Here is a 54,798-nt window from a genome sequence, read left to right as displayed (position 1 = left end):
GACAGATCGCATTGGCGGTGATGCCGAAGGTCGCCGCCTCCAGCGCCACCGTCTTGGTCAGCCCGGCGATGCCGTGCTTGGCCGCGACATAGGCCGATTTGAACGGCGAGGCGACCAGCGCATGCGCCGAGGCCGTGTTGATGATCCGGCCCCATTTGCGCTGCTTCATGCCCGGCAGCGCGGCGCGAATGGCATGGAAGGCGGCCGAGAGGTTGATCGCGATGATCGCGTCCCATTTCTCGACCGGGAATTCCTCGACCGGCGAGACGAACTGGATGCCGGCATTGTTGACGAGGATGTCGACGCCGCCGAACTCGGCTTCCGCCTCGGCAATCATTGCGGCGATCGCGCCGCCATGGGCCATGTCGGCTGGCGAATAGCGCGCCTTCACCCCGAAATCGGCCTCGATGCCGGCCCGTTCCTGCTCGATCGCCTCCGGCGCGCCGAAGCCGTTGATGACGATATTGGCGCCCTCGGCCGCATAGGCGCGGGCGATGGCGAGGCCGATGCCGGAGGTCGAGCCGGTGACGACGGCGGTCTTGCCTTTGAGCATGCGTGATCTCCCAGCCGCGAGAACGCGACGCGCTGCTTGCGTCGCAAGGTCCGTGCCGCTGAGGTGGAAGAGCAAGCTGACGGGGCGATGAAGCTTGTCTGACGGGCCGGTGACACCGATATCCCACACTGCCCGCGTCACATGCCTGTCACTGCCCTCCCCCCAGACATGGGCGAAATCCAGCTCTTCCCGATGATCGAGCGAACGGAATCCGCGCCATGAACGCCCCTTTTGCGCCGTCCTCCACCGACCACTATCTCGGCTGGCGCCCGGAGCGCTGTGACCGCGTCGCGCTCGTGCTCCAGGGCGGCGGCGCGCTCGGCGCCTACCAGGCAGGCGTCTATCAGGCGCTGCACGAGGCCGATATCGCCCCCGACTGGGTCTCGGGCGTCTCGATCGGCGCGATCAACGCGGCACTGATCGCCGGGAACCCGCGCGAACGACGGCTCGAACGGCTGGAGACCTTCTGGAACCGCATCACCGACCGCAAGGTCTGGTGGTTCACGCCGGAGGGCGACATCTTCCGCCAGGCCCGCAACGCGGCCTCGTCCTTCATGACCACGGTGCTCGGCCAGCCCGGCTTCTTCGAGCCGCGGCGCACAAGCGCCTGGCTGGCACCAGCCGGCGCCACTGACGCGACCAGCTTCTACGACACCTCGCCCTTGCGCGAGACCCTGCTGGAGCTGGTCGACTTCGACCTGATCAACGAAAAGCGCACGCATTTCTCGGTCGGCGCCGTCAACGCGCTTTCCGGCAATTTCGTCTATTTCGACAACATGCAGGAAGAGATCACACCCGAGCATGTCATGGCCTCGGGTGCGCTGCCGCCGGCGTTCCCGACCGTGCAGATCGGCACAGACCACTACTGGGACGGCGGCATCGTCTCGAATACGCCGCTGTCGCATCTGCTCAACCAGGACGACACGCTGAACTCGCTGATCTTCCAGGTCGACCTGTTCTCGTCACGTGGCCCGATCCCGCGGACGATGCAGGACGTGATGGGCCGGCACAAGGACATCATGTACTCCTCGCGCACCCGCATGGTCACCGACCTGTTCCAGACGCTGCAGAGCTGGAAGAAAAAGACCCATGATGCTCTGACCCACATCCCCGAGGATGCCCTGAGCGAGGAGGATCGCAAGCTCCGCGACGAGCTCGCCTTGATCCCCGAGCACACCATCCTGCAGTTGATCTACCAGCAGAAAAGCTATGAGAGCCACGCTAAGGATCACGAGTTCTCGCGCACCTCGATGACGGATCACTGGCACTCCGGCTACGAGGACACCAAGCAGACGCTGACCCGCAAGGACTGGCTGACGATCCCGCCGGACGGTGCGGGAATCGTCACGCACGACGTCCATCGCGATTTCGAGCGCTGCTGAACCTCGGAGCCTCTGTCAACGCTCCTGCGGCGGCACGTTGCGCAGCAAGTTGCTGCGCTCGCGCCGCTGCTCGGCCGTCCATTGCGAATGGTGGCGCTTCGTACCGGCGGGGCGGTTCGCAAGGCCAAGGCCGAGCCCGCCCCAGTCGCCGACCGGCCGGATCGGCCTCTGCACGAAGCCGCCGCCGCAGCTCGGGCAGACGTTTTCGAGCGTCTTCTCGGCGCACTCCGCGCAGTAGGTGCATTCATAGCTGCAGATGCGCGCCTCCAGCGAGGCTGGCGGCAGATCGCAGTCGCAGAGTTCGCAGTTCGGCCGCAGCTCAAGCATGGCGTCTTTTCCTCTCATTGCAGGGACTGGATGCCATGAGGGGACGATGTCATAAATGACAAGATGACCTCGTTTCCTGCCATCTCTGCAACGGCGCCGATCCGCGTCGTCATCGTGCTCTTCCCGCGCACCAAGCTGCTCGACGTCACCGGCCCCCTGCAGGTCTTCAATGATGCCAAGCACGCAGATGGCAGCGCGGTCTACGCGATCACCCTCGCCTCCGAGCATGGCGGCCCGGTCGAGACCGATGCGGGCGTGCCGCTGCCGAGCATCCCCCTTGCCGAGGCTGCGGCCCGGCCAATCGATACCCTGCTGGTCTCAGGTGGCCGCTCGGCATTGGACGCGGCCGGCTCGGCTGTACTGCTCGCCTTCCTGCGCGAGCAGAGCGGCATGGTCCGGCGCCTCGGCTCGATCTGCCTCGGCGCCTTCATCCTCGCCGCCGCCGGCCTGCTCGAAGGCTGCGAGGCGACGACGCATTGGGAATACACGGAACGCCTCGGCGCAGCCCATCCGGCCACCACGGTCAGGCCGGACGCGATCTTCGTCAGCAACGGCCGGATCTGGACCTCGGCCGGCGTCTCGACCGGCATCGACATGGCGCTCGCCATGGTCGAGGAGGACCTGGGGCGCAAGGCAGCGCTCGATCTGGCGCGCGACCTTGTCCTCTACCTCAAGCGCCCCGGCGGCCAGGCGCAGTTCAGTGGCGAATTGCAGCGCCAGTCGCGCGATGCCGCCGGGCGCTTCGAGGCCCTGCACGCCCATATGCGCGAGCATGCGGCCGGCGACCTCTCAGTGCCCGAGCTCGCTCGCGTGATGGCGATGAGCCCGCGCCATTTCGCCAGGGTCTATACGCAGGAAACCGGGGTCAGCCCGGCCAAAGCGGTCGAGGCGGTCCGACTCGATCTCGCCCGCGACCTGCTGGAAGAAACGGATATCGGCATCCAGCAGATCGCGGTGCGCGCCGGCTTTGGCGACGATGAGCGCCTGCGCCGCGCCTTCCTGCGCCGCTATGGCGTCGCGCCGGGCGAGTACCGGACGCGGTTCGGGAACGTGCGGGTGGATTAGCCCCGCCCCAACTCCACGGGCACGGAATAGGAGCGCTTCACCCGCCCGAGCGCGAAGCTCGATTCGATAGAGGCGACATTGTCGAGCCGCGTCAGCTTGTCCTTGAGGAAGCGCTCATAGGCGGCAAGATCGCTGACGATGATGCGCAGGAGATAGTCGCGCTGCCCGGTCATCAGGTAGCAGTCGGCGACCTCGGGCCAGCGCGACACCGCCGCGGCGAAGCGGTCGAGCTCCTCCTCGCGCTGGCGCTCCAGCTTGATCGAGGCGAAGACCGAGACGGGCAGGCCGAGCTTCTCCTGGTTCACGATGGCGACATAGCCCTCGATGATCCCCGCCTCCTCCAGCAGGCGCACCCGCCGCGCGCAGGGGCTTGGCGAGAGCCCGACCTTGCCGGCCAGCTCCTGCACGCTGATCCGTCCGTCCGCCTGCAGGGCCTGGACGATGCGGCGGTCGATCTCGTCGAGCTTGAACTCTGGCATTTTCCCTCGCCTCGCCGGGAGAGCTTAGCGGAAACCGCCAATACCGTAAGCCGGCGAGGCGGTCTTTAGCTGCCTTCCCCAAGGCAATTGTGCATGATGTCCCGGCCCAAGGAGCACCGCGATGTCCGATCCCCGCCTGCCCATCCTCGCCGAGCTCGAGAAGAAGATTCTCTGGCTCGCATCGTGGACGATCCACAACGCCAACCACATCCGTGCCAATGAGGACGGGATGAAGGTCGGCGGCCACCAGGCCTCCTCGGCCTCGCTGGCGACGATCATGACGGCGCTCTACATGGCCGCGCTCAAGCCGCAGGACCGGGTGGCGGTGAAGCCGCACGCCTCGCCGATCTTCCACGCCATCAACTATCTGATGGGCCTGCAGACACAGGAGAAGCTCGAGAACTTCCGCGGCTACAAGGGCGCGCAGAGCTATCCCTCGCGCACCAAGGACATCGACGACGTCGATTTCTCGACCGGCTCGGTCGGCCTCGGCGTCGCGCAGACGCTGTTCTCCTCGCTGGTTCAGGACTATGTGAAGGCGCATGGCTGGGGCAAGGACACGCCCGAGGGCCGCATGGTCGCGTTGATCGGTGACGCCGAGCTCGACGAGGGCAACATCTTCGAGGCCCTGATGGAGGGCTGGAAGCATGGCCTGCGCAACACCTGGTGGGTGATCGACTATAATCGCCAGTCGCTCGACGCCGTCATCCGCGAGGGCCTCTATGACCGCTTCGAGCAGATGTTCAAGAACTTCGGCTGGGACGTCGTCACGCTGAAATACGGTTCGCTGCAGCAGGCGGCGTTCAGGGAGAAGGGCGGCGAGCGGCTGAAGGCCTGGATCGATTCCTGCCCGAACCAGCTCTATTCGGCCCTGACCTTCCAGGGCGGAGCTGCCTGGCGCAAGCGCCTGATGGACGATCTCGGCGACCAGGGACCGGTGACCAAGCTGATCGAGAAGCGCTCCGACGCCGAGCTCTCGAAGCTGATGTGCAATCTCGGTGGCCACGACCTGCCCTCGATCCTCGAGGCCTTCGAGGCTGTCGATCACGACCGGCCGGTCTGTTTCCTGGCTTACACGGTCAAGGGCTTCGGCCTGCCGCTGGCGGGCCACAAGGACAACCATTCGGGCCTGATGACCAAGGAGCAGATGGAAGGCTTCAAGGCCGCCAACAAGGTCCGGCCCGGCCATGAATGGGATCTGTTCGAAGGGCTGGCGCTGCCGGAGAAGGAGGTCCGCGCCTTCCTCGACAAGGTGCCGTTCTTCGCCAAGGGCCGTCGGCGCCATTCGGCCCCGGCCCTGCCCGTCCCGGCCAAACTCGAAGCCGGCATCCAGGCAACGATGTCGACGCAGATGGGCTTCGGCAAGGTGCTCGACGAACTCGCCAAGCTCGGCGGCCCGCTCGCCGACCGCATCGTCACCACGGCGCCGGATGTCACCGTCTCGACCAATCTCGGCCCCTGGGTCAACCGGCGCGGCCTGTTCGCGCGGGCTTCGATGGCCGACACCTTCAAGGACGAGCGCATCCCCTCGATGCAGAAATGGGAGTTCTCGCCGAAGGGCCAGCATATCGAGCTGGGGATCGCCGAGATGAACCTGTTCATCAACCTCTCGGCGCTCGGCCTGTCGCATTCGATCTTCGGCGAGCGCCTGATCCCGATCGGCACGCTCTACGACCCCTTCATCTCGCGCGGCTTGGACGCGCTGAACTATGCCTGCTACCAGGACGCCCGCTTCATGGTCGTGGCGACGCCCGCCGGCGTCACGCTCGCGCCAGAGGGCGGCGCGCACCAGTCGATCGCGACACCGCTGATCGGCATGAGCCAGGACGGGCTCTGCGCCTTCGAGCCGGCCTTCGTCGACGAGCTCGCCGTGATGATGCGCTGGTCGTTCGAATACCTGCAGAAGGATGGCGAGGGCGATCCGGACGAGCGCACCTGGCTGCGCGACGAAACCGGCGGCTCGGTCTACCTGCGCCTCTCGACCCGCCAGGTCGAGCAACCCAGGCGCGCCATGACTCCTGAGCTGGAGCGCGACATCATTGACGGCGCCTATTGGCTCAGGAAGCCCGGCCCGAACGCCTCCGTCGTGATCGCCTATACCGGCGCCGTCGCACCCGAAGCGATCGAGGCCGTCGGCCTGCTCGGTGAGGACCGGCGCGATGTCGGCTTGCTCGCGATCACCTCCGCCGACCGGCTCAACGCCGGCTGGCAGGCGGCCGAGCGGGCGCGCCAGCGCGGCAACCACGAGGCGACCAGCCATGTCGAGCGCCTGCTCGGCGAACTCTCGCGCGATTGCGGCATCGTCTCGGTTCTGGACGGCCATCCGGCGACGCTGGCCTGGCTCGGCAGCGTCCACGGCCACCGGCAGAAGGCGCTCGGTGTCGAGCATTTCGGCCAGACCGGCACGGTCGCCGACCTCTACCGCCATTTCGGCATCGACGCGAACGCGATCGTGCACGCGGCGAACGCTGCCGCGCCGGGGCGGCCGGTGAGGTATCTGAAGGCGCTGCCGTAAGGCGCGCCGGCTGCGCTTACGCCTCGCCGATGTAGCGGCTGCGCAGATAAGCCTCGAGATCGGCCTCGCTGCGCGGCGACAGCAGGAATCGCCGCCAGGCCGCGGTCTCATGCGAGACCGCAGTCATCTCCCAGATGCAGAACGTCCCGCGATGAGCGTGAGGAGCGTCAAACGGCGCGAACGCCGTCATGCCTTCGTCGATGAACTGCACGGTTTCCCAGAGCTCATTGGTGCCGCGCCAGGTGCAGAGCAGCAGGAAATGGAAATGCTCGCCGCAGCGATGCAGGATGGCGAAGCCGACCTCGCCGTTCCGGCCGGCCGCAAAGCCTTCTGCCGCCTTTCGTGCCAGCGCGACGATCTCGGCCACGACGCCGACTTCGGCGATCTCATACCATTTCAGCACCGCCTGCGGCGCGACGAGGTTGTCGCCGGTCGCGACCTGCTTCAGCCGGGCGCCCTGCCCTGCGGGCGCGTCCATCTCCACGATCCGCACCGCAACCCTCCCGCGCCAGCCAGGCTCTGAGCTGGCTTGCCCGGCACGATAGCGCGCCTGCTGCCAGCAGGCGTCGGCAGTGGTTCAAAGCTGCGGCTAGGGCCGCTTGACCTTCACCCCGGCGAGCAGCCAGGCCCCCGTCAGGAAGAAGCCGATCAGCACCGCCAGGCCCGCGCGCTGGCTCGCAAAAACGGTCGTCGCCAGCGCGACCAGCGTCGGCCCCAGGAAGGACGTCACTTTCCCCGCCAGCGCGAACAGACCGAAGAACTCACCGATTCGGGCGGGCGGCGCGATGCGGGCGAGCAGGCTGCGCGAAGACGCCTGCAACGGCCCGGCGACCAAGCCGATCAGCAGCCCCAGGTCGAGATAGACCTTTTCCGGCAGCGAGGCGAAGAGCCCGTCGCCCGGTGTCGCGGGCGCGGCCTCGAAGAAGAAGGCGACCTGCCCCGGCCCGAGCGAGAGGATGCCGATACAGGCGAAGAGCAGGCAGGCGATGGCGCCAAGGATCACCGGCTTTCCGCCGATCGCATCGTCGAGCTTGCCGCCGGCCCAGGCCCCGAGCGTGCCGGTGACGGTGAGCAGGATGCCGAAGACACCGAGCTCGATCGTCTGCCAGCCGAAGACGCCCGCGCCATAGATGCCACCGAAGGCAAAGAGCGCGACCAGCCCGTCCTGGTAGATCATGTTGGCGAGCAGGAAGCGGCCAAGCCCGGGTAGCGAGGGCAGTTCGGCGATCGTCGCCTTGAGATGCGAGAAGCCGCCTGCCGCCGCCTCCTTCAGCGGAATGCCGGTCCGCGGCGAGTCCGGCGTCAGCAGGAACATCGGGGTGACGAAGATCACGAACCAAAGTGCCGTAAGCGGCCCCGAGAAGCGGTCGCCCTCGCGAGCGGCGGCATCGAGCCCGAACAGCGGCGACAGGCCGGCCAACGTCTTGCCCGTATGCGGATCGGCCGCGAGGAAGCCGAGCGTCAGCGTGAGCGAGACCAATCCGCCGAGATAGCCGACGGCCCAGCCGGTACCGGAGAGCCGCCCGAGCCGCTCCGGCGGCACCAGCCGCGTCATCATCGCATTGTTGAAGATCGTCGCGAATTCCGCGCCGATCGTGCCGACGACGAAGCCGGCGAGCGCGATCGGCACCGCCCAGGGCGAACCCGGCTTGGCGTACCAGAGCATCGCCGAGCCCGCGACCAGCATGGCGCCGAACACCGCGATCCATGGCTTGCGAGGGCCGGTCCTGTCGGCGATGCCACCGAGCAGCGGCGAGAGCAGCGCTATGGCCAACCCGGCAAGGCCCGTCGCATAACCCCAGAGCGCCTGCCCCTCCGCCGCATCGCTCGCCAGCGCCGAAGCGAAGAAGGGCGCGAAGACGAAGGTGGTGACGAGGGTGAAGAAGGGCTGCGCCGACCAGTCGAAGAAGATCCAGGCGACGACCGAGCGCCGCGGCGGATAGGTCGCTGGCTGGTCGCCAGAGGCAGGCAGGGAGGCGGTGTTCACTGCAGCGTCGTGTCCGGGTCGGAGCCGCCGCGCGCTAGTTCGATCTCGGTGATCGCGACCAGCACCTCGGCTCGGGTCTTCAGGCTCGGCGCTTCCAGCAGCGCCTGTTTCTCACGCGGCCCGAACGGGCACATCATCGAGAGGGCGTTGACCAGCGCCTCGTTCGGCGCCTCGTTGACACCCTTCCAGTCGATCTTGAGCTCGTTTGCCTTGGCGAAGCTGCGCAGCGCCTTGATGAGGCCGGCGCGATCGACCTCGTCCTCGCCGGCGCGCGCCTCGAAATCGACGGCGAAATCGCCATAGGAGACCCGGCCCTGGCGATAAGGCGTGGTGACGGAGATCTCCTCCTCCAGCCGGAAGCGCGAGATGCCGGTCAGCGTGATGACGTAACGGTCGTCTCCGGTTTCGGCGAATTGCGTGATCCGGCCGATGCAGCCGACCTGGAGCAGCGGGGGCACCTGCGCCTGGCGTCCGTTCTCCGACTCGGGCTGGATCATGCCGATGACGCGATGCGTGCGCAGCGCATCGTCGATCATGGCAAGATAGCGCGGCTCGAAGATGTTGAGCGGCATCTGTCCGCGCGGCAGCAGGAGCGCGCCGGCGAGCGGAAACAGCGGGATCACCGCCGGGCAGTCCCCAGGCCCGGAATAGACCGCGTTCATGCCCATCGGCGTGCGCTCCTCTCTCCTCACGAAAACAGCAGGACCGACAGCTTGCGACGGCCGGCGACACTGTGCTCGTCCATCGGCCCCCAGGCCTCGAACAACTGCAGCAGCTGCTTGCGGGCGCCGTCATCGTTCCATGTGCGGTCGGCCTTGATGATCGCGATCAGATGGTCGACCGCCTCCTCGCGCTTGTCGCGGGCGTTCAGCGCCAGGGCCAGGTCGAACCGCGCCTGATGATCTTTCGGATTCGCCGCGAGCCTGGCCTCGAGCTCGGCCGTGTCGCCAAGCGAGGCGGCCTGCTCGGCAAGTTCGACCGCGGCCCTGACCGCCGCGACGGCCGGATCCTGGGCTTTGGCTTCGGGCACCATGGCGAGGAAACCCTTGGCACCCTCGATATCACCGGCGTCGAGATGCAGGCGTGCTATTCCGGCAATCGCAGTGATGTTCTCCGGCTCGGCTGCCAGAACCTCGGCATAGAGCTCGCTTGCGCCCGCCGCGTCGCCCGCCTCCAAAGCCTCCGCCGCAGCCGCCAGCACCTCCTCGATCGGCCCGGGCCCCATCGGTCCCACGAGCTTCTCGATGAAAGCCTTGACCTGGCTCTCCGGCTGCGCGCCCATGAAGCCGTCGACCGGCTGGCCACGCTGGAAAGCGATCACCGCCGGAATCGACTGGATGCCGAGCTGACCGGGGATCCCCGGGTGCTCGTCGATGTTCATCTTGACCAGCTTGACCTTGCCGCCGGCCTCGTTGACCACCTTCTCGATCACCGGGGTCAATTGCTTGCAGGGCCCGCACCAGGGCGCCCAGAAGTCGACCAGCACCGGCTGGTTCATCGATTCGGCGATGACGTCCTGGCGGAAGCCCTGCGTCGTCGTGTCCTTGATCAGCCCCTTGGCCGGGGCCGCATCGCCATTGACCAGCATGGCTCGTCCTTCACCTAGCAATCTGTCGACGTGAAAATCGAAAAAACGGATGCCCGCGCCGCGGGCCACCCCATAGATGGGTGGCTTCAGCCGTTCTGTCCATCGTCCGGCGGCGTCGGAAGGTCAATGATCATCGGCTCGTGCCGGACCGCGCGCAGGAAGGCGATCATATCGTCTCTGGAGATGCCGAGCGTCGCCGTGTTGACCAGAGGATGGAAGTTCAGGCGCTCGCCATCCATCAGGGCAGCGTCGAGCACCATGGAGACGTCGCCCGCATGGTCGTTGACCACGGCGAAGGCAGTGACAGAGCCCGGCGTGACGCCGAGCTTCTCCATCAAGAGCTCGGCAGAGCCGAAGGACAGCCGCCCGCTGGCGCCGAGCCGCTCATGCAGCCGCTTCAGGTCGATCCGTGTGCTCTCCAGCGCCGAGACCAGGAAGATCCGTCCCTTCTTGTCCTTCAGGAACAGGTTCTTGGTGTGATGGCCGGGAACCTTGCCGCGCAGTTCCTTCGATTCGGCGACAGTGAAGACTGCGACATGGTCGATGCGCTCGGTCTTGATACCAAGTTCATCGAGCTTGGCGATGAGAGCGTCGGGAGAAAGAGACGTGGGCATGCTCGGCCGGTCAGGACAGGGAAGCTGCGCGATGCCTAAGGCCGCCGGCCGGCGCAGGCAAGCGAAGCGAGGCATGAAACAGGCCAGCTGCCTCTTCGCACCGCTCCGCGCAGCATAGGGCGACCGGACATCGCTCGCGTCGACATGGCGCCCAAGTCGCCCAGGATGACAGGTGTTTCTCCATCATATCGCCCGCGGGATCGACAGAGCTGACGGCGCATTCGGCGCTTATCCCCGTTATGGCATTGTTTCTTCGGCGGTTTTGCGGGCCTGTCACGCGACCATCAGAAAATTGCAACAAGGCGCTTGCGCTTCTCGTCCCGTTGGGCAATAAACCGGCCGCGCCGCCAACACGGCGCGACTGTCTCGGATGCGGGTGTAGCTCAGGGGTAGAGCACAACCTTGCCAAGGTTGGGGTCGAGGGTTCGAATCCCTTCGCCCGCTCCAGACAATCTCAAGGTTTGAGAGGCACGTAAGCGTCGGGTTTCCCGGCGCTTTTTGCTTTTTGTGCTTGGACATTTTGAGAGCATTTCTCGAAGAGCCTCGAAAGCCCGTGGTTACCTCGCGGTTATGGCAGCGGCACCATGAAGGGGTGCTGAAGCGAGCAGATCAGCCCTTCGAGTTCGGGATCCTCTGACAGCGAAGCAGATGGACGGACCTCGGGAAACCACGCTTGGCGTAGGAGAGGAGCAATTTTTTGCATCCGATGCCGGCTCACATCGGCACCGTCGGACCTCGTCGCTCCACCGAACGAGCGCGCAGGTGGCGGCGTTTCCGCCTTCGCCTCAGCCACAGACCGAATGCGAATGGCAGCAAGGCGCTGACGGCGAGCGGCGCTGCATGCGGGAAAAGTTCGATGCTGTAGAACTTCCCGACACCCCACACGGCCACTCCGAAAAGGCAGACGCTGATCAGGCCATAAGTCAGCGCCGAGCCGACGGGTGCGGGAGCATAGGCGGAGGCCGCGATTTCGGCCGCTACGCTTTGGCGATCAACGCGGTTCAATGCGATACGACGGCAAAAGCCAGCGCCATGGCTGCAATCAGCCCGCCATAGGCCAGCCAGACCGGATATCGGCTCAAGAGCCAAACCCTGTACAAGTTCCAGTGCGACATGACGTTGGTCATTGCGGGCTCCGACATTCTGCTCTGGGGAATAGGCACGGCCCTCGCATTAACGATGCATCTGGAATTGGTTTCTGACAGCATGTCTGCCAAGCTCGCCTGAGGGCGCACGCCTCGCCCCGTTCGCCGAACCGCTCCCGTGGCTCGATCATCCGCCTGGCGTAAGAATCCAGCTATCGCCGAAACCCGACCTCAGACGCGTTCCATCACCCGTCCGGCAAACGTCAGATGGTCCGCGCCGATCGACGTGATCCTGATATGGCACCGTCCACCGTCGTCGGTCTCGAGCATCAGATCGCCTTGAAGGTCGGCGAGAGCCAACATGCCCGGGTTGCAGATGAGCTTGCCCGATCTCTCATTCGACATGTCGCAGACCATCTCGGCACGCTGTCCTGTCTTCGTGATCAAACGAGCCATGGGTCGATTCCTTCTGCGCGAGGGCGGGCACACCGCACACGCTCGGAATGACAGTCTGCCAACTCCATCATGTCCCTGTCTGCGAGCGCAGCGAGCCTTTGATATGGGAAATCGCCGCCTGAATCGGTAGAGGCAAAAAATAATAAACGGCCAAAACCTTAGACATCGAGATATTACCGCACGAGATCAACGTTTTAAGGGGAACTAATGTAAGAAAAATATTCGATAATAACTTTACTTCATGGAATTTCTGAGCGAGAATTATTTTTTGTACCTTGTATCGGGTGAAATTTATCCCATATCCGAGCGTGATCGGTCGGTATTGAAATTGCTGGCCGCGAGCGGTCGGGCTGTCGCCGGGCACGCCTTCCCCCGTCCGTCGGAAACCTCCGACAAGATCATGTTGCTTAGGAAGGAGGCCGCAGTGACCAATCGCACCACGCAGATCTCCGTCCACTTTTCGCGCCCATTTTTGCTGCCCGGCTTCGAGGCGCCGCAGCCGGCCGGGGAATACCGGGTCGACTACGACGAGGTATCGATCGAGAGCACGTCCAGACTTGCCTGGCGACGTGTGGGCGGCTTCGTCCATTTGCCGGCTATCGGAATGCCCGGATCCTTACACCAGATGGTTCCGATCGAGCCGGCTTATCTCGCCGCAGCCCTTGAAAAGGACCAGCAGCTGCCTTGATCGGCAGGCGCTGAAAGCTGCGGGCCGGAACTCAGCCGCTCTTGCAAAGACAAGGCCCGCAAAGGCCGGTGCCTTCGCCGATATCCATGCCTTGCCGGCCCCGCCGCAGCGTCTTTCGACAATCCCGTCGAACCGTCGAAGCCCGGCGATCTTGGAGTTCGCCATGGCCCTCGAATTGGCTCGCCTGCAGGCCGTACCTAAACCCTGGGGCTCGCACGACCTCCTGCCATGGAGCGGGACAGATCATCACGACGTCGCCATCGGCGAAATCTGGTTGCAGCGCCACGATTCGGCTCCTGAGCCCGCTTTGCTCCTCAAGCTGCTGTTCACACGCGAAGCGCTGTCGATCCAGGTGCATCCGGATGACGACGCAGCCCACGCGATGGGGCTTGCGCGCGGCAAGACCGAAGCCTGGTATGTGCTTGCTGCCGAGCCCGGTGCCATGGTGGCGCTCGGCTTGCAGTCGTCGCTCTCGCAGGCGCAACTGCGAGCCGCGATCGAGGACGGCTCGATCGCCGAGCGCATGTCCTGGCAAACCGCCGCGGCGGGCGATGTCATCTTCGTGCCGGCGGGGACGATCCATGCGATCGGCCCAGGCCTCGTGCTTGCCGAGATCCAGCAGCGCAGCGACACGACCTTCCGCCTGTTCGATCAAGGGCGCCAGCGCGAGCTCCATATCGAGCTCGGTGTTGCCGCCGCCCATGCCGGACCGGCCGCAAAGCAGGTGCCGGCGCGACGCCTGAGCGATGCCAGGACGCTGCTCCTGGCGACCCCGTTCTTCACCCTCGAGCGCTTCGAGCTTGCTGCGGAATCGCTTTGGGAGTTGCAAGCCCAGGCGGAGACCTGGCTGCTGATAATCGCCGGAGAGGGCCGGATCGGGCCATGGCAGGCGCAAATGGGCGAAGGCTGCTTCGTGCAGGCGCAAACCACGCATCTCGCCGCCGGGCAAGCGGGCCTGACCTGCCTCGTCGCCTATGATGCCGCCCTGCCCAGCCATGATCTTCTGCGGCCGATCGCAGCCCGAAACGCGACCACGCCGGCCCGCAGCCCGATCCACGGGCCTCTGCTGCCCGCCGCGAGGGCGAAAGCGCAGTTTCCAACCACAGAGGCACGCGCATGACCGCACTCCATCGGATCGCCTTCATCGGCAACTCGCTGCCACGCCGCTGCGGCATCGCCACCTTCACCACGGACCTGCAGCAGGCGGTCGCGGCGTCGGACCCCGATCTGGCGACATCGATCGTGGCGATGAACGATAGCGACGGTTACGACTATCCGGGCTGTGTCCGGTTCCAGATCCGCGATGACCGAACAGAGGACTATGCGCGCGCTGCCGACTTCCTGAACGAGGGCCGGTTCGACGTCGTCTCGCTGCAGCACGAATTCGGCATCTTCGGCGGCGAAGCGGGCGCGCATGTCGCCGGATTGCTGTCACGGCTGACGATGCCGGTCGTCACCACGCTTCATACCGTCTTGTCGAAGCCGAGCCCGGCGCAGCGCGGCGTCATGGAGCGGATCGTCGATGCCTCGTCCCGCGTCGTCGTCATGGCGGAGAAAGGGCGCGACATGCTGCGCACCATCTACCGGCTTCCCGCCGACAAGATCGAGGTGATCGCGCATGGCATCCCCGATTTCGCTTTCGTCGAGCCGGACGAGGCCAAGGCCAGGCTAGGCTTCGCCGGCCGCTCGGTGATCCTGACCTTCGGCCTGCTCTCGCCCAACAAGGGCATCGAGGTGATGATCGATGCAATGCCGTCGATCCTGAGACGCCGGTCCGATGCCGTCTATGTCGTCCTTGGAGCCACTCATCCCCATCTCGTCCGCGAGCAGGGCGAAGCCTATCGCATCGGCTTGCAGAAGCGCGTCCATGAGCTCGGCATCGAGGATCACGTCGTCTTCCTCGACCAGTTTGTCGATCGCGAGACGCTGCTCGACTTTATCTCGATGTGCGACGTCTACGTGACGCCTTATCTCAACGAGGCGCAGATGACCTCGGGCACGCTGGCCTATAGCTTCGGGCTTGGAAAAGCGGTCGTCTCGACGCCCTACTGGCACGCACAGGAGCTGCTCGCCGATGGCCGCGGCGTGCTGGTGCCGTTCAGCGACGTCGTCGCGACCGGCAACGAGATAGCAGGATTGCTGACCGACTCGACCAGGCGACAGGCCATGCGCCGGCGCGCCTATGCCAGCAGCCGATCCATGACCTGGGAGCAGACCGCAAAACGCTATCTCGCTACATTCGAGTCGGCGCGGCGCAGCCGTTTGCTGAACGTGATTGCCGGGACGGCGCAGGCAAGACCATCCCTTCAGCTTTCAGCGCCACCGGAGCTGCGGACGGATCACCTCCGCTGCATGTGCGACGACACTGGCCTCTTCCAGCACGCCGTCCATTCTGTGCCGGACCGCGCGCATGGCTACTGCATCGACGACAACGCCCGGGCGCTGCTGCTGTCCTGCCTTCTCGGCAGCGCCGGCGAGCAGCACCTGCCCGAGCCTCTGACGGCGCGGTTCGCTTCCTTCGTCCAGCATGCCTGGAATCCGCAGGCGCAGCGCTTCCGCAACTTCATGAGCTTCGATCGACGCTGGCTCGAGGAGGTCGGCTCGGAGGACAGCCATGGCCGGACGCTCTGGGCCCTTGGCGAATGCGCGCGCAGCGACGCCAGCCCGTCACGGCGGCGCTGGGCCGCCGCGCTCTTCGCCGAAGCGCTGCCCGCGGTCGAGAGCTTCAGCTCGCCTCGTGCCTGGGGATTCGCCCTGCTCGGCCTCGACGCCTACTGCGCCGTGGTCGCGGCGCCGTCCTCCACCATCCAGCTGCGCTCCCTGCTGGCGGACCGTCTGCTCGCCCTGCTGTCGACGGTCGAGACGCCGGACTGGGTCTGGTTCGAGGAAGGTCTCTCCTATGACAATGCCCGATTGCCACAGGCTTTGATCGCGACCGGGCTTTCGATGCAGGTTTCCGCCTATGTCGAAGCCGGCCTGCGCTCGCTGCGCTGGCTGGTTGGGGTGCAGAGCACACCTGCCGGCCTGTTCCGGCCGGTGGGTTCGGAGAGCTTCGGCGACTGGCTCAGCCCACCGAAGGCGTTCGACCAGCAGCCCCTGGAGGCCACGGCGACCATCTCGGCCAGCCTTGCCGCCTGGCGCGCCGATGGCGACACGCAATGGCGAGCGGAAGCAGTGCGCGCCTTCGCCTGGTTCATGGGCGAGAACGACCTGTCGACACCGCTGGTCGATCTCGAAACCGGCGCCTGCCGCGATGGTCTCCACCGCGATCGGCCGAATGAGAACCGCGGCGGCGAATCCGTGGTATCCTACCTTCTCAGCCTCGCCGAGATTCGCCAGCTCTCCCGCATGAGTGGGGACCGCCCGAAACTGGCGCCGCTTCGGGTCTTGCACGCCTGAGCCTTCGGCGATCCGCACAAACCGAACTGGGGCCGCCTTGCCGCAAGCCACCTTCCTGAACCGGCAGGCTCTGCACCTGCATCCCGATCCCGCTCGGGTGGTGGTGCGTCGCTTTGGGCCCTCGCCCGATCCGCGCGACATGAACCCGACCGACAAGCTGCGTGCGAACCACATCGTCGCGCGCGTGGTGGGCCTGGACCAGGAGGCGGCGGCAAGCCAGCTCGCCGAGGTGCTGGAGAACTTCAACGGCCGGCACCGGAATCTGCTGGAGCGTTTCGAGGCGCGTGCCGACGAGATGGAGGAGGTGTTCACCACGCACCGCGAGTTCAGCAGGGCGCAACGCCAGCTGCTCGGATCCTATTTCCTGCATGAGTATTCGTTTGAGGCGGCGGCGCTCTTCAACCCGAGCATCGTCTCGCACCCCGACCAGTCCGGAGCTCCACCGGGCGGGCGGCGCTTCGTCCTCAGCCTTCGCGCGGTCGGCGAGGGCCATATCTCGTCCCTGACCTTCCGCTCCGGCACGATCTCCGCTGACGGCAGCCTGAGCGTCGATCCGACCTCGCGCCTCGCGACGATCGCGACCTTCCGCAATCGCATGGTGCGCCTCGACGGCGACGACGTCGAAGTGGCGTTCTCCCCGGACGGCGACATCAGCGAGCGGGTGATCTTTCCGATCACGGCTTCGCAGTCGAACGGGATCGAGGATGCGCGCTTCGTCGAGTTCGACGAGGGTGGGCACAGCGTGTTCCGCGCGACCTACACGGCCTACAACGGCAGGGGGATACGCTCCGAGCTGATCGAGACCACCGACTTCCTGTCGTTCCGGATGTCGCCGCTGCAAGGCAGCGCCGCCGTGAACAAGGGCATGGCGCTGTTCCCGCGCAAGATCGCCGGCCGCTACGCCATGATCGCGAGGCAGGACAACGAGAACCTCTATCTCGTCTATTCGGACGACCTGATGAACTGGGACGGCGGCGTCGCGATCCTGAAGCCGCAATACCCCTGGGAGTTCATCCAGATCGGGACTTGCGGCTCGCCGATCGAGCTCGACGAAGGCTGGCTCTTGTTCACCCATGGCGTCGGGCCGGTGCGGCGCTATGCGATCGGCGCCGTCCTGCTCGACAAGCAGGATCCGTCGAAGGTGCTTGCGCGTTCGCGCGAGCCCCTGGTCCGGCCGGAGCCGTCCGAGCGCGAGGGCTATGTTCCCAACGTCGTCTACACCTGTGGTGCGATGCGCCATGGGGGGCAGATCGTCCTGCCCTATGCGGTCTCCGACACCTACTGCAATTTCGCGACGATCAGGATCGGGGCGCTGCTGCAGGCTCTGAGCCCGGTCGCCGCCGACGAGACGCATGATCTGCGGCAAAGCGCCCTCCCTGAGAAAGAGCACGAACATGACCCAAGATAAGCCCACGACCCACCGCTCGATCGCACCGGGAGACGTGGTCCGGCTGTCCTTCGGCTTCGCCGATCAGTCCGGTGCCGGAGACTACGAGATCGTGCGGATCATGCCGACGCGGGCGAGCGGCGAGCGCGAATACCGCGTTCGCGGCGCCGACGGCCATGAACGAGCGATCGGCCATGACCAGATTGTTTCGGACAGCCCCGGATCGGTGCGCAGCCGCGTCGGGTGACGCTTGCTCGAGGCTCGTCTCCTACCCCAAGCCTACCCACTCCGGAGAAGACACTTGGCAGAGAACTCGAAATCCCGCGTGACCGCAGATGCTGCGTTCCTGAGAACGCAAACCCAGTCGTTGTCGCGCAATCGCGTGCTGTCCGAAACGGAGACGATCACTCAGGCGCGCGACGCCAACACGGCGCGCTTGAGAGAATTGCGGCTGCAGAAGGAGGCGGCCGACCGAGCCGCTGCAGCGTCGGCGCCACCACTGCCCAAGCGTAAACAGCCGGTTTGACGGGCCCTATCACCGTTTCCGGGTTACTCCGCGATAAGACCTCTGCCCCGACTGGTTGAAACCCGCCCCTTGAGCCCTCGGATCGGGGGGCCGACGAACGGAGATCGCTTGGACATCGACGTGACGCGGAAGCCGGACGGAACTGCCTGGCTGCTGACCGACCTGCTCGGTCGAGCAATGGGATATGTCGAGGACAGGGCGGAGGGCGAATTCATGATCTACCCTGCGGGCCAGGCGATCGCGACGATGCAGGCCATGCGGCGAGGCCCCTTCGGGTCGCTCGATGCCGCGCTGGCCGAGATCGAGCGCTTTACCCGGGGAACCTGCCGGCGCGTTGTCGATGATGCGCGGCCCGATTCCGATGACTGAGCAAGACTGCCCAGCGGCGCGCAGGCGCTGGCTAGGCCGAAAATGCCTTGGATCGCTTCGCGAGCCTTTTGATCGGGGTGTCGTCCGGCAGCTCGATCAGCTTCGCCTTGCGCGACGCCTTGGCCTGGTCGGAGATCGGCAGTTCCGAAAGCGCCTCATCGATATGCCGGCCTGCCAACGAACGCGCAGCCCGCTGCTGCCGCTTCCTGACGACATTGCGCGGGGCATCCACCGGAAGCGACAGCTCCATGTCGTGGTCAGCGATCGGCGGGCTCCCTGTCTGGGGGACTGGATCGGGACGAATCGATGGATCCTTGCGGGGATTGGTCATGACGAACGAACCGTCGCCGCGGCACTTTTGTTCCGGTTTGCAGCGAACTTGCTCGGAAATGAGGCCGTCATGTCCCGGCCGCGCGCGGTGAGGCGATGATGCCCGCGCCATGGTGGCAGGGCGGCGTGATTTACCAGATCTACCCGCGCTCGTTCCAGGACAGCAAAGGCGATGGAATCGGTGACCTCCAGGGTATCACGCGGCGGCTGGGCTATCTTGCCGAGCTCGGCGTCAATGCGATCTGGATTTCGCCGATCTATCCCTCGCCGATGGCCGATTTCGGCTACGACGTCTCCGATTACTGCGACGTCGATCCTCGCTTCGGCACCCTCGCCGATTTCGACGACTTACTCGTGCAGGCCCATGCACGCGGGCTCAAGCTCCTGCTCGATTTCGTGCCGAACCATACCTCCGACCGACATCCCTGGTTTGCCGAGAGCCGCTCCTCGCGCAGCAATCCGAAACGGGACTGGTATCTCTGGCGCGACCCTGCCGCAGGAGGCGGGCCGCCCAACAACTGGATCAGCGATTTCGGCGGGCCTGCCTGGGAATGGGACGAGGCCAGCGGCCAGTACTACTACCATGCCTTCCTGAAGGAGCAGCCGGACCTCAACTGGCGCAATCCGGCGGTGCGGGCGGCGATGCACGAGGTGCTGCGCTTCTGGTTCGACCGCGGCGTCGACGGCTTTCGCATCGATGTGCTCTGGCACCTGATCAAGGCGGCCGACTTCCCCGACAATCCGCCGAACCCGGCCTATCGGCCTGCGCTGGACGAGAAGGACCAGTTGATCCAGCTGCATTCGACCGACCAGCCCGAGATCCATGGCATCGCGGCAGACATGCGCGCGCTCGCGGACGGGTATGGCACGGTGGAGCAAGGCGAACGTGTGCTGGTCGGCGAGATCTACCTGCCGGTCGACCGGCTCATGCGCTATTACGGCGAGGACCGGGCCGGCGTGCACCTGCCCTTCAATTTCCAGCTCATCGAGGCGCCCTGGCAGGCGCAATCGCTGGCTGCGCTCATCGCCGCTTACGAGGCGGCGCTGCCCCCCGGCGGTTGGCCGAACTGGGTGCTCGGCAATCATGACCGACCGCGCGTTGCGACCAGATTGGGAGAAAGCCAGGCCCGGGTCGCAGCGATGCTGTTGCTGACCCTGCGCGGCACGCCCACCCTCTATTATGGCGACGAGCTCGGCCTGAGCGATGCGCCGATCCCGCCCGATCAGGTCCAGGATCCGCGCGAGTTGCGCCAGCCGGGCAAGGGCCTCGGGCGCGATCCGGTCCGCACGCCGATGCCGTGGGACGACAGTGCGCATGCCAGCTTCAGCACCACTGAACCCTGGCTGCCGCTCAACGCCGACTGGCCAGCCCGGAACGTGGAGCGCCAATCAGCCGATCCGGGCTCGATGCTGGCGCTGCATCGCCGATTGCTCGCAGCCCGACGCGCCCATCCTGCACTGGCCATCGGTGATTTCGCGCTACTGGATGCCGAGGGCGATATACTCGCCTATGAGCGTCGGCATGGTGCAGAGCGGCTGATCGTGGCGCTCAATCTCGGGGCGCGGCCGCAACGCTTGGCCTTGCCGAAATGGGCGCATGGTTGCCGCCCCCTCCTGTCCACGCTCGCCGATCTGACGCCTGTGCGGGACGACGCTTTGCTCCTGCGGCCGAACGAGGGCGTGATCCTGACGCTCGCCGACTGATCACAAGGAGGGACGAACGCTTGCGCATCGCCATGCTGGCGCCGATCTCCTGGCGCACCCCGCCGCGCCATTACGGCCCCTGGGAGCTGGTGACGAGCCTGCTGACCGAGGCGCTGGTGGCGCGCGGCGTCGACGTCACCCTGTTCGCCACCCGGGACAGCCGGACGGCAGGCACCTTGGCCGGCATCTGCCCGGCGCCGTACTCCGAAGACCCAACGATCGACGCCAAGGTCTGGGAGCTGCTGCACGTCGCCCATGTCTTCGAGCGCGCCGGCGAATTCGATCTCATCCACAACCAGGCCGATTTCGTGCCGCTCGCCTTCTCGCGCCTGGTCGACACGCCGGTGGTGACGACGATCCATGGCTTCTCCTCGGAACGCATCCTGCCGGCCTTCAAGGCCTATGAGGACCGGGTCCATTATGTCGCGATCAGCGCCGCCGACCGGCACCCCGATCTGCGCTATGCGGCGACGATCCATCACGGCATCCGGCTCGAGGATTTCCCGTTCGATCCAACCGGGAGCGACGACCTGCTCTTCTTCGGGCGCATCCACCCCGACAAGGGCACGGCCGAGGCGATCGCCGCGGCGCGCGCAGCCGGCCGGCGGCTGGTCATGGCCGGCATCGTCCAGGACCGCGGCTACTACGACGCGCAAGTCGCGCCCGCGCTCGCCAGCGCGAGCGTGGCCTATCTCGGTCCCGTCGGCGGCAGCGCCCGCACGCATGCGCTCGGCTCGGCGAAGGCGTTGTTGCACCTGATCAACTTCGAGGAGCCGTTTGGATTGTCGGTCATCGAGGCGCTGGCCTGCGGCACGCCCGTCATCGCCTCCCGGCGCGGCTCGATGCCTGAGCTGATCGAGCACGGCGTGACCGGCTTCCTGGTCGATAGCACTGAGGAGGCTGTAGCTGCGATCGCGCGTCTCTCCGAGATCGACCGCACCGCCTGCCGTGCAGCGGTCGCAGCGCGCTTCACCGTCGACCAAATGGCCGATCGTTATCTCGAGCTCTATCGGTCCATCCTCGGATGAGCCACATGCGCTCCCGGCGGACGGAAGGCACGCGGGTCCCAAGGGAGAGCCAAGAAGAAACAACGTGCGCTTTCCTCAGCCCTGGCCTAGGCTGCAACCCTGCTTCGACATGACTTGCCTGGATTCGCCCCCAGGTAGCCGCGGCAGCTGCTAGCCGGCCGCGCTGCACCGAGCACTTGCTCGCTTCTCCTGAGTGACATCAGCGCCTGCAATCTCGCATGCGCATTTCGATGGCGACTGCCTGCGAGGCACCCAGCTCCAGCCGATACGAACCCGAGAGATCGCGACCCGTGATCTCCGAGCAAGGACAAGAACGGCATGTCAAAAGGCGAACGACGCGGCAACCGCGAGGCCAAGAAGCCGAAGCAGGAAAAACCGAAGCTAGCAGCACTTGCTCCCGCCAGCCTTGCCGCTGCAGTCGCGAAGGCTCCGGCTTCAAAAAGGAAATAGCGTTTCGTGCTTTTCGGCAGCGGCCCCAGAGGGCTAGGCGCACGCTGCGAGCTTCGACCAACCGACAGGACAGTGATGATCCGTTTCAGGACGATCGAGCCGAAGCCGGCCGCGAACACCAATAAGCCAGTCATTGCCCCGCAAACGGCAGCCGCGCCGAGCAAACCGGCGCCGGCTGACGATGATCGAAAGATCGAAAGGCAACGGCCATGGGACCCGGAGAAACCCGCTGGTCCGTCGTCGGCAGAAAAGCCTGAGCACGATTAGAAGTCGGCAGCAGTCAATCGATGGTAGCTCTGGCGCTTGCGGGAATAGGCTGCCCCGGCAGCCTTCTGGATGGTAGCGAGATGGCCATCATACGCTCGCAGCATCGACGCTTCACCCGGACCGGCTGACGAGTCGATGCTGCGCAACGCTGCGAGCTCGACCTCGAATGCGATCTCCAGGGCCGAATCGGAGCCCCAGAAGCACACGCAATCCCGCGCGGTGTCATATCGTCGGATTGGATTGGGGAAGTGGAGGCTCATCGGATCATCCTCCAGGGTTGACCAGGTTCAGGCGTGCCGTGGGTGCGCTGGGGTCGTTGCCGCGCGACACCGAGAAGGTGCGTCGCGCGACAAGGCGCAGGTGGGTCGCAATCCCGCGCGACGAACGACCATCTCAGGTTTTCGGAATGCCCAGGGCTGCCGCACAGGCCTTGGCCACGTCTGAATCGGGCGAGGAACTCCCCGGCATTGTCGCCCATCCACCTTTCGCGATGAAATCACCCTGCTGCCAGGAGCTGATCTTCTTGAACTCGAGTTGCTCGGTCGCATTGGCCTGCTGCTGGAACTTCGCCACGCAGATCGGCGAGAGAGCCGCCACAAGAGCGGTGCTCGAACGTGTTCTGGCTTCTCTCTCCGCCGTGCTGTGCGTCACCCACCCGCCCCAGGTGAAACCAATGATCGCAAGGGCAATAGCCCCGCCGACGGCGCCCCAGGCGGCCGGCTTCAGTTCTGCTGGAATTTTCATGATGTCGGACTTTCCGAACCGGAAGAAAATCTCCCGTCGAAGATCATATCACGTTTTGAGAATGACTGATCATCATTTGATTCGATTCAATCATTTCTTCGACAGCGCATTTAGATGAAGCATCCGAATAGTCGACGCACCCTGTTTTCTTCGATGATGGCGACGTGTCGATCCGGCATACGGGTCTCTGCGGCTTGCAGCGGGCAATCGCCGGGTACAGATGCCGATCAATGGAACAGAGCTGCCCTTCACAAGTTGGGCTGAGATCGGGCGGTCATAGGGGCGTCCGCAATGCGCCGCAGGCGGCGCCCTTAAAGTGCAATCCACATGACAGATTATACCGCCCGTGGCGTCGCCGACGGCACGACTGCACGCGCGTCCTCCGCTGTGTCCTGGAGCGCTGTACTGGGAGGTGCCGTCGTCAGCGCGTCGATCTCCTTGATGCTCCTCGCCGCGGGTGCCGGGCTTGGCTTCACCTCCGTTTCGCCCTGGTCGAACGCAGGCGTCGCCGCCACGACATTCGGCATCGCTGCCCTGATCTGGCTAGCGCTGGCTCACCTGGTTGCGGCCGGTGCCGGCGGCTATCTCGCCGGACGGCTGCGCACCAAGCGCGTTGGTCTCCACACCGACGAGGTCGCGTTCCGCGATACGGCGCACGGCTTCATGACCTGGGCCGTCAGCGCGATTGTCACCGCACTGCTGCTGGCCTCGACCGCGTCTGCGATCATTGGAGGCACAGCCCGGCTCGGCGCCGCGGCGGCGTCAGGGGTCGCATCGTCCGTCTCCGGCATGGCTAGCCAGGCGGCTGGCCGCGTCGATCTGCCGAATCTGGATCCCTCCGCGTACCTGACGGATTCCCTGTTCCGCACCGAACGCCCGGCTCCGTCTCCGACAGACGCCGGCCCGGCCCGCGCTGAAGTCGGCCGGATCGTCACGATGAGCATCCGCAACGGCGACATGGCGCCGGCCGACAAGGCCTATGTCGCGAGCGTGATTTCGGCTCAGACCGGAATCAGCCAGCCCGACGCCGAAAAACGCATCAACGACGCCATAGCCAAGACGAAGGAAGTCGCCGCCAAGGCCGAGCAGACCGCTCGCGAGACGGCGGACGTTGCTCGAAAGGGGGCTGCCTCCTTCGCCCTGGCGACCTTCATCGCGATGCTGATCGGCGCGATGGCTTCGAGCTATGGCGCCACTGTCGGCGGCCGTGCCCGCGACAAGGTCGAGGCCTGATCACCACGCCTAGCCCCTGAAACCTGGAGAGACCAACATGGCCACGACTGCACCCAAAGCCCTCGACGACATGTTTCATGACATGCTCAAGGACGTCTATTACGCCGAGAAGCAGATCCTGAAGGCGCTGCCCAAGATGGCGAAGGCGGCCAAATCCCCGGACCTGAAAAAGGCCTTCGAGACCCATCGCACCGAGACCGAGAACCATGTCGAGCGCCTGAGCGACGTGTTCGAAGCCATCGGCAAGGCGCCCCGCGGCAAGACCTGCGACGCCATCCTCGGCATCCTCGAGGAAGGCAGGGCCGTGATGGAGGACTATGCCGACAGCCCCGCTTTGGATGCCGGCCTCGTCGCCTCCGCACAGGCGGTGGAGCACTACGAGATGACTCGCTACGGCACGCTCAAATCCTGGGCCAAGCAGCTCGGCCACAAGGAGGCGGTGGCATTGCTGGATGCGACCCTCGCCGAGGAAACCAGGACCGACAAGCTGCTGACGCAGCTCGGCGAGCCGGCCAATTCGGCGGCTGTCGCCAAAGCGGCCTGATCCGCAGGGATATCAAGAAAGGCTCGCCGAGCATTGTTCGGCGAGCCTTTCCTTGGCGGTTGTCACATTGTTTGCAGGCGCGCTTGCTATCGACGTCGTTCCGTTATGGATTCGAGCCACATGGCACGACTGGGAAAGGGCCTGAATTGCACCAGCCGACGCAGGGGCGCTTCCACTTCGATCGCGCCGAGCTTTGGGCCGATGGTCTGATCCATGGGCTCGGAATCGTGCTGGGAGTCGGCGCGGTCGCATACCTGATCGCGCGCGTTGTCGCAGCTTCGATGCCTGGCCTGATCCCGGTTGCGATCTACAGCTGCGCGCTGATCGCCGTCCTCGTCATCTCCGCCATCTACAACATGTTGCCGGTTTCGCCGGTGAAGTGGCTGATGCGGCGCTTCGACCATTCGGCGATCTACGTCCTGATCGCGGGAACCTATACGCCTTTCCTGGCGCGAATGGGCGAGAGCGTGGCGGCGCATGTCCTCCTGGCCGTCGTCTGGATCGCATCGGCTGTCGGAGTCGTGCTCAAGGTCGCCTTACCCGGCCGATATGATCGGCTGTCGATTGCGCTCTATCTCCTCATGGGCTGGAGCGGCGTCTTTGCCTGGGAGAGCATCGCGCAGCTTCCGAGCATCGCCTTGTGGCTGATCGTGACGGGCGGTCTTCTCTACACGCTGGGCGTGGTCTTTCACGTCTGGCAGACCCTTCCATTCCAGAACGCCATCTGGCACGCCTTCGTGCTCGTCGCCTCCGGCTGTTTCTACGGGGCCGTCTTTCAGGCTTATGCGATTGCTCCATCGAGCTGAGGGGGCTTGCGGCCTTTCAGGAAAAAGCGGCTGGCAGGTTCTCGTTCGCAGCCCTGGGAGCTGGGAGGCGCGCTGCCGATAGGAACTGGCGGCTCCGGGGGACCGTATTCCTCTACCGTATTCCTCTACGGCACGCGCGTGACACGATGGCCACGAAAGCTCCGATTTTTGATTTGATCTCAATGCGATGTGCTACTGTTAGTCTCAGCTCCTCAGGCTGACGCAGGCAGGAGATGGAAATGGCGCATCACTATGACGTCGGCGATCAGGTCAGCCTGGCTTTCGGCTTTCACGACCAGAATGCCGTCGGGCTCTATACGGTCACGCGCCGCTTGCCCTCCCTTGTCGACGGCGAGCCCCAGTATCGCGTGAAGGGTCTCGACGATCGGGAACGGGTCATCGGTGAAGCGCAGATCAATGGTTCAGCCGGACAACGCAATGCGGATCGGCCTGCCCGGCCACGCCGCCAGAACAACCCGATAACCGAGATGTTCAATCCCTTGGGCATCGAAAAGAAATAGACACGCAAATTTCTTGAAGGCCGTGCTCTCATTCAGGCCGATGCAGAAGCTTCTCTTTCATCAAGCTGTTTCTGGCTCCATCTGAATCCCCGGACATGCTGTCCCATGGAAGGGCTCGCGATAATGCCGGTGCCATCTCAGCAGCGGATTGCGCTTTTCGGCGATCAGCCAATCATGCTTGCCGGTCTTAACGCACTTGTCGGCGCAGTCCCCGGTGCGACCGTCATTGGCGTGCCATTGACGATGTTCGACGCGGTCGAATTCATTCGCTCGCAGAGCCCCGAAGTAGCTATCATCTGCATCGGTACGCTGAGGCCGGCCGGACTTGCCTTCGTAAGACGCATCATGGGCGTATCACCGCTCATTTTGATCTTGCTCGTATGTGACGATCGCGATGTGAGATCGATCAAGGCGGCATTCCATCTGGGCATCGCAGGCTATTTGTTGAATGGCGCTTCGAGCGACCGGCTGCTGCAAGCGCTGGCGGCTGTTCGAGGTGGCGGGCTGTACCTCGATGGAGGCCTGGAAGTCTCACTGTCCGTAGGAAGCATGTTGAGTCGCCCAGGTGACGTTGGCGATGATCTGAGCGAACGCGAAATGCAGGTTCTCCGGCTCGTCGTCTCGAGCAATTCGAACAAGAGCATCGCACACCAGACCGGCCTGAGCGTCAGGTCAGTCGAAACCTACCGCTTCCGCGCCTGCAGGAAACTAGGTTTGTCTTCACGAGGAGACATCATGCGGTATGGCTCGGATCGTGGGTGGACTCTTTGATTGACGTCCTGGGGGCCTTGGTCGCTGGGCGCACTCCGAGGCTGATGCCATGTGCCGCAGCGGCTGCCGACGGGTGCGCCGCTCGTCGTCGTTCTCCATGGCTGTACGCAGACGGCTGCCGGTTATGACAATGGCTCGGGCTGGTCTCAGCTCGCGGGCTGACATGGCTTCACCCCACATTGTCCCGAGCAACAGCGCGCGAACGATCCGAACTTCTGTTTCAACTGGGAATGCAGATGTATCCCATCGGTCGCAGACGCCTGTGTTGAACACGCTCAAGATATTGGAATCGGGGGATAAATCACTTGCCAAGGTTGGGGCGATGGTTCGAATCCCTCGCCCGCTCCAGGCAATCTCAGAACTTGAGAAGCATGCAAGCGTCGGATCTTCCGGCGTTTTTTGCTTTTCTGGTCCCGCCTGATCACAACATCGCTGCCGTCATCCGTTCGCCCAGTCAGGCCAGAGCGAGCTTCGATGAATTGCCGCGAACTTTGAAAGCCTCTTTCAAAGCCCAGTTCCTGAAACCCTGCACGCGCGGATCGTCGAAACGGTTTTCGTGGATCAGGAGGTAATATTCGCCGGCGCTGTCGAGCACGCTGGCCAGCGGAACCGTCAAGCCACGCATGCCCTCCTCATGCGCCAGGATGATGTCCGGCACCAGGGCGATGCCACGGCCCTGGCGCGCCGCATCGAGCGACATGAAGAAATGCCCGAACTGCAGCGTCTGCTCGATCTCGATCGCCGCGCGCACGCCATGAGCCTTGAGCCAGTCGGGCCAGGCATGGCGGCGCGTCGAGGTATGGATCAGCGGCCAGCGCGCCAGATCGGCCGGAGTGACGTCTATCGCACCAATCAGACCCGGTGAGCAGACCGGCACCAGCCGATCGGGAAAGAGTTCGTCGGCATGGACCCCGTCCCAGCGCGTCAGCATAGATAGCTCGATGCGCGGCTGGTTGCGCTCATAGTGCCGTCCCGGCAGGCGGCCGACGCGGATCGCGACATCGGCCTCATGGGCGAGCAGATCCGCCGGCTCGATCGACGAGACGACACGCAGCTCGATCTCCGGGTGCAGGCTGGTGAAGAGATGCAGCCGCGGCATCAGCCAGACCGAGGCGATCGTCGGCAGCACCGAGACCGTCAACGTCGCCCGGTCTTTGCGCCGGCTAAAGCGGCCGGCGGCGCGCTCGAGTTCATCGAGCATGCTCTCGACGCTCCGGAAGAACTGCTCGCCCTCGGCGGTGAGCTCGATCCTGCGGGTGAAGCGGCGGAACAGCTCCTGCCCGAGATGAAGCTCGAGCTCCTTGACCTGCCGGCTGACGGCGCCCTGGGTCAGGTTCAGCTCCTCGGCCGCCTTGGTGAAAGACAGATGGCGCGCGGCAGCGTCGAAACCGCGCAGCGCATTCAATGGCGGCAGACGCCTCTTTCGCATGCATCACCCCTCGCATGCATGAGAGTAGATCATGCATGCGCACCGAACAATTCGTTTGTGACGACCGGGCGTCAGCCTCATCGTCTCGTCAACACCGGACGTGCCCACGGGCATGGCACCGGTGAATGGGGAACTGCCGATGACGATCGAGCCAGCGATCGCGCTCGCCATGCGCGACATCGCCAAGCGCTATGGCGCGACCTGCGCACTGCGCAGCGCCGACCTGACCTTGCAGGCTGGCCGCGTCCACGCCTTGCTCGGCGAGAACGGGGCCGGCAAGTCGACGCTGGTGAAGATCATCGTCGGGGCGGTGAAGCCGGACAGCGGCAGCATCTCCCTCGCCGGGAAGCCGGTCGCCTTCCGCTCGGTGGCCGAGGCGATCACTGCCGGCATCGTGCCGATCTACCAGCATCTCAGCCTGTTTCCCGAGCTCTCCGTCCTCGACAACCTATCCGCCTTCCAGCTCGCCGCCGGCCAGGCCGGCCTCAGCCGCAAGGCGCTGGTGCCGCGCGATGAGGCGGGGGCCTGGCTCACCCGCGTCGGGCTCGATCTCGATCTCGATCGCCCGGTCTCCTCGCTCTCGCTCGGCGAGCGCCAGTTGCTCGAGATCGCCCGCGGCGTCGGCCGCAATTGCCGCATCCTTGTCCTCGACGAGCCCACCGCAGCGCTGAACGGCGCCGAGGCCGACCGGCTCTTCGCCGTGGTCCGCGATCTCTGCACCCAAGGCGCCGCCGTGCTCTTCATCTCGCACAAGTTCGACGAGATCGAACGCCTTGCCGACGAGGTCACCGTACTGCGCGACGGCGCCACCGTGATCGATGCCGCGCCGATCGGCCGGCACGACCGCGCCACGCTGGTCAAGGCGATGCTGGGCATGCAGGTCGAGCACGAGCATCGTTCCGGCAGCGCCCGGGCGGAGCCGATCCTGACTGCAACCAATGTGCGCATGGCGACTGGCCATCGCTTCGACCTTACAGTACGCGCCGGCGAGATCGTCGGCCTCGCCGGACTGGTCGGCTCGGGGGCGCTCGCAATCGCCGCCGCCATGGCCGGCGCCGCTCCCGGCATCGGCGAGATCGCCGTCGGCGCGCACAGCTTTGCACTCGGCGATCGGCGCGAGGCCGTCCGCCTCGGCGTCGCCTATGTCCCGGCCGATCGCCATGCCGAGGGGCTGTTTCCACCGGTCAGCGCGATCGGCAACGCCTCGGCCAGCGCCCTCTCGCGCTTCTCCACTCGCGGCCTTCTCGGCAAGGCACGCGAGCGCAATGCGATCGAGCCACTACTGCGCCGCCTCCACCTCCATCCGGCCCGGCCGGACGCCGAGGCCGCGAGCTTCAGCGGCGGCAACCAGCAGAAGCTGCTGATCGCGCGCTGCCTCGCCTTGCCGAACCTGCGGGCTCTGGTCCTGCTCGAACCGACACGCGGGGTCGACGTCGCCGCGCGCGCCATGATCCATCGCGCCGTCATCGAGATGGCTCGCAGCGGCGTCGCCGTCCTGGTCGCGTCGAGCGATCTCGACGAGCTGACGGCGCTCTGCGACCGCTACCTCGTGGTCCGAGACGGCATGATCGCGGAGGAACTGCCCGGCGCCGCCTCGACCGAGGCGATCATGGCCGCGCTCGCCGGAAAGGCCGCGGCATGAGCAGCTTTCCAATCGGCGACCGGGGCCCGTCCAGCATGCCTGCCATCCTGCGCCCGCCGGCCATCCTCGTCGTCACGGGATTGCTCTTCGGACTGGCTGCCCTGGCGGTGCCGCGCTTCGGCACGCTCGGCAATATCGAGAACGTGCTGCGCATCGCTGCCATCCTCGGCATCGTCGCCTGCGGCCAGGCCATCGTCGTCATCCTCGCCGGCATCGAGTTCTCGTTCGGTGCCTCGGCGGCTCTGGCGAGCGTCGTCATCGTCATGGCCCTACCGGCGACCGGCGTCATCAGTGCCTTCCTCCTCGGCGGCCTGCTGATCCTGGGCGTCGGCATGGTCAACGGCCTGCTCGTCGCCCGCTTTTCCGTACCGCCGGTGATCGCGACATTGGGCATGCTGATGATCGCGTCGGGCCTTGCCGCCTGGCTCGCCGGTGGCCTGCCGATCGACGCGCCGCCCTCGGACGCCTTCTCCTTCCCCGCCCGCGGCCGCATCCTCGGCATCCCCGTGCCGATCCTCTGCGCCGCCGTCGCCTTCGCCGCGCTGCATCTGCTGCTCGCGAAGACCCGGCTCGGGCGCGGCTGGTATCTGGTCGGCGCCAATGCGACGGCCGCCAGGCTCGCCGGCCTCTCCGTGCCCCGCCTCGTCTTCTCCGGCTATGCCGTGGCCGGCCTGTTCTGCGCGCTCGGCGCCGTGATCCTGACCAGCCGCGTCGCCTCGGGCCAGCCCATGCTCGCGCCGAACCTGCCCTTCGAGACCATCGCCGCCTGCGCCGTCGGCGGGCTGCCGCTCGGCGGCGGGCGAGGCAATGTCCTGCAGGTCGCCTGCGGCGTGCTGATCGTCGCCATGCTCAACAACATCGTGGTGCTGCTGAACCTGCCGACCGCTTACCAACTGATCCTGCTCGGCACGCTCGTCGTCGCTGCCGTGCTGCTCCAGCGCGACTGGGCCTTCCTCGGCAACGCAATTCGCGTCGTGACCGGCGGGAGGCGCGGATGAGCCCGGCCATCGCCCCTCGCCTGCTGGTCGCACCTGCCGGCATCCTCGGCGCCAGCCTCGTCTTCGCCGCGATCGCGCCCGGCTTCCTCTCGCTCGGCAATGCCGCCAGCATCGCCGGCCAGGCTTGGGTCCTCGTCCTGCTAGCGACCGGCCAGATGTTCGCTCTCGCCGCCCGCGGCTTCGACATCTCGGTCGGCGCGATCGCGGCGCTGGCCGGAACGCTCGCCGCAATGGCCGCCAACAGCTTCGGGCTGATGGGCCTGCTGGTCGCCCCCCTCGTCGGCCTCGCCTGCGGAACGCTGAACGGCTGGCTGATCGGCCGGCTCGCCTTGCAGCCGATCGTCGCGACGCTCGGCTCGCTGGTCGTGTTGAAAGGGCTCGCTTTGCTGGTCAGCGATGACGGCCAGGCCGTGCCGTTCACCGAGTCCCGTCATGCCACCAGCCTCGCCTTCGACCCCGTTCTCGGCCTGCCGCCGCTCGCCTGGCTCGCCCTTGCCTGTGTCCTCGGTGCCCAGTTCCTCCTGAGCCACGCCACGCTCGGCAAGCGCATCCTGATGCTCGGCGCCAATCCCGAAGCCGTCGGCCTGGTCGGCGCCGATGCCGGCGCCCTTCAGATCCGCGCCTACCAGCTCTGCGGTCTCTTCGCCGGGCTCGCCGGAGCGCTGATGACGGCCCGGGCCGGCGCCGGCCTGCCAACCGAAGGCGCCGGCATGGAATTGCAGGCGATCGCCGCAGCGATCATTGGCGGGACTGCCTTGTCGGGTGGCGTCGCCAACGCCATCGCGGTCGCGGCCGGCGCCTTCTTCGTCCAGGTCGTGCTGACCGGGCTCAACCTCACCGGGGTCTCGCCCTTCCTGGCGCAGGTCACCGTCGGCCTCGTCATCCTCGGCTCCGGCCTGATGGACACCGCCCTCCGCTCGCTTCTTTCCCGCAACCGCCAGCCCAAGGACGTATCGCCATGACCTTCCTGTCCCGCCGCAGCCTCCTGCTCGCCTCGATCGCTGCCGCCGCACTGGCGCAGCCGGCCCTCGCCCAGGAGAAGACGATCGGCATCGCCGTGCCGAACCTCGCCTCCTCCTTCTGGATCTCGGCCGTCTACGGCATGGAGAGCGAGGCGAAGGCGGGCGGCGCCAAGGTACTGAAGCTCAATGCCGGCGGCGACGCCAACGCCTCGCAGCAGATCGCCCAGGTACAGGATCTGATCCAGCGCAAGGTCTCCGCGATCGTGATCGGCGCCACCAATGGCGATGCGGTGAAGCCGATCGTCGAGCGGGCGATCGAGGCCGGCATCCCGGTCATCGGCATCTCCTCGCCGCCGAACACGCCGAAGCTTGCCTCGCTGGTCAGCGCCGACCATGCCGACATGGGCAAGCTCCAGGCCGAATGCCTCGCCAAGGCGGTCGGCGGCAAGGGCACGATCGCGATGATGGCGGGCCCCGCCGGCCAGGCCTGGTCGGATCTGCGCGCCAAGGGCTTCCGCGAGGCGCTGGCCAAGGCGGCGCCCGACGTCAAGATCGTCGCGGAATCGCGCCTCGCCGACAACCGCAACGCCGCGCTCGGCACCGCCGAGGACTGGACGCAGCGCTTCCCCGACCTCGCCGGCATCTACGCCGCGACCGATGACATGGCGGCCGGCGTCGTCTCGGCTTTCAAGTCGGCGAGCAAGCCGGTGAAGGTCTCGGCCTCGAACTTCAGCCCGACCGCCCAGCAGATGCTGAAGGATGGCGACATCGCCTGTACCTCGATCCAGCAGGTCGTCGCCCAGGGCAAGGCCGCAATGGCGCAGGCGCTGAAGGCGGCCGCCAAGCAGCCGGTCGAGGCCCGCGTCGTGCTGCCGGCGCTGCTGGTGACGCGCGACAACGTCGCGACCGTCGACCTCTCCTCGGTCGTCGCCCCGGCCGATTACCGCCCCTGACGGACGCACGCTCATGCTGCCCAGCCCCGGACGCTTCCCCTACTCGCCCATCGTCGACCGGCCGGACTTCACCTGGCCGGGCGGCAAGCGACTCGCCGTCTATGTCGCGCTCTGCGTCGAGCATTTTTCCTATGGCTCGGGGCTCGGCCTGCCCTATTCACCAGGGCTCCAGCACCCCAACACCTACAACTGGGCCTGGCGCGAATACGGCAACCGCGTCGGCGGCTGGCGGCTGATCGAGCTCTTCGACGAGTACCGCCTGCCGCTCTCGGTGCTGCTCAACACCGAATGCTACGCGCACTGCCCGGAGCTGGTCGCGGCCCATCGCCGCCGCGGCGACGAGATCGTCGCCCATGGCCGCACCAATTCCGAGCATCAGAACGGCATGGAGGTCGAGGCCGAGCGGCGGCTGATCGCCGAGGCGACGCAGGCGATCGCAAGCCATGAAGGTGCTGCGCCCGCCGGCTGGATGAGCCCCGGCGCCCATCCCAGCGCCAACACCGAGGACCTGCTCGCCGAGGCCGGCTACGGCTACACCATGGACTGGCCGATGGACGACCAGCCGGTCTGGCTCAAGACCAAGGGTGGCCTCCTCCTGGCGATGCCCTATCCGCACGAGGTCAACGACGTGCCGATGGTCGTGCTGCATGACGGCACCGCCCAGGCCTTCGCCGACATGGCGATCGACAATCTCGACGAGATGCTCGTCCAGTCCGAGCAGCAGGCGCTGGTCTACGGCATGACGATCCACACCTTCATCGTCGGCCAGCCCTTCCGCATCCGGCAATTCCGCCGGGTGCTCGACCATCTCAACACACACCAGGACCGCATCTGGTTCACCACGGCCGGCGCCTGCGCGCGCCACTATGCCAGCCTGTTCCCGGCTCCATCGGCCGGCTGACGACAAGACAAGGAAACCCCCATGACCTCCCCTTCTGCACCCGGCGCGCATCCGCGCCGGCGGGTCGCCATCGCCGGTCTCGGTGCCGTCGGCCTCAAGATCGCCAGCGTGCTCGACCAGGGCGTGCCCGGCTGCGAGCTCGTCGCCGTCTCCGCCAACGACCGCGACAAGGCGCGCGAGCGTCTCTCGCATCTCTCCCGGCCGATCCCGGTGGTGGCGATCGAGGAGCTCGAAGCGCTCGCCGACATCGTCGTCGAATGCGCCCCGGCCGCCCTGCTGCCAGCGATCGCCGAGCCCTTCCTGCGCGCCGGCAAGACGGTGATCGTGCTGAGCTCCGGCGCAATTCTCTCGCATGAGGGCCTCATCGAGATCGCCCGCCAGCATGGTGGCCAGATCGTCGTGCCGACCGGCGCCCTGCTCGGCCTCGACGCCGTCACCGCTGCAGCCGAGGGCGTGATCCGCTCGGTCCGGATGATCACCCGCAAGCCGGTGCGCGGCCTCGTCGGCGCGCCCTATCTCATCGAGAACAACATCGCCCTCGACGATGTCAGGGAGCCGACGCGGGTGTTCAGCGGCACGCCGCGCGAGGCTGCGATCGGTTTTCCGGCCAATCTCAACGTCGCCGTCGCGCTCTCGCTCGCCGGCATCGGGCCGGACCGGACGACGCTGGAAATCTGGGCCGACCCGGCGCTGACCCGCAACACCCACACGATCGAGGTCGACGCCGACTCCGCCAGCTTCTCGATGACGATCGAGAACGTGCCGAGCGACAACCCCAAGACCGGCCGCATCACCGCACTCTCGGTCATCTCCTATCTGCGCAAGCTCGACGCTCCCCTGCGCATCGGCTCGTAAGCCAGGACTTACAAGGAACCCATCATGGATCTGGGAATTGCTGGACGCACGGCGCTCGTACTGGGTGCCGGCGGCGGGCTCGGCCGCGCCATCGCCAGGGCGCTCGCCAGGGAAGGCGCCAAGGTCGCGCTCGCCGACATCGACGAGACCGCGCTCGCCGCGACGGCCGCCGACCTCTCCGCCCTTGGCGCGCCGCATCTGGCGCGGCGCTGGGACATCGGCCGCCTCGACGAGGCCGACGGGCACCTTGCCGCGATCGGCGAGACCCTCGGCCCCGTCGACATCCTCGTCAACAACACCGGCGGTCCGCCGCCCAGCCTCGCCGCCGGCGTGCCATCGGAGACCTGGATGGCGCAGTTCCAGGCGATGGTGCTCTCCGTCATCGCGCTCACCGACAAGGTGCTGCCGGGCATGCGCGAGCGCGGCTTCGGGCGGATCGTGACCTCGACCTCCTCGGGCGTCGTCGCGCCGATCCCGAACCTTGCGATCTCGAACGCCCTGCGGCTGTCGCTGGTCGGCTGGTCGAAGACGCTGGCGCGCGAGGTCGCGGCGTCCGGCATCACCTGCAACATCATCCTGCCGGGGCGGATCGCCACCGACCGCATCCTCTTTCTCGACGAGCAGAAGGCCAAGCGCGAAGGCCGCCTGCTCGCCGACATCGTCGCCGAGAGCACGGGCTCGATCCCGCTCGGCCGCTACGGCACGCCCGAGGAATACGCCGACGCCGTCGCCTTCCTCGCCAGCGCCCGCGCCGCCTACATCACCGGCTCGGTCGTCCGGGTCGATGGCGGCTATCTCCAGAGCATCTGAAAGGGTTTGAGGTCATGACCGAACTGCCGCATCGCGACGCCACCTGGCGCGAAGACATCCGCCGCCGCTTCCTCGCCGTCGACACATCCAACGTCGCCGACGTGCTCGACACGCTCGGCCTGCCGGACCAGGGCCTCGCACCGCAATTTGCGCCCTACCCCGCGACGACCGGACGGCTCGCCGGCTTCGCCTACACCATCCGCGGCCAGATGACGCCGTTCCCGCTCGGCGGCGACGCCGAGAAGATGAAGGCCTGCCAGGGCGTCTCGCCCGGCGAGATCACGGTCTGGAGCGGCGACGGCGAAGGCATCTGCTATTTCGGCGAGCTGATCGCGATCGGCATGAAGGAGAAGGGCTGCGTCGGCGCGCTCGTCGACGGCGGTATCCGCGACATTCGCTGGATCGGCGAGCAGGCCTTTCCGGTCTATGCGCGCTATCGCACGCCGGTGCAGTCGATCGGCCGCTGGAAGGTCAATGCCAGCCAGGTCCCGGTGCTGATGCGCGGCGCGACCAGCCGCTATGTCGAGATCAAGCCCGGCGACTTCATCCTCGCCGACGATGACGGCGCCATCGTCATCCCGGCAGAGCGGATCGAGGAAGTGCTGGCCGAGGCCGAGCGGCTGACCGCCGTCGAGGTCAAGATCCGGCAGGAGCTCTCGCGCGGGCTCTCGCTCGCCGACGCCCTGGCGAAGTACGGCCACGTCTGACCGGACGCTCGACCATCGCTGGCGGTCAGGCTGTCAAAGCTTCGCGCAGCGGGACCATGAACTCGCGCGCGAGCTGCGACAGCTCCTCGTGCAGCGGATGCAGGATGGCGATCTCGTAGGAGATCGCCGGCCGGAACGGCCGGCGCACCACGTCGGCCGTGAAAGGCGCACTGACCACGGGATCGACGATCCCGACCCCGATGCCGGCGGCGACGAGCTCGCAGGCCGAGGAGAAGAACTCCGTCTCGGCGACCACATTCCAGCGCGCGCCATATTCCGAGAAGGCGGCGGCGAGCTTCTGGTAGACAGGATCGCCTCGGAACAGGCTGATGAAGGGTACGCCGTCGAGATCGGCCGGGGTGATCTCCTCGCGCTCGGCGAGGGGATGGCCGAGCGGCAGCATGCACTGGCACTGATAGCTGAAGATCTCCATCTGCGCAGTCGGATAGTCGAGCGGCAGTTCGGCGATGGCGAAGTCGAAGGTCCGCGTCGACATCAGCTCCTTCACGCTCTGCGATGCTCGCGTGATGATCTTCATCTGAAGGCCGGGCCGCTCGGCGGCGAAGACCGAGAGCAGCCGTGGCAGCAGGGCGATCGAGATGCTCGGATAGGCGGTGATGGCGAGATGGCCGCGTTTGCCGGCCCGGATCTCGCCTGCGACCCGCACGGTGTTCTCGACCGCCTCGAGCGCCCGGCTCGCCTCGGCGTAGATCAGATGCGCTTCCGGCGTCGGCTGCAGCCGCGTGCCCCGCCGCACGAAGAGCGGCACGCCGAAATCGTGTTCGAGCGCTGCGATCATCGTACTGACGCCGGGCTGCGAGATCCCCAATAGTTCGGCGACGCGCGTCATCGTGCCGTGGATCATCAGGGCACGGAAGCATTCGAGCTGGCGCAGGCGCATGCCACTTAATACGATTTTCTAATAATGAAGCCAAATCAAATTATTGGATTTGCATAACGGCTGAGCGTTTCCTTGCCGGCATAGCGAATGAGCCAGCGAGGAGATCGCCATGAACAAGCAGGTCGGAGCGCTCCAGCCGGCGCTCGAACTGATCCCGGCCCGTAGCGGCGTCGCCGCAAGGGTCAGGCGCGGCGAGAGCGTTCGCGTCGTCAACACCCATGGCAAGCAGGTGGTCGATACCTGGGCCTTCAGCGCCGCCGATGTCGACGAGCATCTGTCGATGGAGCACAGCCGGGCCGCGATCCTGAAGCTGATGCCAGCGGTCGGCGACACGCTGGTCAGCAATCGCCGCAACCCGATGCTGACCGTGGTCGAGGACACCACCCCCGGCATCCACGACATGCTGATCGCCGCCTGCGACGAGCATCGTTATCGCCAGCTCGGCGCGCACGGTCATCACGACAGCTGCACCGACAACCTCAAGGCAGCGCTCGCTGCGCTCGGCCTTGCCGTGCCGCTGACGCCGAGCCCGCTCAACCTGTTCATGAACGTGCCGGTGCGCGCCGATGGCAGCCTCGCCTTCGAGGCTCCGGTCAGCGAGCCCGGCCAGCACATCGCCCTGCGCGCCGAGATGGACCTGATCATCGTCTTCTCGGCCTGCCCGCAGGACATGGTCCCGGTCAACGCCATGCATCCGACCGACGCGCACTACCAGATCGCCTGACGGGAGGCTCGACATGCGCAAGCTGCCTTCGCTCAATGCCGTGCGCGCCTTCGAGGCGACGGCGCGCCATCTCAGCTTCACCCAGGCCGCCAACGAGCTCTGCGTCACGGTGACGGCAGTCAGCCATCAGGTCCGCCATCTCGAAGCCGTGCTCGGCCTGAAGCTGTTCGAACGCCAGGCGCGGGCGCTCGCACTGACCGCATCGGGCGAGACACTGTTCCCGCTGCTGCGCGACGGCTTCGACCGTCTCGCCGACGCCTTCGCCCTGCTCGACGATTCACGCTCGGCCGACGCGGTCACCGTCTCGACCACGCGCGCCTTCGCCGAGCGCTGGCTGATGCCACGCCTGCATGCGTTCCATGCCGCCCACCCGGCGATCACGGTCCATATCGACGCCTCCGAAGAGGTGATGGATTTGCGCGCCGAAGGCATCGATCTCGCCATCCGCTATGGCGCGGTGCCGGCCGACCAGCGCCAGAATGTTCTGCTGGAGGACAACTATATCGCCGTTGCCTCCGGCACCCTCTGCCCGGCCGGCGGCCGCACAGGCATCGCCGACATGCTCGGCCGCCCGCTGATCGGCTATCGCTGGAAGAACCGCGCGCTCGAAACCCCGGACTGGCCGGCCTGGCTGGCGCAGGCGCTTCCGGGAAAGGTGCCGGACTTCCGCCAGTCCTGGTTCAGCGAGGAGACGCTGGCGCTGCATGCCGCCGATCGCGGTCTCGGTCCGCTGCTGTGCAGCGATGTCCTCGTCGACGATGCGTTGCGCAACGGCAGCCTGGTGCGCCTCGACGGCGGCAGCCTGCCGGGCTTCGCCTTCCGGCTGGTCGAGGGCGCAACGCCGCGCAAGCGCTCGACGGTGCTGCTCCGTGACTGGCTGCGCGCCGAGGCCACCGCCTTCCGCCGGCGCGAGGCGCCCGAGCTCACCCTGCCACGGGCTGCGTGAAATAGGGCAGTTCCTCGGTCCGGACCTGGTATTCGCCGGCCGCGACCAGCCGCTCGACATAAGCGACAATCTCTTCCAGCGGCGCGAACCAGACCTGGCGCGTCGCCAGTACCTGTTCGAGCCAGCGCTCGACCACGGCCCAGCGCGCCAACCGCCCGGTCAGGAACGGGTGCCAGATCCCCATCCAGAAGCCGCCGGCCTCGTATTGTGCCTCGAATTCGGCGAAGGAGGCGGCAAGCCCCTGCTCCGGCGGCTGCACCGGCATCATGTAGCCGATCTCGGCATAGTGGGCGAAAGGCGGCCAGTCGTCCGAGCCCCAATGCGGCGGCACCTCATAGAGATATTTGCCGCCCGAACGCATCCGATAGGGGATGTCGTCGGCCATCAGCGAGGAATCATAGGAAAAGCCGTGCTCGATCAGGAGGTCGATCGTCGCCTGCGTCGCATTGTAGACCGGCGCGCGATAGCCGCGCGGCGTGCGCCCCGTCATCCGCCGGTGGATGGCGAGCGCTTTTTCGAAGGCGCGGCGCTCGGCCTCGGGCGAGATCTCGGTCGGGTCCTCATGCAGATAGCCGTGATGGCCGATCTCGTGGCCACCGGTCAGGATCGCCTCGACGGCATCGGGATAGCGCTCCATCGTCCAGCCCGGGATGAAGAAGGACTGCTTCAGGCCGAGCCGGCGATAGGTTTCGAGGATGCGCGGCACGCCGACGGTCGGCCCGTAGCGCCCCATGGTGATCGGATAGAGCCGGTTCCAGCTGTCCTTCGGCCTGGCGATATGGATCAGGCTGTCGGCATCGACGTCGAAGGTGATGGCGCAGGCGCAGCGCGCGCCGTTCGGCCACGGGATCGGATTCTGGATCAAGGTCTTTCGCCTCCCTAGGCCGCTTCGGCGCGGCGGCCGGCGATCAGCTCGTCGACCAGTCCCGGTACCGCGGCATGCGCTTCGGCGATCGAGCGCTTGTGCCGGGCGTCGCCGAACTCCTGATAGTCGATCGCGATCGTATGGATCGACTCGACGCCGAGATAGTGCGAGCAGGTCCGGATATGCGGATCAAGCTGGTTCATGTCGGCACGCACCCCGCCCGGCCCGAAGCCGAACTCGCCGCGCGAACTCAGCACCACCAGCGTCTTGCCGCTGAGAATCGGCTCGAGCGGAAAATCGCCGCGGGCCAGGTCGAAGCTGAAGGTCTTGCCGATCCGGATGATCTTGTCGAACCAGGACTTGAGCTGCGCCGGCATGCCGTAATTGTACATCGGCGTGCCCATCACGATCACATCGGCCGCGGCGAGCTCGGCGATCAGTTCGTCGGACAAGGCGAGTTCCGCCTTGTGCTCCGGCGTGCGGGCCTCCTCGGGCGTGAAGGCCGCGGCGACCCAGGCCTCGTTGAGGAAGGGCGGCGGATCACGCCCGACATCGCGGGCAATCACGTTCGCATTAGGCTCGCGGGCGAGCCAGGCCTCGACGAAGGCCCTGGACAAGGCGCGGCTGAGCGAGCGGTCGCCGCGGGCGCTGGCGTCGAGATGAAGAAGCGTCGTCATGTCAGGTCCTCACTGAGGCGGCAGGCCACCAGGCCCGCCGGTTGCAACGAAGATGGGTTGCCGCCCGTGGTCGCACCAACGAGTTTTTCTTCAGGGCTCTGAAGAGATTTTCATCACGCGTCCCGGCGACGCCAAAGGCTTACCGAAGCACTGTTTTGTGGCTTTGCCGGCCATTCCAAGAATCTCTCAAGCCGGGTTGAGCAAATCTCACTTTCCGAAGTCGGAGCGTGCTGCTGCCATCGTGCGGGATGGGCCGAAAACGATCCGAGGGGAGCCCAGTCCTCATTCCAGCACGGGAGATCAGCATGACCCTGACCAGGCGAGACATGGCCGCGGCGCTCGCGGCGAGCATCGGCCTCGCATCCCTGCCGCGATCGGCGAATGCCGCCGGCGGGCCGCTCAAGGTGGCGATCGCATTGCCGGGCAGCATCGCCGATGGCGGCTGGAGCCAGTCGGCCTTCGAGGTGCTGGCTCAGGCCCGCACGGAGCTGCAGGCCGAGACCGCCTATAGCGAGAAGGTGCACCAGCCGCAGCAGGTCGAGGTGCTCTCCGACTATGCCAGGCGCGGCTACAATCTGGTGATCGGTCATGGCGGCGAATTCCAGGATGCAGTCGACCGCGTCGCCGCGCGCTTTCCCAAGACGAGCTTCCTCGTCACCAACGGCCTGCGCCCTTCGGCCAATGTCGCGACGGCCGATTTCCACTTCTCGCAGCCGGCCTATCTGCTCGGCTTCCTGGCGGCACGGATGAGCAAGACCGGCAAGGTCGGCATCATCGCGGCGCAGAAGTTCAAGTTCACCAATGACAGCGTCGCCGGCTTCGAGGCCGGCTTCCGCGCCGCCCGCAGCGACGGCCAGGTCGTCACCACCTGGACCGGCGACTGGGACGATGTCGCCAAGGGCAAGGAAGCCGCCGTCAACCAGCTCGCCCAGGGCGTCGATATCGTCTGGCCGACCATGGACAGCGCTACTGCCGGCAGCCTGCAGGCGGTGCGCGAGAAAGGCGCGATGGCCTTCGGGCTCTATTACGACGCCATCACCAAATGGCCGGACATCATGCTGCAATCGGCCATTCTCGACGTGCGCGGCCTGCTCTTCGCCATGCTGGCCAAGGCCAAGGCCGAGGGCATCGCCGGCCGCAACTACAAGTTCGACATCACCATGCCCCAGGCTGTGCGCCTCGGCAGCTTCGGCCCGAAGGTCCCGCCCGGGACCGTCGCCGAGATCGCAGTGCTGGTCGAGCGGATGAAGTCCGGCCAGCTCGCCGTCCAGCCCGTCTGAATCAAAAGCAAGCGTGAGGCCGGCCGCGCCGCAAGAGCGCGCCGGCCAGCGAGGGAGGATCGGATGGCAGTGTCCGAGCATGACTATCTCGTCGTCGACGGCGTCTCGAAGGCGTTCGGACGTTTTCGGGCGCTGGACGGCGTCGACCTCACAGTCGCCAAGGCCAGCATCCATGCCGTCCTCGGCGAGAACGGCGCCGGCAAGACCAGCCTGATGAACGTGCTCTACGGGCTCTACCGGCCGGATGAGGGCGAGATCCGCATCGCCGGGCAGCCTATCGCGCTGCATTCCCCAGCCGATGCGATCCGCCATCGCATCGGCATGATCCACCAGCATTTCCACCTCGCCGAGGCGCTGAGCGTCACCGAGAACATCGTCCTCGGCCTCGGGAGACCGCTGGCGCGATTGCGGCTGGCCGAGCACGCGGCGCGCATTGCCGAGATGAGCCGGCAGATCGGCTTCGAGGTCGACCCCGCCGCCGAGGTCTGGCGCCTGCCGATGGGGATGCGCCAACGCGTCGAGATCCTGAAGGCGCTCTATCGCGGCGCCGACATCCTCGTCCTCGACGAGCCGACTTCGGTGCTGGCGCCGAGCGAGGTCGACGGCTTTCTCGCCAGTCTCCGGCGCCTGCGGGCCGACGGCACCACCATCCTCTTCGTCACCCACAAGCTCGAGGAGGTCATGGCGGTTGCCGACGAGGCCTCGGTGATGCGCGCCGGCAAGGTCGTGGCCCGCCGCCGCATCATCGACACCTCGCCAAGGGAATTATCGCATCTGATGATTGGGCGGGAGCTCGCGGTCGAGCCGACCACCCGCAGCACGAGCCCCGGCGCGGACCGCCTGGTCTTGCGCGACCTCGTCGCCGACAATGACCGCGGAACCCGCGCGCTGGACGGATTATCGCTCACCGTCCGCGCCGGCGAGGTGGTCGGCCTCGTCGGCATCGACGGCAACGGCCAGCGCGAACTCGCCGAGGTCATCACTGGATTGCGGCCGCTGATCTCCGGCGAGATGACGGCCGATGGCCGCGATCTCCGCCCGCTCGATGCCCGCTCCCGCCAGCGCGAGGCCAGGGTCGGCTTCGTGCCCGAGGATCGCCACGGCACCGGCCTCGTGCTCGACCATTCGGTCGAGACCAACCTCGTCCTGCGCTCCTTCGACCTGCCACCCGTCTCGCGCCACGGCCTGCTCGACCGCGCGACGATCGCGGCGACGGGCAAGCGGCTGGCGGCGGAGTACGACATCCGCCTGCGCTCGCCGCGGCAAGCGGCGCGCGACCTTTCCGGCGGCAATCAGCAGAAGATCATCCTGGCGCGCGAGATCGAGGCCGCGCCGCGCATCCTCGTCATCGCCCAGGCGACCAAGGGACTTGATCTCGGCGCCATCGCCTTCGTCCAGCGCCAGATCCTGGCGCAACGCGAGAAGGGCGTCGCCATCCTCTACATCTCGACCGAACTGGAGCATGTCATGGAGGTCGCCGACCGTATCGGCGTTATCTGCGCCGGCCGCATCACCGGCGAATTGACGCCGCAGGAAGTCAGCGCCGAGCGCATCGGGCTGCTGATGGCCGGCATCGCCGCGGAGCGCGCAGCATGAGCACGCTTCTCGACATCGCCATCCGCCTGCGCAGCCTCTGGGCGACGCTGATTGCATTGCTGCTCGGCGCCCTGCTGATCGGGCTTGCCGGACACGACCCGCTGACCGCCTATGCCGTGCTCTTCCGCGAGGGCTTCGCCGATTATTGGGGCTTCGCGAACACGCTGGTGAAGGCGAGCCCGATCGTGCTGGCCGCCCTCGCCGTCTGCCTGCCCTACCGAGCCGGCCTCTACAATATCGGCGGGGAAGGCCAGATCTATATCGGCGGCCTCTGCGCCACGCTGGCGGGGCTTGGCCTGCCGGATTGCCCGCCCTGGCTCGGCATTCCGCTCGTCCTGGCGAGCGCCGTGATCGGCGGAGCGGCCTGGGCCGCGATCGCAGGCGCGCTGAAGGCGTATCGCGGCGTCAACGAGGTCATCGTCACCCTGCTGCTCAACTTCGTCGCGATCCACATCGTCAGCTATGCCGTCAGCGGCCCGCTGCTGGCGGAAGGGGCGCCCTATCCGTTCTCCGAGCAGTTGCCCGCCAACCTGCATTTGCCGATGCTGCTGCCGCAGACCGACGCCCATCTCGGCGCGCTCTTCGGCCTCGTGCTGGCGCTCGTCCTGCACGTTCATTTCAGCCGAACCAGCCATGGCCTCGCACTCGATGTGATCGGCCGTAACCCGCAAGCCGCGCGCTATGCCGGCATCGCGGTCGAGCGCCAGATGGTCGTCGCGATGGCGCTCGGCGGCGGTCTTGCCGGTCTTGCCGGCGGGCTCGAGATCGTCGGCCTGAAATACCGGCTCTTCCATCTGTTCAGCGCCGGCTACGGCTTCGACGGCATCGTCGTCGCCTTCATGGCAGGTGCACAGCCGCTGCTGGTGCCGCTCGCCGGACTGCTGATCGCGGCGTTGAAGGCTGGGTCCGGCAGCATGCAGCGCGCCATCGGCCTCGACGGCAGCATCGTCGAGGCGATCCTCGGCCTTGTGGTGATGAACGTCGCTGCCGGCCTTGCCTGGAAGCCTTCGCCGGCGTCGTTGCTCGCCTTCCTCCGTTCGAAACCGGCAGCGGGCGAGCCGGTCAACCTCAGCACGCGAAAGGCCGTGCCATGACCGATCTTGCTTTCGACGCCGCCTTCTTCGCAGCCTTGCTGGCGGCTTCCGTCCGCCTTGCCATGCCGATCGCCTTCGCCGCACTGGGCGGCGTCATCGCCGAGCGCAGCGGTGTCTACAACATCGCGCTCGAAGGCCTGATCCTCACCGGCGCACTCGCCGCGGCCGCCGGAGCCCATGCGACGGGCATGCCGCTCATCGGCCTCGTCGCCGGCATCGCCGCAGGCGCGGTCGGCGGCCTCCTCGTCGCCCTGCTGACCGTGACCTTCCGGGTCAACCAGCTCGTCGCCGGCATTGCCGTCAATATCTTCTGTGCCGGGCTGATGGCCTTTCTTGCACGTGCGGTCTTCGGACTCACCACCAGCACGCAGGTCGCTGGATTCCCGGCGCTCGATCTCGGGCCACTGTCTGGCTTGCCGATCCTGGGGCCGGCCTTGTTCGCACATGATGCGCTGACCTATGCCTTCGTCGCGCTCTGCCTGCTCGTCGCCGCCCTGCTCTTCCTGACGCCCTGGGGACTCGCCCTGCGCGCGATCGGCGAGAACCCGCGTGCCGCCGACAGCGCCGGCCTGCCGATTATCCGTATCCGCTATCTCGCACTCATGCTCTCCGGCATGCTCGCGGCGCTCGGCGGCTGCCATCTCGTCCTGGCGCAGGTCCACATCTTCTCGGACGGGATGAGTGCCGGGAAAGGCTTTCTCGCGCTCGCCGCGGTCATCCTCGGCCGCTGGCATCCGGCCGGCGTCGCGCTGGCCGCGCTGTTCTTCGGGCTCTGCGATGCGCTGCAGTTTCGGCTGCAGTTCGCCATTCCCGGCGTGCCCTACCAGATCTTCCAGATCCTGCCCTATCTGGTTTCGATCGCAGCGCTCGCCTGGACGATCGGGCATTCGCGCCAGCCGGCGGCAGCGGGGCAGGCTTACCTGCGCGAGCAGCGCTAGCTGCTCGCCGATCGGCTTTGGATCACCCGGAGTTGCGACCTCAAGGCTTGCGGATGAACGCCCGGCCAGACCTCAGCGCAGCACGCGGCGCAGGCCCGATAGCCGGTCGATGACGACCATCACCACGATGGAGATCAGGATCAGCGAGCTGGCGAGCGCCGCCCCGACGGCGTCGTACTGGAACTTGATGTAGGAGAAGAGCTCGACCGGCAGCGGCGTCCAGCCCGCCGGCGCCAGGAAGACCGAGATCGGGAAGTCGTTCCAGGACAGGACGAAGCAGAGCACCAGGCTCGATACCAGGCCCGTCCTGATCACCGGCAGGGTGATCGAGACCATCGTCCGCACCGGCCCCGCCCCGACATTGCGCGCGGCTTCCTCGAGCGAGAGATCGAAATTCTGCATGCTCGCCGTCAGGATGCGGACGGCGAAGGGCAGGACATGGATCGAATGCCCGATGACCAGCGCCGGAATGCCGGAGCCGAAGCCGAGCCGGGCGAAGAAGACATAGAGGGCAAGGCTGAAGATCGTCGTCGGGATCAGCAGCGGCGACATGATCAGGAGGTTGATCAGCGCCTTGCCGCGGAAATCGTAACGGACCATCGCCAGCACGACCATGAAGGCCAGCGCATTGGCGATCAGGGTCGCCGCCACGCCGAGCCAGAGGCTCACCCCCATCCCGCGCACGAAGCTGTCGGAGGTCCAGGCCTGGCGGAACCATTCCAGCGTGAAGCCGGAGGGCGGCAGGATGAACTCCTGCGGGTTCACCGAGACCAGGAGGGTGATCAGGATCGGGAAGAACAGGAAGCCCATCGCCAGATAGGTGACGAGCCGCAGCGCCAAGGCACCCAGGTCGAGCCGCATCATCGCTTCGCCTCCAGCCGGTTGAGGATCAGCTTGCCGAACAGGAAGGCCATGCCGGTCAGGATCGTCGCATTGGCCAGGATCATGATCACCGACAGGCTCGACGCGAAGGGCAGGTCGTTGTTGAGCAGCGCCTCGCGGTAGATCACGAGGCCGATCATCTGCGTATCGTTGGCGCCGACCATCAGCGGCACCGCAAAGGCCGAGAAGTTCAGGGTGAAGACGATCACCAGGCCGGCATAGAGGCCAGGCAGCGTCAGCGGGAAGGTGATGCTCCAGAAGGCGCGCCAGCGATTGGCGCCGACATTGCGGGCCGCCTCGACGAAGGACGGGTTGATGCGCTCGATCGAGTCCAGCAGCGAGAGCACGATATAGGGCATGCCGATATAGACCAGCAGGATGATCACGCCCTTGAGGTCCCACATATAGCGGACCGGCTGGTCATACACGCCGATCGCGATCATCAGCGAGTTCAGCAGGCCGCCGCCGCGGAAGATCACGATCCAGCCATAGACCAGGGTGACGAGGCCGATCAGCAGCGGCGCGAGCACCATCGTCATCAGGATGCTCTTCTGCAGCCCGCGCGTCCCGGCGATGTAGAGCGCGACGGGATAGCCGAGCAGCACCGAGATCGCTGTCGCGATGATGGCGATGCGGATCGAGAACCAGAGCGTGTTGATCAGGTACCAGGAGCTGCCGAGGAAGCGGACATAATTGTCCATGGTCAGGGCAGAGACCATGTAGGCGCCGTCGACGCCCTGATTGAAGCTGGTCCGCGCCACCCAGAGCAACGGCATGACCACGAAGATCAGCAGCGCCACCATCGCCGGAGCGAGCAGGAGCGGAGCGGCAGCCCCCTTCCTCACGGCCGGCCTCCCTCGCTGCGGATCAACCTGAAATCGCCGGGCTCGACGCCGATGCGAACGTCATCGCCGATCGCAGCCGCGCCGCCCGCATGATGCGTCTCGACATAGACGCTCTCGCCGCCGTCGAGCTGGACGGTGTAGCGGATCGTCGGGCCGTAATATTCGACGAAGCTGATTCGGCCGGGAAAGACGTTGGGCCCGTCCTGACCGGGCGGATAGATCCGGATGCGCTCGGGACGCAGCAGCACGCGGACCTGCTCGCCGATAGTGGCCGACAGCGACACCGCGACCCGCAAATCGAGATTGCCGCGGGTGCGCACGGTCAGAACCCCGCCCGACGCTGCCGTGACCAGCCCATCGAAGAAGTTCGTGGTGCCGACGAAATCGGCGACGAATTCCGACTGCGGATCGTCATAGACCTCGGCCGGGCGGGCGATGCGGGCGATCTTGCCGCGATTCATGATCACGACCCTGTCCGACATCGACAGCGCCTCTTCCTGATCATGGGTGACGTAGAGCGTCGTCATCTTCAGGCGCGACTGCAGCTGCTTCAGCTCGCGCCGCATCGCGACGCGCAAGGCGCGGTCGAGATTGCTGAGCGGCTCGTCCATCAGGAGGAGTTGCGGCTCGAGCGCCAGCGCCCGAGCCAAGGCGACCCGCTGCTGCTGGCCGCCCGAGAGCTGGCGCGGCAGGCGGTCCTCATAGCCGGACAGGCCGGTGACCCCGAGCGATTCCTCGATCTTGCGGGCGATGAAGGCCCTGTCGCGCTTGCGCAGCTTCAGGCCGAAGGCGACGTTCTCGGCGACCGTCATATGCGGCCACAATGCGTAGTTCTGGAAGACGAAGCCGACCTCGCGCTTCTCCGGCGGCAGATGGGTGACATCCCGGCCATTGACCCGGATGGTGCCATCGCTCGCCATGATGAAGCCGGCGATCATCCGCAGGGTCGTGGTCTTGCCGCAGCCGCTGGGACCGAGCAGCGAGACGAACTCGCCATGGCCAACGTCGAAGGAGACGTCGTCGACTGCCGTGACGTCGCCATAGCGCCTGCAGACGGAAGCGACCTGGATGGCCTTGTCTTGTGATGCGTTCATGTCATCCGCTTTGCCGGATAAAGGCGTCGTCGAAGCCTGGACCGGCGTGCCCGACGAGCGGGCGACGCCTTGCGAGGATTGTGGCGCCTGCCCGCTCGTCCGGCAGGCGCTTGCGAGCGCGCTCATTTGCTCGTCATCTGGTTGAGCTGGTTCTGCCACTTGGCCTTGTTGGCCGTGATCTTCTCCTGATCGGGCAGGAACAGCCGCTTGAACTGCTCGTTCTGGACCAGCAGGTCGCGGTACTGGAAGTCGGCCGGGATCGGCGCGTTCTGCACGGTCGGGGCGTAGAGATTGCGCGTCGCAAAGGCGATCTGAACCTCGGGGCTCAGCACATAGTCGACGAAGGCCTGCGCCTTGGCCGGGTCCTTGGCCGCCTTGGTGATGTTGATCGTGCTGATCAGCGGGAAGGTGCCCTCGGTCGGGCGGGCGAACTTGACGTTCTTGGCGCCCTTTTCCAGCAGCTCCTTCATGCGCCCGGTCGCCAGCATGCCGAGCCAGGCGTCCTGCGTCTGGAACAGCGAGACCATCTGGCTCTCGACATCGAGCGAACCGATCAGGTTGCCGCCCTTGATCAGCGCCGCCATCCGGTCGAGGCCCGGCTGGATGGTGTCGATGCCACCGCCGTTCCGTTCGGCCTGCTGCACGGTCAGGCTGAGCGTCGGGATGTGCTCGAAGCCGTAGATGACGACATGGTTCTTGTAGTCCGGCTTCCAGAGCTCGTCCCAGCTTGTCGGCGCAGCCTTCACCTTGTCGGCGTTATAGGCGAGCACGTAATCGCCGACATTGACGAAGACCGTATAGGGCGAGTGGACCGCGTTCGGGTACAGGTTCGCCATGTTCGGGATCTTGGCCTTGTCGAGGGCCAGCCACAGGCCTTCCTTCTCGCCGGCGATCGAGTTCAGCAGCGTGTTGGTGGCGACATCGACCTGGCCGAGCCGCGCCTTGACGAGATGGTCGGGGCTGGCGCCGACGACCCACTCGATCTTGCAGCTATGGGCCTTCTCGAAGCCGGCCGCGACCGATTCATAGGTCTTCTGATAGCTGCCACCCCAGGTGGTGACCCTGAGCTTGCACTCCTGGGCCAGCGCGGGAGAGGTCAACGCGCCGAGCGTCCCGGCGAGCAGCAAAGCCGAAATCGTCCTGTTCATTTTGGAATCCCCGATTCTTGGTTGCAGTCAGATCCGCAGCAGCCCTCTTCTGTCGGAGGGTTCAAATGGCCGGCGCTGCCTGGCGGCGCCGGAAGAGCCTGCCGCCCATGGCGGCAGGGGCAGTCAGTGCTTCGCCTTGCGGCGGTTCCTGAGATCGGTCAGCGAATAGCGCGAGTGGATCGCTTCCTGGTCGACGCACATCTCGATCAGCGCCGGCTTGCCGGACGCCAGGCAGCGCTCGAAGGCCGGCGCGAACTCATCGGTCCGGGTGACGCGCTCGGCATGGGCGCCATAGGCCAGCGCCAGCGCATGGAAGTCGGGATTGACCAGCTGGGTGCCGTTGACGCGGCCCTCGAGGCGGTTCTCCTCGTGGATGCGGATCGTGCCGTACATGTTGTTGTTGAACAGCACGACGATCACCGCCGCCCCGTACTGCACGGCCGTCGCCAGCTCTTCCGAGCTCATCTGGTAGCAACCGTCACCGACGAAATCGACGACCACCCGCTCGGGATGGAGGAGCTTGGCCGAGATCGCCGCCGGCAGGCTGTAGCCCATCGAGCCGCTGATCGGGCCGAGCTGCGTGTGCAGCCGGTAATGCGCGAAATAGCGCTGGCTCCAGGTCGCATAGGCCCCGACGCCGTTGGTGACGATGGCGTCCTCGGGCAGGCGCTGGCGCAGCCATTTCATCAGTTGCGGCAGGTCGATCTCCCCCGGGCAAGGGCGGGGCGTCGTCTCGATCTCGAAGGTCTTGCGCAGGGTGGCCGTCCACGCGCTGCGCACTGCGTGCTCGACCGGCGCATGGCCGGCGAGCCGGCGGGCGAAGGCGCCGTTGTCGGCGAGCAGCGCGAGGTCGACCTGGAAGACCCGGTTGAGCTCGTCGAAGCTGCTGGTGACGTGAACGAACTTCTGCTTGGGCACCGGGATGTCGAAGAGCGTGAACCCTTCCATGTAGCCGGCGCCGATCGTGTTCACGTCGCTGAGCGCGTCGTTGCACATGATGACGAAGTCGGCGTCCTTGACATGGGCCAGCAGCGCCGGGTTCGAGCCGATGCCGATCTCGCCGACATAGCAGGGCAGGCGATGGTCGATGATGTCGCGCCGCCGGAAGGTGGTGACGACCGGGACGTTGTTGGCAACAGCGAAGGCCTGGATGTCGTCCCGCGCGGCCTCCGTCCAGCCGGAGCCGCCGACGATCAGCAGCGGCCGTTCAGCCGATGACAGCATGGCGAAGATCTGCTCGACCGCCGCGTCGGAAGGCTCTCCGGCTGAGGCGGGTACGCTCGGCTTGCCCGGCGCGACCTCGCATTCCTCCTCGAACACATCTTCCGGCACGACCAGCACGACCGGTCCCATCCGGCCAGTCATCGCCGTCTGGTAGGCGCGCTGCACGAATTCCGGGATGCGCCTGGGGTCGTCGATCTGGGCGACCCATTTCGTCATCGGCGCGAACATGGTGCGGAAGTCGTAGGCCATGAAGGCTTCGCGCTCCATCAGCGCGCGCTTCACCTGGCCGACGATCAGGATCATCGGCGATGAATCCTGATAGGCGGTGTGGACGGCGTTGACGGCGTTGGTCGCGCCCGGGCTACGGGTGACGAAGGCGATGCCGGGGCGGCCGGTCAGCTTGCCATAGGCCTCGGCCATCTGCGCCGCGCCGTTTTCGTGCCGGCAGCTGATCGCGCGGATCTCGGGATAGCGCACGCCGAGCGCATCGAGCGCGCAGAGGAAGCTCTCGCCGGGAACGTGGTAGATGATCTCCGCGCCGTTGAGCTTCAGCTCGTCGGCGAGGATCTCGCTCCCTTTTCTCATCACCATGATGTCGGTTTCCGCTTGAGGCAGTGTCGAAGGGCCATGCTGCGCGCGCCCCTCAGCCGATGACGAAGGGGTTGGCGATCTCATCCGCGGTCGAGAGCCAGACTGCCTTGGTCTGCAGGTATTCGCGGATGCCCTCGACGCCGTTCTCCCGGCCGATGCCGCTTTTCTTGTAGCCGCCGAAGGGCGTCGTGTAGGAAATATCGCGATAGGTGTTGACCCAGACGCTGCCGGCCTCCAGCCGATCCGACATGCGCATGGCGAGCTTCATGTCGCGGGTCCAGACGCCGGCGGCGAGGCCGAACTCGCTGTCATTGGCGATCGCGACCGCCTCGTCCGCATCGTCGAACACCAGGGCAGAGAGGATCGGCCCGAAGACCTCCTCGCGCGCGATCCGCATCTCGTTGTTGACGCCGGTGAAGATCGTCGGCTCGACGAAGAAGCCCCGCGCGCACTCGTCGCCCTCCGGACGCTTGCCGCCGATCAGCAGTTCGGCGCCCTCCTGGCGGGCGATGTCGACATAGTCGAGCACCTTCTCGAACTGCATCTTGTTGGCGATCGGGCCGACCTGGGTGCGGACATCGCGGGGATCGCCGACGCGGGCCGTCCTGGTGAAGGCCGCGAGCTTCTCGACGAACTGGTCGTGGACGCGGCGCTGGACCAGCAGGCGCGAGCCGGCGATGCAGGTCTGGCCGGTCGCGCCGAAGATGCCGCCGACCACGCCGCGCACGGCATTGTCGAGATCAGCGTCGTCGAAGACGATGTTCGGCGACTTGCCGCCCAGCTCCAGGCTGACCCGCTTCACGTCCTTCGCGGCAAGCGAATAGAGATATGCGCCGGTCGCGGTCGAGCCGGTGAAGCCGACATGGCGGGTCAGCGGATGGGTGACCAGCGGCTCGCCGACCTCCTTGCCGAACCCGGTGACGACGTTGACGACGCCGGGCGGGAAGCCGGCGGCCTCGACCAGCTCCATCAGCTTCAGCGCGGTGGCCGAAGTGTGCTCGGCCGGCTTCAGCACCAGCGTGTTGCCGGCGGCGAGCGCAGGCGCAGCCTTGAGCGAGAGCAGCAGCAGCGGCGCATTCCACGGAATGATCGCCACGCAGACGCCAAGCGGCTCGGGCCGTGAATAGCTCAGCGCCGGCTTGTCGCAAGGGTGCACGACGCCTTCGATCTTATCGGCCAGCCCGGCATAGTAATAATACCATTTCGGGACGTAGCGGATCTGGTGCTGCATCTCGGCCAGCAGCCGGCCGTTGTCGCGCACCTCGATCTCGGCGAGCGCGTCGGCATGTTCCTCGATCAGCGTGCCCAGCCGGTGGATGAGCTTGCCGCGCTCGGACGGGTGCATCTTACCCCACGGCCCCTCCTTGAAGGCACGATGCGCTGCACGCACGGCGCGGTCGGCATCCTCGGCCCCGCCGCGCGCGACCATCGCCCAGGGCTGCGCGGTGAAGGGATCGACCGTCTCGAAATACTCTCCGGAGGCCGGCTTCACCCATTGGCCATCGATGTACATGTCCAGCGTGCGCAGCGCGGGCGAATGCGACGTCATCAGAATCTCTCCCGTCATAGCCGGGCGCAGTCGAGACGAGGCGCTTCCTGGCTAGATTTTTATCATATCATTTCTAAGTCGATATGATATCAATATGCGATACTGATCTGAACGATCTGAGGGTGTCAAGCACCTTCCTGTTGAAAAAATGCGCATTCCGCTCTTAAAGGCAGCAGAGACAGATACCGTTTGGATTGCATTGTGATATCAGATCTATCCGAACAGAGGACCCTTGCATGACCGAGCTGACCCAGGTCACCCAGCCGCTCTACGGGCAGATCAAGACCGCGATCGAAAAGCGGATCCGCGCCGCGGAATGGCCGGCGGACTTCCAGGTCCCCCGTGAAGAGGATCTTGCGGCCGAGTTCGGCGCCTCGGCCCTGACCGTGCGCCGGGCCCTCAGGGAGTTGCAGACCGAGGGCATGCTGGTGCGCGTCCAGGGTCGCGGCACCTTCGTCGTCGGCCCGCGGATGCAATGCGCGATTTTCGAGCTCTCCGACGTCTCGGAGGAGATTTCGGCGAGCGGCGGCGTCCATACCAGCGAAGTGATGTCGCTCTGCGCGCTGGCGCCGGACAGCCCCTTCATCGGCTTGCTGGCTCTGCCGGCGGGCAGCACCGTGTTCCACTCGCGCCTGCTGCACAAGGAGGACGGCACGCCGGTCCAGATCGAGGACCGCTTCGTCAACGCCGCCGAAGCCCCCGCCTATCTCGAGCAGGACTTCACCCGGATCACGCCGCACGCCTATCTGCTGCGGATGACCGAGGTCACCTTTGTCGACAACACGATCCGCGCCATCCGGCCCGACGACGAAAGCCGCGAGGCCCTCCAGATCGATGCCAACCAGCCCTGCCTGCTGCTTGACCGCCGGACCTGGCGCGGTGATGTGCCGGTGACGCGCAGCCGCTTCCTCTATCCGGGGGATCGCTACCGCCTGCGCAGCGCCCATGAAGCGACATCGGCGCAGCCGGTCCTGTCGGCGCCGGGTGGCACAGGACAGTTCCCGAGGCGGATTCGCTAGCGCCGGCGCGTTTCGAACCGCGGCGGCCTAACCCTGGCTCCGCGAAACCCGGCGCGCGGTCTCGACGACCATGGCGATCAATTCCTCCTGCCGCTCCTGCGTGAAGCGGTAGCTCGGCACGGTCACGGTGATGCTGCCGATGACCTTGCCACGCGCATCGTGGGTGACGGCGGCGATCGCGCTGATCTCGCCGTCGAGCTCGCCGAAATTGAGCGCATAGCCGCGCTGGCGGGATGTCGTCAGCTCCTGCAGCAACGCCGCGGGATCGGTGATCGTCCGTGCGTTGAAGCGCTCCAGTGCGCCCGCGCAATAGTCCTCGATCGCCTCCTGCGGCTCATGGGCGAGCAGGATCTTGCCGCAGGCGGTGCAGTGACCGGGATCGCGCCGGCCCGGCTCGGAGAAGATCCGGACCGCGCCGGGACCGGGGACCTGCTCGATCGTCACCGCATCGCTGCCGTCCCACATGTTGAAGCTGGCTGTCTCCCCTGATCGCGCCGCCAGCTCTTCCAGGGCCGGGCGAACCAGGTCCTTGATGTGCAGCTCGGCCAGCACCGGTGCCGCGAGCAGGACAAGGCCGGGCCCGAGCTTGATCCGGGCCGAGGCGGCATCGCGCTCGACCAGCCGCGCCGCCACAAGGGTCGCGACCAGCCGCGAGATCGAGCTCTTATGCAGCCCGATCCGCCGCGCGATCTCGTTGATCCCCAGCGGCTCCGGCGATCCCGACAGACAGCGGAGGATGGCGATCGCATGCTCGACCGCGCCGACGGTGGCGCCTCGCCCCTCGCTCGGTTGCGCAACAGGATTTTCCATCAGGGCACGCTCCCGCATCTCGCTTGACGAGGCCGTCAAAGGCTGACAAGCTCGTATTGTGCAACACTGTTGTGCATTGCGCAACATAAATTTTCGAATGAAGCGCGGCGCTCCGGATCGGTCGATCCGGAGCGGGCAATTCGGGGACGGGCCGGCGGGCACGCCGGTTAGGGGCAATCGCGGCGACGCGAATCCGGATGGTGAGCGGGCGAGACCCGGCAGCGTTTCGGGAAAACGGGGAGGTTTTGATGCACAAGCTCGGAATTCTGACAGGATCCCTTGCTGCCATGCTCGGCTTCGGTGGCCTGACCGTCGAGGCGCAGGCCCAGGCACCGACGGTGAAGAAAATCACCTTCCTCACCAACTACGTCTACAATGGCCGCCACGCGCCGTTCTTCATCGGCCGCGACAAGGGCTTCTACAAGGAAGCCGGCTTCGACATCGACATCGCACCGGCGACCGGCAGCGGCTTCGTCATCGCAGCCGTCGACGGTGGCAAGGCCGATTACGGCATGGCCGAAATCGGGCCGGTCGTTCAGG

General features: G+C 66.2%; 57 protein-coding genes, 1 tRNA gene and 1 pseudogene (2 of these 59 running past the window's edge). 35 read left to right on the top strand and 24 right to left on the bottom strand.

Annotation, left to right across the window (positions count from 1 at the left end; translation table 11 throughout):
- On the bottom strand, positions 1–553 hold the 5' portion of the coding sequence (locus AC1DS0_RS08130) for a 3-hydroxybutyrate dehydrogenase (protein WP_152013834.1). It extends 230 nt beyond the left edge of the window; the window shows 553 of its 783 coding nt (coding positions 1–553); the start codon lies at positions 551–553; the stop codon falls past the left edge of the window.
- Positions 554–771: 218 nt separating this feature from the next.
- On the opposite strand from AC1DS0_RS08130, the gene AC1DS0_RS08125 reads away from it, so the two are divergent.
- Complete coding sequence (locus AC1DS0_RS08125; protein ID WP_476813862.1) at positions 772–1,935, top strand: patatin-like phospholipase family protein; 1,164 nt, start codon at positions 772–774, stop codon at positions 1,933–1,935.
- A 15-nt stretch (positions 1,936–1,950) separates the two neighbouring features.
- Here AC1DS0_RS08125 and AC1DS0_RS08120 read toward each other — a convergent pair whose 3' ends face one another.
- Positions 1,951–2,262 (bottom strand): DUF1272 domain-containing protein, encoded by a 312-nt coding sequence (locus AC1DS0_RS08120; protein WP_476813861.1) that lies wholly within the window; start codon positions 2,260–2,262, stop codon positions 1,951–1,953.
- 63 nt (positions 2,263–2,325) lie between these two features.
- Between AC1DS0_RS08120 and AC1DS0_RS08115 the strand changes: the two genes are divergently transcribed.
- Positions 2,326–3,327 carry a GlxA family transcriptional regulator gene (locus tag AC1DS0_RS08115; RefSeq protein WP_476813860.1) on the top strand — a complete coding sequence of 334 codons (1,002 nt, stop codon included), beginning with the start codon at positions 2,326–2,328 and terminating at the stop codon, positions 3,325–3,327.
- Here AC1DS0_RS08115 and AC1DS0_RS08110 read toward each other — a convergent pair.
- A complete protein-coding gene (locus tag AC1DS0_RS08110) occupies positions 3,324–3,806 on the bottom strand; it encodes an Lrp/AsnC family transcriptional regulator (protein WP_110491760.1) in 483 nt (160 codons plus the stop codon). The two genes, AC1DS0_RS08115 and AC1DS0_RS08110, sit on opposite strands and share 4 nt — an antisense overlap.
- Positions 3,807–3,927: 121 nt before the next feature.
- Here AC1DS0_RS08110 and AC1DS0_RS08105 point away from each other — a divergent pair, with 121 nt between their 5' ends.
- The gene (locus AC1DS0_RS08105) at positions 3,928–6,321 is read left to right on the top strand and encodes a transketolase-like TK C-terminal-containing protein (RefSeq protein WP_476813859.1); all 2,394 of its coding nucleotides are present in this window, start codon (positions 3,928–3,930) and stop codon (positions 6,319–6,321) included.
- Between the two features lie 16 nt (positions 6,322–6,337).
- Here AC1DS0_RS08105 and AC1DS0_RS08100 read toward each other — a convergent pair whose 3' ends face one another.
- The 5 genes from AC1DS0_RS08100 to AC1DS0_RS08080 form a co-directional block, all read right to left on the bottom strand.
- Positions 6,338–6,799, bottom strand: coding sequence for a hypothetical protein (locus AC1DS0_RS08100; RefSeq protein WP_476813858.1), 462 nt, complete (start codon positions 6,797–6,799; stop codon positions 6,338–6,340).
- A gap of 111 nt (positions 6,800–6,910) precedes the next feature.
- Positions 6,911–8,308 (bottom strand): MFS transporter, encoded by a 1,398-nt coding sequence (locus tag AC1DS0_RS08095; RefSeq protein ID WP_476813857.1) that lies wholly within the window; start codon positions 8,306–8,308, stop codon positions 6,911–6,913.
- A complete protein-coding gene (locus AC1DS0_RS08090; protein ID WP_476813856.1) occupies positions 8,305–8,976 on the bottom strand; it encodes an LON peptidase substrate-binding domain-containing protein in 672 nt (223 codons plus the stop codon). The genes AC1DS0_RS08095 and AC1DS0_RS08090 overlap by 4 nt, the downstream gene beginning before the upstream one ends.
- 20 nt (positions 8,977–8,996) lie before the next feature.
- Positions 8,997–9,896 (bottom strand): thioredoxin, encoded by a 900-nt coding sequence (trxA, locus tag AC1DS0_RS08085; protein ID WP_476813855.1) that lies wholly within the window; start codon positions 9,894–9,896, stop codon positions 8,997–8,999.
- 86 nt (positions 9,897–9,982) lie between these two features.
- Positions 9,983–10,510, bottom strand: coding sequence for a prolyl-tRNA synthetase associated domain-containing protein (locus tag AC1DS0_RS08080; protein WP_476813854.1), 528 nt, complete (start codon positions 10,508–10,510; stop codon positions 9,983–9,985).
- Between the two features lie 372 nt (positions 10,511–10,882).
- On the opposite strand from AC1DS0_RS08080, the gene AC1DS0_RS08075 reads away from it, so the two are divergent.
- Positions 10,883–10,957, top strand: a tRNA-Gly gene (locus AC1DS0_RS08075).
- A 554-nt stretch (positions 10,958–11,511) separates the two neighbouring features.
- On the opposite strand, the gene AC1DS0_RS08070 is transcribed toward AC1DS0_RS08075, so the two are convergent.
- Together AC1DS0_RS08070 and AC1DS0_RS08065 are read right to left on the bottom strand one after the other, a co-directional pair.
- Positions 11,512–11,637, bottom strand: a complete 126-nt coding sequence (locus AC1DS0_RS08070) for a hypothetical protein (RefSeq protein ID WP_476813853.1) — start codon at positions 11,635–11,637, stop codon at positions 11,512–11,514.
- 189 nt (positions 11,638–11,826) lie between these two features.
- A complete protein-coding gene (locus AC1DS0_RS08065; RefSeq protein WP_476813852.1) occupies positions 11,827–12,051 on the bottom strand; it encodes a hypothetical protein in 225 nt (74 codons plus the stop codon).
- Between the two features lie 424 nt (positions 12,052–12,475).
- Here AC1DS0_RS08065 and AC1DS0_RS08060 point away from each other — a divergent pair, with 424 nt between their 5' ends.
- The 7 genes from AC1DS0_RS08060 to AC1DS0_RS08030 all read left to right on the top strand — a co-directional run bounded on the left by AC1DS0_RS08060 (position 12,476) and on the right by AC1DS0_RS08030 (position 18,420).
- Complete coding sequence (locus tag AC1DS0_RS08060) at positions 12,476–12,739, top strand: hypothetical protein (protein ID WP_476814022.1); 264 nt, start codon at positions 12,476–12,478, stop codon at positions 12,737–12,739.
- A gap of 163 nt (positions 12,740–12,902) precedes the next feature.
- Positions 12,903–13,859: a class I mannose-6-phosphate isomerase gene (locus AC1DS0_RS08055; RefSeq protein WP_476813851.1), complete on the top strand. Its 957-nt coding sequence runs from the start codon at positions 12,903–12,905 to the stop codon at positions 13,857–13,859.
- Positions 13,856–16,138 (top strand): glycosyltransferase family 4 protein, encoded by a 2,283-nt coding sequence (locus tag AC1DS0_RS08050; protein WP_476813850.1) that lies wholly within the window; start codon positions 13,856–13,858, stop codon positions 16,136–16,138. The genes AC1DS0_RS08055 and AC1DS0_RS08050 overlap by 4 nt, the downstream gene beginning before the upstream one ends.
- Positions 16,139–16,175: 37 nt before the next feature.
- Entirely contained in the window at positions 16,176–17,546 is a 1,371-nt protein-coding gene (locus AC1DS0_RS08045; RefSeq protein ID WP_476813849.1) for a glycoside hydrolase family 130 protein, read from the top strand.
- Positions 17,533–17,772 carry a hypothetical protein gene (locus AC1DS0_RS08040; protein ID WP_476813848.1) on the top strand — a complete coding sequence of 80 codons (240 nt, stop codon included), beginning with the start codon at positions 17,533–17,535 and terminating at the stop codon, positions 17,770–17,772. The genes AC1DS0_RS08045 and AC1DS0_RS08040 overlap by 14 nt, the downstream gene beginning before the upstream one ends.
- Positions 17,773–17,826: 54 nt before the next feature.
- Complete coding sequence (locus AC1DS0_RS08035; RefSeq protein ID WP_476813847.1) at positions 17,827–18,051, top strand: hypothetical protein; 225 nt, start codon at positions 17,827–17,829, stop codon at positions 18,049–18,051.
- A gap of 108 nt (positions 18,052–18,159) precedes the next feature.
- A complete protein-coding gene (locus AC1DS0_RS08030; protein ID WP_476813846.1) occupies positions 18,160–18,420 on the top strand; it encodes a hypothetical protein in 261 nt (86 codons plus the stop codon).
- Between the two features lie 31 nt (positions 18,421–18,451).
- Here the strand turns inward: AC1DS0_RS08030 and AC1DS0_RS08025 are convergent, their stop codons facing one another.
- Positions 18,452–18,751, bottom strand: coding sequence for a hypothetical protein (locus tag AC1DS0_RS08025; RefSeq protein WP_476813845.1), 300 nt, complete (start codon positions 18,749–18,751; stop codon positions 18,452–18,454).
- A 95-nt stretch (positions 18,752–18,846) separates the two neighbouring features.
- Here AC1DS0_RS08025 and AC1DS0_RS08020 point away from each other — a divergent pair, with 95 nt between their 5' ends.
- Together AC1DS0_RS08020 and AC1DS0_RS08015 are read left to right on the top strand one after the other, a co-directional pair.
- Positions 18,847–20,454, top strand: coding sequence for an alpha-amylase family glycosyl hydrolase (locus AC1DS0_RS08020; protein WP_476813844.1), 1,608 nt, complete (start codon positions 18,847–18,849; stop codon positions 20,452–20,454).
- Between the two features lie 20 nt (positions 20,455–20,474).
- Entirely contained in the window at positions 20,475–21,482 is a 1,008-nt protein-coding gene (locus tag AC1DS0_RS08015; RefSeq protein ID WP_476813843.1) for a glycosyltransferase family 4 protein, read from the top strand.
- A 713-nt stretch (positions 21,483–22,195) separates the two neighbouring features.
- Here the strand turns inward: AC1DS0_RS08015 and AC1DS0_RS08010 are convergent.
- Together AC1DS0_RS08010 and AC1DS0_RS08005 are read right to left on the bottom strand one after the other, a co-directional pair.
- Positions 22,196–22,459, bottom strand: coding sequence for a DUF1488 family protein (locus AC1DS0_RS08010; protein WP_476813842.1), 264 nt, complete (start codon positions 22,457–22,459; stop codon positions 22,196–22,198).
- 133 nt (positions 22,460–22,592) lie between these two features.
- Positions 22,593–22,943, bottom strand: coding sequence for a hypothetical protein (locus AC1DS0_RS08005; RefSeq protein ID WP_476813841.1), 351 nt, complete (start codon positions 22,941–22,943; stop codon positions 22,593–22,595).
- Positions 22,944–23,270: 327 nt separating this feature from the next.
- Here AC1DS0_RS08005 and AC1DS0_RS08000 point away from each other — a divergent pair, with 327 nt between their 5' ends.
- From AC1DS0_RS08000 to AC1DS0_RS07975, 6 genes and pseudogenes are all read left to right on the top strand, one after another.
- A complete protein-coding gene (locus tag AC1DS0_RS08000) occupies positions 23,271–24,176 on the top strand; it encodes a hypothetical protein (RefSeq protein WP_476813840.1) in 906 nt (301 codons plus the stop codon).
- A 37-nt stretch (positions 24,177–24,213) separates the two neighbouring features.
- Positions 24,214–24,720 (top strand): YciE/YciF ferroxidase family protein, encoded by a 507-nt coding sequence (locus AC1DS0_RS07995; protein ID WP_476813839.1) that lies wholly within the window; start codon positions 24,214–24,216, stop codon positions 24,718–24,720.
- Positions 24,721–24,791: 71 nt separating this feature from the next.
- Positions 24,792–25,526, top strand: a complete 735-nt coding sequence (gene trhA, locus AC1DS0_RS07990; protein ID WP_476813838.1) for a PAQR family membrane homeostasis protein TrhA — start codon at positions 24,792–24,794, stop codon at positions 25,524–25,526.
- 239 nt (positions 25,527–25,765) lie between these two features.
- Positions 25,766–26,047, top strand: coding sequence for a hypothetical protein (locus tag AC1DS0_RS07985; RefSeq protein WP_476813837.1), 282 nt, complete (start codon positions 25,766–25,768; stop codon positions 26,045–26,047).
- A 105-nt stretch (positions 26,048–26,152) separates the two neighbouring features.
- Positions 26,153–26,818 (top strand): response regulator transcription factor, encoded by a 666-nt coding sequence (locus AC1DS0_RS07980; RefSeq protein ID WP_476813836.1) that lies wholly within the window; start codon positions 26,153–26,155, stop codon positions 26,816–26,818.
- A gap of 78 nt (positions 26,819–26,896) precedes the next feature.
- Positions 26,897–27,046: pseudogene (locus AC1DS0_RS07975) on the top strand (PHB depolymerase family esterase); the annotation flags it as partial.
- 226 nt (positions 27,047–27,272) lie between these two features.
- On the opposite strand, the gene AC1DS0_RS07970 reads toward AC1DS0_RS07975, so the two are convergent.
- A complete protein-coding gene (locus AC1DS0_RS07970) occupies positions 27,273–28,247 on the bottom strand; it encodes a LysR substrate-binding domain-containing protein (RefSeq protein WP_476813835.1) in 975 nt (324 codons plus the stop codon).
- Positions 28,248–28,386: 139 nt separating this feature from the next.
- Between AC1DS0_RS07970 and AC1DS0_RS07965 the strand changes: the two genes are divergently transcribed.
- The 8 genes from AC1DS0_RS07965 to AC1DS0_RS07930 are packed head-to-tail and all read left to right on the top strand — an operon-like array spanning position 28,387 to position 36,075.
- Positions 28,387–29,889, top strand: coding sequence for a sugar ABC transporter ATP-binding protein (locus tag AC1DS0_RS07965; RefSeq protein WP_476813834.1), 1,503 nt, complete (start codon positions 28,387–28,389; stop codon positions 29,887–29,889).
- Positions 29,886–30,887 carry an ABC transporter permease gene (locus AC1DS0_RS07960; RefSeq protein WP_476813833.1) on the top strand — a complete coding sequence of 334 codons (1,002 nt, stop codon included), beginning with the start codon at positions 29,886–29,888 and terminating at the stop codon, positions 30,885–30,887. Before AC1DS0_RS07965 ends, AC1DS0_RS07960 begins: the two co-directional genes overlap by 4 nt.
- A complete protein-coding gene (locus AC1DS0_RS07955) occupies positions 30,884–31,849 on the top strand; it encodes an ABC transporter permease (RefSeq protein WP_476813832.1) in 966 nt (321 codons plus the stop codon). Before AC1DS0_RS07960 ends, AC1DS0_RS07955 begins: the two co-directional genes overlap by 4 nt.
- Positions 31,846–32,802 carry a TMAO reductase system protein TorT gene (locus AC1DS0_RS07950; RefSeq protein WP_476813831.1) on the top strand — a complete coding sequence of 319 codons (957 nt, stop codon included), beginning with the start codon at positions 31,846–31,848 and terminating at the stop codon, positions 32,800–32,802. Before AC1DS0_RS07955 ends, AC1DS0_RS07950 begins: the two co-directional genes overlap by 4 nt.
- A gap of 13 nt (positions 32,803–32,815) precedes the next feature.
- Complete coding sequence (locus tag AC1DS0_RS07945) at positions 32,816–33,703, top strand: polysaccharide deacetylase family protein (protein WP_476813830.1); 888 nt, start codon at positions 32,816–32,818, stop codon at positions 33,701–33,703.
- Positions 33,704–33,724: 21 nt separating this feature from the next.
- Entirely contained in the window at positions 33,725–34,558 is an 834-nt protein-coding gene (locus AC1DS0_RS07940) for an aspartate dehydrogenase (RefSeq protein WP_476813829.1), read from the top strand.
- Between the two features lie 24 nt (positions 34,559–34,582).
- Complete coding sequence (locus AC1DS0_RS07935) at positions 34,583–35,368, top strand: SDR family oxidoreductase (protein WP_476813828.1); 786 nt, start codon at positions 34,583–34,585, stop codon at positions 35,366–35,368.
- Positions 35,369–35,382: 14 nt separating this feature from the next.
- Complete coding sequence (locus tag AC1DS0_RS07930; protein ID WP_476813827.1) at positions 35,383–36,075, top strand: RraA family protein; 693 nt, start codon at positions 35,383–35,385, stop codon at positions 36,073–36,075.
- A 25-nt stretch (positions 36,076–36,100) separates the two neighbouring features.
- Here the strand turns inward: AC1DS0_RS07930 and AC1DS0_RS07925 are convergent, their stop codons facing one another.
- Positions 36,101–36,976 (bottom strand): LysR substrate-binding domain-containing protein, encoded by an 876-nt coding sequence (locus tag AC1DS0_RS07925; RefSeq protein WP_476813826.1) that lies wholly within the window; start codon positions 36,974–36,976, stop codon positions 36,101–36,103.
- A 109-nt stretch (positions 36,977–37,085) separates the two neighbouring features.
- On the opposite strand from AC1DS0_RS07925, the gene AC1DS0_RS07920 reads away from it, so the two are divergent.
- Entirely contained in the window at positions 37,086–37,700 is a 615-nt protein-coding gene (locus AC1DS0_RS07920; protein ID WP_476813825.1) for a DUF1989 domain-containing protein, read from the top strand.
- Positions 37,701–37,713: 13 nt separating this feature from the next.
- Complete coding sequence (locus AC1DS0_RS07915; protein WP_476813824.1) at positions 37,714–38,646, top strand: LysR family transcriptional regulator; 933 nt, start codon at positions 37,714–37,716, stop codon at positions 38,644–38,646.
- Here the strand turns inward: AC1DS0_RS07915 and AC1DS0_RS07910 are convergent.
- Both AC1DS0_RS07910 and AC1DS0_RS07905 read right to left on the bottom strand, forming a co-directional pair.
- Complete coding sequence (locus tag AC1DS0_RS07910) at positions 38,624–39,511, bottom strand: polysaccharide deacetylase family protein (RefSeq protein WP_476813823.1); 888 nt, start codon at positions 39,509–39,511, stop codon at positions 38,624–38,626. The genes AC1DS0_RS07915 and AC1DS0_RS07910 overlap by 23 nt on opposite strands.
- A 14-nt stretch (positions 39,512–39,525) precedes the next feature.
- Positions 39,526–40,188 (bottom strand): FMN-dependent NADH-azoreductase, encoded by a 663-nt coding sequence (locus tag AC1DS0_RS07905; protein WP_476813822.1) that lies wholly within the window; start codon positions 40,186–40,188, stop codon positions 39,526–39,528.
- 305 nt (positions 40,189–40,493) lie between these two features.
- Between AC1DS0_RS07905 and AC1DS0_RS07900 the strand changes: the two genes are divergently transcribed.
- The 4 genes from AC1DS0_RS07900 (at position 40,494) to AC1DS0_RS07885 (ending at position 45,096) form a co-directional block, all read left to right on the top strand.
- Positions 40,494–41,468: a BMP family protein gene (locus AC1DS0_RS07900; RefSeq protein WP_476813821.1), complete on the top strand. Its 975-nt coding sequence runs from the start codon at positions 40,494–40,496 to the stop codon at positions 41,466–41,468.
- A 63-nt stretch (positions 41,469–41,531) separates the two neighbouring features.
- Complete coding sequence (locus tag AC1DS0_RS07895; RefSeq protein ID WP_476813820.1) at positions 41,532–43,064, top strand: ABC transporter ATP-binding protein; 1,533 nt, start codon at positions 41,532–41,534, stop codon at positions 43,062–43,064.
- Positions 43,061–44,158: an ABC transporter permease gene (locus tag AC1DS0_RS07890; RefSeq protein ID WP_476813819.1), complete on the top strand. Its 1,098-nt coding sequence runs from the start codon at positions 43,061–43,063 to the stop codon at positions 44,156–44,158. Before AC1DS0_RS07895 ends, AC1DS0_RS07890 begins: the two co-directional genes overlap by 4 nt.
- A complete protein-coding gene (locus tag AC1DS0_RS07885) occupies positions 44,155–45,096 on the top strand; it encodes an ABC transporter permease (protein ID WP_476813818.1) in 942 nt (313 codons plus the stop codon). The genes AC1DS0_RS07890 and AC1DS0_RS07885 overlap by 4 nt, the downstream gene beginning before the upstream one ends.
- Before the next feature lie 72 nt (positions 45,097–45,168).
- Here AC1DS0_RS07885 and AC1DS0_RS07880 read toward each other — a convergent pair whose 3' ends face one another.
- From AC1DS0_RS07880 to AC1DS0_RS07855, 6 genes are all read right to left on the bottom strand, one after another.
- On the bottom strand, positions 45,169–45,960 hold the full coding sequence (locus tag AC1DS0_RS07880; protein WP_476813817.1) for an ABC transporter permease: 792 nt from the start codon (positions 45,958–45,960) through the stop codon (positions 45,169–45,171).
- Complete coding sequence (locus AC1DS0_RS07875; RefSeq protein ID WP_476813816.1) at positions 45,957–46,823, bottom strand: ABC transporter permease; 867 nt, start codon at positions 46,821–46,823, stop codon at positions 45,957–45,959. The genes AC1DS0_RS07880 and AC1DS0_RS07875 overlap by 4 nt, the downstream gene beginning before the upstream one ends.
- A complete protein-coding gene (locus AC1DS0_RS07870; protein ID WP_476813815.1) occupies positions 46,820–47,917 on the bottom strand; it encodes an ABC transporter ATP-binding protein in 1,098 nt (365 codons plus the stop codon). The genes AC1DS0_RS07875 and AC1DS0_RS07870 overlap by 4 nt, the downstream gene beginning before the upstream one ends.
- 122 nt (positions 47,918–48,039) lie before the next feature.
- On the bottom strand, positions 48,040–49,065 hold the full coding sequence (locus AC1DS0_RS07865; protein ID WP_476813814.1) for an extracellular solute-binding protein: 1,026 nt from the start codon (positions 49,063–49,065) through the stop codon (positions 48,040–48,042).
- A 123-nt stretch (positions 49,066–49,188) separates the two neighbouring features.
- The gene (locus AC1DS0_RS07860) at positions 49,189–50,874 is read right to left on the bottom strand and encodes a thiamine pyrophosphate-binding protein (RefSeq protein WP_476814021.1); all 1,686 of its coding nucleotides are present in this window, start codon (positions 50,872–50,874) and stop codon (positions 49,189–49,191) included.
- A gap of 58 nt (positions 50,875–50,932) precedes the next feature.
- The gene (locus AC1DS0_RS07855) at positions 50,933–52,429 is read right to left on the bottom strand and encodes an aldehyde dehydrogenase (RefSeq protein ID WP_476813813.1); all 1,497 of its coding nucleotides are present in this window, start codon (positions 52,427–52,429) and stop codon (positions 50,933–50,935) included.
- 236 nt (positions 52,430–52,665) lie between these two features.
- Between AC1DS0_RS07855 and hutC the strand changes: the two genes are divergently transcribed.
- Positions 52,666–53,448: a histidine utilization repressor gene (gene hutC, locus AC1DS0_RS07850; RefSeq protein ID WP_476813812.1), complete on the top strand. Its 783-nt coding sequence runs from the start codon at positions 52,666–52,668 to the stop codon at positions 53,446–53,448.
- A 27-nt stretch (positions 53,449–53,475) separates the two neighbouring features.
- Here hutC and AC1DS0_RS07845 read toward each other — a convergent pair whose 3' ends face one another.
- On the bottom strand, positions 53,476–54,258 hold the full coding sequence (locus AC1DS0_RS07845) for an IclR family transcriptional regulator (RefSeq protein WP_476813811.1): 783 nt from the start codon (positions 54,256–54,258) through the stop codon (positions 53,476–53,478).
- A gap of 248 nt (positions 54,259–54,506) precedes the next feature.
- On the opposite strand from AC1DS0_RS07845, the gene AC1DS0_RS07840 reads away from it, so the two are divergent.
- Positions 54,507–54,798, top strand: partial view of an ABC transporter substrate-binding protein gene (locus AC1DS0_RS07840; RefSeq protein WP_476813810.1) — the 5' portion only. It continues 704 nt past the right edge of the window; 292 of the gene's 996 nt are visible here — the first part of the coding sequence; it begins with the start codon at positions 54,507–54,509; the stop codon falls past the right edge of the window.

Source organism: Allobosea sp. P4_H5, from assembly GCF_056400825.1.
The sequence above is the reverse complement of the archived record's forward strand: the minus strand, read 5'-3'. Positions and strand labels throughout refer to the sequence as shown.

Excerpts from the sequence above, each read along its gene's own strand:
- AC1DS0_RS08010 (WP_476813842.1), bottom strand. The coding sequence starts at position 22,459 with ATGAGCCTCCACTTCCCCAATCCAATCCGACGATATGACACCGCGCGG.
- AC1DS0_RS07865 (WP_476813814.1), bottom strand. The coding sequence starts at position 49,065 with ATGAACAGGACGATTTCGGCTTTGCTGCTCGCCGGGACGCTCGGCGCG.
- AC1DS0_RS07970 (WP_476813835.1), bottom strand. The coding sequence starts at position 28,247 with ATGCGAAAGAGGCGTCTGCCGCCATTGAATGCGCTGCGCGGTTTCGAC.
- AC1DS0_RS08080 (WP_476813854.1), bottom strand. The coding sequence starts at position 10,510 with ATGCCCACGTCTCTTTCTCCCGACGCTCTCATCGCCAAGCTCGATGAA.
- AC1DS0_RS08005 (WP_476813841.1), bottom strand. The coding sequence starts at position 22,943 with ATGAAAATTCCAGCAGAACTGAAGCCGGCCGCCTGGGGCGCCGTCGGC.
- AC1DS0_RS07845 (WP_476813811.1), bottom strand. The coding sequence starts at position 54,258 with ATGGAAAATCCTGTTGCGCAACCGAGCGAGGGGCGAGGCGCCACCGTC.
- AC1DS0_RS08100 (WP_476813858.1), bottom strand. The coding sequence starts at position 6,799 with ATGGACGCGCCCGCAGGGCAGGGCGCCCGGCTGAAGCAGGTCGCGACC.
- AC1DS0_RS07900 (WP_476813821.1), top strand. The coding sequence starts at position 40,494 with ATGACCCTGACCAGGCGAGACATGGCCGCGGCGCTCGCGGCGAGCATC.
- AC1DS0_RS07920 (WP_476813825.1), top strand. The coding sequence starts at position 37,086 with ATGAACAAGCAGGTCGGAGCGCTCCAGCCGGCGCTCGAACTGATCCCG.
- AC1DS0_RS08120 (WP_476813861.1), bottom strand. The coding sequence starts at position 2,262 with ATGCTTGAGCTGCGGCCGAACTGCGAACTCTGCGACTGCGATCTGCCG.
- hutC (WP_476813812.1), top strand. The coding sequence starts at position 52,666 with ATGACCGAGCTGACCCAGGTCACCCAGCCGCTCTACGGGCAGATCAAG.
- AC1DS0_RS07905 (WP_476813822.1), bottom strand. The coding sequence starts at position 40,188 with ATGACGACGCTTCTTCATCTCGACGCCAGCGCCCGCGGCGACCGCTCG.
- AC1DS0_RS07895 (WP_476813820.1), top strand. The coding sequence starts at position 41,532 with ATGGCAGTGTCCGAGCATGACTATCTCGTCGTCGACGGCGTCTCGAAG.
- AC1DS0_RS08040 (WP_476813848.1), top strand. The coding sequence starts at position 17,533 with ATGACCCAAGATAAGCCCACGACCCACCGCTCGATCGCACCGGGAGAC.
- AC1DS0_RS08105 (WP_476813859.1), top strand. The coding sequence starts at position 3,928 with ATGTCCGATCCCCGCCTGCCCATCCTCGCCGAGCTCGAGAAGAAGATT.
- AC1DS0_RS08020 (WP_476813844.1), top strand. The coding sequence starts at position 18,847 with ATGATGCCCGCGCCATGGTGGCAGGGCGGCGTGATTTACCAGATCTAC.
- AC1DS0_RS08115 (WP_476813860.1), top strand. The coding sequence starts at position 2,326 with ATGACCTCGTTTCCTGCCATCTCTGCAACGGCGCCGATCCGCGTCGTC.
- AC1DS0_RS07880 (WP_476813817.1), bottom strand. The coding sequence starts at position 45,960 with ATGATGCGGCTCGACCTGGGTGCCTTGGCGCTGCGGCTCGTCACCTAT.
- AC1DS0_RS07855 (WP_476813813.1), bottom strand. The coding sequence starts at position 52,429 with ATGACGTCGCATTCGCCCGCGCTGCGCACGCTGGACATGTACATCGAT.
- AC1DS0_RS07960 (WP_476813833.1), top strand. The coding sequence starts at position 29,886 with ATGAGCAGCTTTCCAATCGGCGACCGGGGCCCGTCCAGCATGCCTGCC.
- AC1DS0_RS08065 (WP_476813852.1), bottom strand. The coding sequence starts at position 12,051 with ATGGCTCGTTTGATCACGAAGACAGGACAGCGTGCCGAGATGGTCTGC.
- AC1DS0_RS07980 (WP_476813836.1), top strand. The coding sequence starts at position 26,153 with ATGGAAGGGCTCGCGATAATGCCGGTGCCATCTCAGCAGCGGATTGCG.
- AC1DS0_RS08110 (WP_110491760.1), bottom strand. The coding sequence starts at position 3,806 with ATGCCAGAGTTCAAGCTCGACGAGATCGACCGCCGCATCGTCCAGGCC.
- AC1DS0_RS07965 (WP_476813834.1), top strand. The coding sequence starts at position 28,387 with ATGACGATCGAGCCAGCGATCGCGCTCGCCATGCGCGACATCGCCAAG.
- AC1DS0_RS07945 (WP_476813830.1), top strand. The coding sequence starts at position 32,816 with ATGCTGCCCAGCCCCGGACGCTTCCCCTACTCGCCCATCGTCGACCGG.
- AC1DS0_RS08055 (WP_476813851.1), top strand. The coding sequence starts at position 12,903 with ATGGCCCTCGAATTGGCTCGCCTGCAGGCCGTACCTAAACCCTGGGGC.
- AC1DS0_RS08000 (WP_476813840.1), top strand. The coding sequence starts at position 23,271 with ATGACAGATTATACCGCCCGTGGCGTCGCCGACGGCACGACTGCACGC.
- trxA (WP_476813855.1), bottom strand. The coding sequence starts at position 9,896 with ATGCTGGTCAATGGCGATGCGGCCCCGGCCAAGGGGCTGATCAAGGAC.
- AC1DS0_RS08090 (WP_476813856.1), bottom strand. The coding sequence starts at position 8,976 with ATGGGCATGAACGCGGTCTATTCCGGGCCTGGGGACTGCCCGGCGGTG.
- AC1DS0_RS07890 (WP_476813819.1), top strand. The coding sequence starts at position 43,061 with ATGAGCACGCTTCTCGACATCGCCATCCGCCTGCGCAGCCTCTGGGCG.
- AC1DS0_RS07995 (WP_476813839.1), top strand. The coding sequence starts at position 24,214 with ATGGCCACGACTGCACCCAAAGCCCTCGACGACATGTTTCATGACATG.
- AC1DS0_RS08025 (WP_476813845.1), bottom strand. The coding sequence starts at position 18,751 with ATGACCAATCCCCGCAAGGATCCATCGATTCGTCCCGATCCAGTCCCC.
- AC1DS0_RS07950 (WP_476813831.1), top strand. The coding sequence starts at position 31,846 with ATGACCTTCCTGTCCCGCCGCAGCCTCCTGCTCGCCTCGATCGCTGCC.
- AC1DS0_RS07985 (WP_476813837.1), top strand. The coding sequence starts at position 25,766 with ATGGCGCATCACTATGACGTCGGCGATCAGGTCAGCCTGGCTTTCGGC.
- AC1DS0_RS07885 (WP_476813818.1), top strand. The coding sequence starts at position 44,155 with ATGACCGATCTTGCTTTCGACGCCGCCTTCTTCGCAGCCTTGCTGGCG.
- AC1DS0_RS07930 (WP_476813827.1), top strand. The coding sequence starts at position 35,383 with ATGACCGAACTGCCGCATCGCGACGCCACCTGGCGCGAAGACATCCGC.
- AC1DS0_RS07925 (WP_476813826.1), bottom strand. The coding sequence starts at position 36,976 with ATGCGCCTGCGCCAGCTCGAATGCTTCCGTGCCCTGATGATCCACGGC.
- AC1DS0_RS07870 (WP_476813815.1), bottom strand. The coding sequence starts at position 47,917 with ATGAACGCATCACAAGACAAGGCCATCCAGGTCGCTTCCGTCTGCAGG.
- AC1DS0_RS08125 (WP_476813862.1), top strand. The coding sequence starts at position 772 with ATGAACGCCCCTTTTGCGCCGTCCTCCACCGACCACTATCTCGGCTGG.
- AC1DS0_RS07955 (WP_476813832.1), top strand. The coding sequence starts at position 30,884 with ATGAGCCCGGCCATCGCCCCTCGCCTGCTGGTCGCACCTGCCGGCATC.
- AC1DS0_RS07940 (WP_476813829.1), top strand. The coding sequence starts at position 33,725 with ATGACCTCCCCTTCTGCACCCGGCGCGCATCCGCGCCGGCGGGTCGCC.
- AC1DS0_RS08050 (WP_476813850.1), top strand. The coding sequence starts at position 13,856 with ATGACCGCACTCCATCGGATCGCCTTCATCGGCAACTCGCTGCCACGC.
- AC1DS0_RS07935 (WP_476813828.1), top strand. The coding sequence starts at position 34,583 with ATGGATCTGGGAATTGCTGGACGCACGGCGCTCGTACTGGGTGCCGGC.
- AC1DS0_RS07860 (WP_476814021.1), bottom strand. The coding sequence starts at position 50,874 with ATGAGAAAAGGGAGCGAGATCCTCGCCGACGAGCTGAAGCTCAACGGC.
- AC1DS0_RS08070 (WP_476813853.1), bottom strand. The coding sequence starts at position 11,637 with ATGACCAACGTCATGTCGCACTGGAACTTGTACAGGGTTTGGCTCTTG.
- AC1DS0_RS07915 (WP_476813824.1), top strand. The coding sequence starts at position 37,714 with ATGCGCAAGCTGCCTTCGCTCAATGCCGTGCGCGCCTTCGAGGCGACG.